This is a genomic window from Methylobacterium sp. P1-11 (assembly GCF_008329595.1).
Taxonomy (GTDB): domain Bacteria; phylum Pseudomonadota; class Alphaproteobacteria; order Rhizobiales; family Beijerinckiaceae; genus Methylobacterium.
The window spans coordinates 1-55731 of record NZ_NPKS01000017.1 but is presented as its reverse complement, the minus strand read 5'-3'; the positions used below and the strand labels follow the sequence as shown (position 1 = coordinate 55731).

55 protein-coding genes are annotated in these 55731 nt (G+C 71.2%); 22 read left to right on the top strand and 33 right to left on the bottom strand.

Features of this window, described 5'->3' with window-relative positions; translation table 11 throughout:
* Positions 1-128: 128 nt before the first annotated feature.
* On the top strand, positions 129-770 hold the full coding sequence (locus CIW48_RS18115; RefSeq protein WP_149312011.1) for a PilZ domain-containing protein: 642 nt from the start codon (positions 129-131) through the stop codon (positions 768-770).
* 27 nt (positions 771-797) lie between these two features.
* Here CIW48_RS18115 and CIW48_RS18110 read toward each other — a convergent pair whose 3' ends face one another.
* Both CIW48_RS18110 and CIW48_RS18105 read right to left on the bottom strand, forming a co-directional pair.
* Positions 798-1379, bottom strand: a complete 582-nt coding sequence (locus tag CIW48_RS18110) for an SCO family protein (protein WP_149312010.1) — start codon at positions 1377-1379, stop codon at positions 798-800.
* Between the two features lie 105 nt (positions 1380-1484).
* Positions 1485-1988 (bottom strand): PRC-barrel domain-containing protein, encoded by a 504-nt coding sequence (locus CIW48_RS18105; RefSeq protein ID WP_149312009.1) that lies wholly within the window; start codon positions 1986-1988, stop codon positions 1485-1487.
* 175 nt (positions 1989-2163) lie between these two features.
* On the opposite strand from CIW48_RS18105, the gene CIW48_RS18100 reads away from it, so the two are divergent.
* From CIW48_RS18100 to CIW48_RS18085, 4 genes are all read left to right on the top strand, one after another.
* Positions 2164-2613 carry a tRNA (cytidine(34)-2'-O)-methyltransferase gene (locus tag CIW48_RS18100; protein WP_149312008.1) on the top strand — a complete coding sequence of 150 codons (450 nt, stop codon included), beginning with the start codon at positions 2164-2166 and terminating at the stop codon, positions 2611-2613.
* 205 nt (positions 2614-2818) lie between these two features.
* Positions 2819-4246, top strand: a complete 1428-nt coding sequence (locus CIW48_RS18095) for a protein adenylyltransferase SelO (protein ID WP_149312007.1) — start codon at positions 2819-2821, stop codon at positions 4244-4246.
* A 418-nt stretch (positions 4247-4664) separates the two neighbouring features.
* Complete coding sequence (locus CIW48_RS18090; RefSeq protein WP_091784331.1) at positions 4665-4892, top strand: hypothetical protein; 228 nt, start codon at positions 4665-4667, stop codon at positions 4890-4892.
* A gap of 18 nt (positions 4893-4910) precedes the next feature.
* A complete protein-coding gene (locus CIW48_RS18085) occupies positions 4911-5267 on the top strand; it encodes a hypothetical protein (RefSeq protein ID WP_149312006.1) in 357 nt (118 codons plus the stop codon).
* Here CIW48_RS18085 and CIW48_RS18080 read toward each other — a convergent pair.
* From CIW48_RS18080 to CIW48_RS18065, 4 genes are all read right to left on the bottom strand, one after another.
* Positions 5203-6396 (bottom strand): GNAT family N-acetyltransferase, encoded by a 1194-nt coding sequence (locus CIW48_RS18080; RefSeq protein WP_149312005.1) that lies wholly within the window; start codon positions 6394-6396, stop codon positions 5203-5205. The genes CIW48_RS18085 and CIW48_RS18080 overlap by 65 nt on opposite strands.
* Before the next feature lie 10 nt (positions 6397-6406).
* Positions 6407-7822, bottom strand: coding sequence for an oligosaccharide flippase family protein (locus CIW48_RS18075; RefSeq protein WP_149312004.1), 1416 nt, complete (start codon positions 7820-7822; stop codon positions 6407-6409).
* 132 nt (positions 7823-7954) lie between these two features.
* Positions 7955-9466: a 2,3-bisphosphoglycerate-independent phosphoglycerate mutase gene (gene gpmI, locus CIW48_RS18070; RefSeq protein ID WP_149312072.1), complete on the bottom strand. Its 1512-nt coding sequence runs from the start codon at positions 9464-9466 to the stop codon at positions 7955-7957.
* A 243-nt stretch (positions 9467-9709) separates the two neighbouring features.
* On the bottom strand, positions 9710-10777 hold the full coding sequence (locus tag CIW48_RS18065; protein WP_149312003.1) for a glycosyltransferase family 2 protein: 1068 nt from the start codon (positions 10775-10777) through the stop codon (positions 9710-9712).
* 381 nt (positions 10778-11158) lie between these two features.
* On the opposite strand from CIW48_RS18065, the gene CIW48_RS18060 reads away from it, so the two are divergent.
* From CIW48_RS18060 to CIW48_RS18050, 3 genes are read left to right on the top strand one after another with little or no spacing between them, the layout of a single operon-like run.
* On the top strand, positions 11159-11977 hold the full coding sequence (locus tag CIW48_RS18060) for an ABC transporter permease (RefSeq protein ID WP_246695307.1): 819 nt from the start codon (positions 11159-11161) through the stop codon (positions 11975-11977).
* Positions 11977-13212 carry an ABC transporter ATP-binding protein gene (locus CIW48_RS18055; protein ID WP_149312001.1) on the top strand — a complete coding sequence of 412 codons (1236 nt, stop codon included), beginning with the start codon at positions 11977-11979 and terminating at the stop codon, positions 13210-13212. Before CIW48_RS18060 ends, CIW48_RS18055 begins: the two co-directional genes overlap by 1 nt.
* Positions 13213-13227: 15 nt before the next feature.
* Positions 13228-14916, top strand: a complete 1689-nt coding sequence (locus tag CIW48_RS18050; protein ID WP_149312000.1) for a glycosyltransferase — start codon at positions 13228-13230, stop codon at positions 14914-14916.
* Positions 14917-15224: 308 nt separating this feature from the next.
* Here the strand turns inward: CIW48_RS18050 and CIW48_RS18045 are convergent, their stop codons facing one another.
* From CIW48_RS18045 to CIW48_RS18015, 7 genes are read right to left on the bottom strand one after another with little or no spacing between them, the layout of a single operon-like run.
* Positions 15225-16193: a glycosyltransferase family A protein gene (locus tag CIW48_RS18045; protein ID WP_149311999.1), complete on the bottom strand. Its 969-nt coding sequence runs from the start codon at positions 16191-16193 to the stop codon at positions 15225-15227.
* Complete coding sequence (locus tag CIW48_RS18040) at positions 16190-16990, bottom strand: polysaccharide deacetylase family protein (RefSeq protein ID WP_149311998.1); 801 nt, start codon at positions 16988-16990, stop codon at positions 16190-16192. The genes CIW48_RS18045 and CIW48_RS18040 overlap by 4 nt, the downstream gene beginning before the upstream one ends.
* On the bottom strand, positions 16987-18135 hold the full coding sequence (locus tag CIW48_RS18035; RefSeq protein WP_149311997.1) for a DegT/DnrJ/EryC1/StrS family aminotransferase: 1149 nt from the start codon (positions 18133-18135) through the stop codon (positions 16987-16989). Before CIW48_RS18035 ends, CIW48_RS18040 begins: the two co-directional genes overlap by 4 nt.
* Entirely contained in the window at positions 18132-19163 is a 1032-nt protein-coding gene (locus CIW48_RS18030; RefSeq protein ID WP_149311996.1) for an SDR family NAD(P)-dependent oxidoreductase, read from the bottom strand. The genes CIW48_RS18035 and CIW48_RS18030 overlap by 4 nt, the downstream gene beginning before the upstream one ends.
* Positions 19147-20262 (bottom strand): DegT/DnrJ/EryC1/StrS family aminotransferase, encoded by a 1116-nt coding sequence (locus CIW48_RS18025; protein ID WP_149311995.1) that lies wholly within the window; start codon positions 20260-20262, stop codon positions 19147-19149. The genes CIW48_RS18030 and CIW48_RS18025 overlap by 17 nt, the downstream gene beginning before the upstream one ends.
* On the bottom strand, positions 20259-21287 hold the full coding sequence (locus CIW48_RS18020; RefSeq protein WP_091784285.1) for a Gfo/Idh/MocA family oxidoreductase: 1029 nt from the start codon (positions 21285-21287) through the stop codon (positions 20259-20261). The genes CIW48_RS18025 and CIW48_RS18020 overlap by 4 nt, the downstream gene beginning before the upstream one ends.
* Before the next feature lie 12 nt (positions 21288-21299).
* Complete coding sequence (locus tag CIW48_RS18015; protein WP_091784282.1) at positions 21300-21839, bottom strand: acyltransferase; 540 nt, start codon at positions 21837-21839, stop codon at positions 21300-21302.
* 348 nt (positions 21840-22187) lie between these two features.
* On the opposite strand from CIW48_RS18015, the gene CIW48_RS18010 reads away from it, so the two are divergent.
* From CIW48_RS18010 to CIW48_RS17995, 4 genes are all read left to right on the top strand, one after another.
* Positions 22188-23477 carry a polysaccharide biosynthesis/export family protein gene (locus tag CIW48_RS18010; RefSeq protein ID WP_149311994.1) on the top strand — a complete coding sequence of 430 codons (1290 nt, stop codon included), beginning with the start codon at positions 22188-22190 and terminating at the stop codon, positions 23475-23477.
* Between the two features lie 102 nt (positions 23478-23579).
* Positions 23580-25937: a polysaccharide biosynthesis tyrosine autokinase gene (locus tag CIW48_RS18005; RefSeq protein ID WP_149311993.1), complete on the top strand. Its 2358-nt coding sequence runs from the start codon at positions 23580-23582 to the stop codon at positions 25935-25937.
* Positions 25934-27181, top strand: coding sequence for a glycosyltransferase family 4 protein (locus CIW48_RS18000; RefSeq protein WP_149311992.1), 1248 nt, complete (start codon positions 25934-25936; stop codon positions 27179-27181). The genes CIW48_RS18005 and CIW48_RS18000 overlap by 4 nt, the downstream gene beginning before the upstream one ends.
* 745 nt (positions 27182-27926) lie before the next feature.
* Complete coding sequence (locus CIW48_RS17995) at positions 27927-28754, top strand: response regulator transcription factor (RefSeq protein ID WP_149311991.1); 828 nt, start codon at positions 27927-27929, stop codon at positions 28752-28754.
* A 703-nt stretch (positions 28755-29457) separates the two neighbouring features.
* Here CIW48_RS17995 and CIW48_RS17990 read toward each other — a convergent pair.
* A complete protein-coding gene (locus CIW48_RS17990; protein ID WP_149311990.1) occupies positions 29458-30828 on the bottom strand; it encodes a UDP-glucose/GDP-mannose dehydrogenase family protein in 1371 nt (456 codons plus the stop codon).
* Between the two features lie 394 nt (positions 30829-31222).
* Here CIW48_RS17990 and CIW48_RS17985 point away from each other — a divergent pair, with 394 nt between their 5' ends.
* The 4 genes from CIW48_RS17985 to CIW48_RS17970 all read left to right on the top strand — a co-directional run bounded on the left by CIW48_RS17985 (position 31223) and on the right by CIW48_RS17970 (position 32735).
* On the top strand, positions 31223-31444 hold the full coding sequence (locus tag CIW48_RS17985) for a hypothetical protein (RefSeq protein WP_149311989.1): 222 nt from the start codon (positions 31223-31225) through the stop codon (positions 31442-31444).
* 89 nt (positions 31445-31533) lie between these two features.
* Entirely contained in the window at positions 31534-31770 is a 237-nt protein-coding gene (locus CIW48_RS17980) for a hypothetical protein (RefSeq protein WP_246695306.1), read from the top strand.
* 179 nt (positions 31771-31949) lie between these two features.
* On the top strand, positions 31950-32255 hold the full coding sequence (locus CIW48_RS17975; RefSeq protein ID WP_149311988.1) for a hypothetical protein: 306 nt from the start codon (positions 31950-31952) through the stop codon (positions 32253-32255).
* A 171-nt stretch (positions 32256-32426) separates the two neighbouring features.
* The gene (locus CIW48_RS17970) at positions 32427-32735 is read left to right on the top strand and encodes a hypothetical protein (RefSeq protein WP_246695305.1); all 309 of its coding nucleotides are present in this window, start codon (positions 32427-32429) and stop codon (positions 32733-32735) included.
* 39 nt (positions 32736-32774) lie between these two features.
* Here the strand turns inward: CIW48_RS17970 and CIW48_RS17965 are convergent, their stop codons facing one another.
* Positions 32775-33800: a glycosyltransferase family 2 protein gene (locus CIW48_RS17965; protein WP_149311987.1), complete on the bottom strand. Its 1026-nt coding sequence runs from the start codon at positions 33798-33800 to the stop codon at positions 32775-32777.
* A gap of 126 nt (positions 33801-33926) precedes the next feature.
* Here CIW48_RS17965 and CIW48_RS17960 point away from each other — a divergent pair, with 126 nt between their 5' ends.
* Positions 33927-34241, top strand: coding sequence for a hypothetical protein (locus CIW48_RS17960; RefSeq protein WP_246695304.1), 315 nt, complete (start codon positions 33927-33929; stop codon positions 34239-34241).
* 191 nt (positions 34242-34432) lie between these two features.
* Here CIW48_RS17960 and CIW48_RS17955 read toward each other — a convergent pair whose 3' ends face one another.
* Positions 34433-34663: a hypothetical protein gene (locus tag CIW48_RS17955; RefSeq protein ID WP_091784249.1), complete on the bottom strand. Its 231-nt coding sequence runs from the start codon at positions 34661-34663 to the stop codon at positions 34433-34435.
* Between the two features lie 42 nt (positions 34664-34705).
* Positions 34706-35443: a sugar transferase gene (locus CIW48_RS17950; protein WP_149311986.1), complete on the bottom strand. Its 738-nt coding sequence runs from the start codon at positions 35441-35443 to the stop codon at positions 34706-34708.
* Positions 35444-35653: 210 nt separating this feature from the next.
* On the opposite strand from CIW48_RS17950, the gene CIW48_RS33310 reads away from it, so the two are divergent.
* Entirely contained in the window at positions 35654-35812 is a 159-nt protein-coding gene (locus CIW48_RS33310; protein WP_173009302.1) for a hypothetical protein, read from the top strand.
* 141 nt (positions 35813-35953) lie between these two features.
* Positions 35954-37093, top strand: a complete 1140-nt coding sequence (locus tag CIW48_RS17945) for an acyltransferase (protein WP_246695303.1) — start codon at positions 35954-35956, stop codon at positions 37091-37093.
* On the opposite strand, the gene CIW48_RS17940 is transcribed toward CIW48_RS17945, so the two are convergent.
* The gene (locus CIW48_RS17940; RefSeq protein WP_149311985.1) at positions 37090-37455 is read right to left on the bottom strand and encodes a helix-turn-helix domain-containing protein; all 366 of its coding nucleotides are present in this window, start codon (positions 37453-37455) and stop codon (positions 37090-37092) included. The two genes, CIW48_RS17945 and CIW48_RS17940, sit on opposite strands and share 4 nt — an antisense overlap.
* 107 nt (positions 37456-37562) lie before the next feature.
* Between CIW48_RS17940 and CIW48_RS17935 the strand changes: the two genes are divergently transcribed.
* Entirely contained in the window at positions 37563-38309 is a 747-nt protein-coding gene (locus CIW48_RS17935) for a glucose 1-dehydrogenase (RefSeq protein ID WP_149311984.1), read from the top strand.
* 161 nt (positions 38310-38470) lie between these two features.
* Here the strand turns inward: CIW48_RS17935 and CIW48_RS17930 are convergent, their stop codons facing one another.
* Both CIW48_RS17930 and CIW48_RS17925 read right to left on the bottom strand, forming a co-directional pair.
* Positions 38471-38692: a hypothetical protein gene (locus tag CIW48_RS17930; RefSeq protein ID WP_091784234.1), complete on the bottom strand. Its 222-nt coding sequence runs from the start codon at positions 38690-38692 to the stop codon at positions 38471-38473.
* A gap of 76 nt (positions 38693-38768) precedes the next feature.
* Positions 38769-39011, bottom strand: a complete 243-nt coding sequence (locus CIW48_RS17925; RefSeq protein WP_149311983.1) for a hypothetical protein — start codon at positions 39009-39011, stop codon at positions 38769-38771.
* Between the two features lie 222 nt (positions 39012-39233).
* On the opposite strand from CIW48_RS17925, the gene CIW48_RS17920 reads away from it, so the two are divergent.
* Positions 39234-40268, top strand: a complete 1035-nt coding sequence (locus CIW48_RS17920; RefSeq protein WP_149311982.1) for a glycosyltransferase family 2 protein — start codon at positions 39234-39236, stop codon at positions 40266-40268.
* A 4-nt stretch (positions 40269-40272) separates the two neighbouring features.
* Entirely contained in the window at positions 40273-41205 is a 933-nt protein-coding gene (locus CIW48_RS17915) for a glycosyltransferase family 2 protein (RefSeq protein WP_149311981.1), read from the top strand.
* A gap of 6 nt (positions 41206-41211) precedes the next feature.
* Here the strand turns inward: CIW48_RS17915 and CIW48_RS17910 are convergent, their stop codons facing one another.
* From CIW48_RS17910 to CIW48_RS17850, 13 genes are all read right to left on the bottom strand, one after another.
* A complete protein-coding gene (locus CIW48_RS17910; protein ID WP_173009301.1) occupies positions 41212-43347 on the bottom strand; it encodes a TonB-dependent hemoglobin/transferrin/lactoferrin family receptor in 2136 nt (711 codons plus the stop codon).
* A 181-nt stretch (positions 43348-43528) separates the two neighbouring features.
* Complete coding sequence (locus CIW48_RS17905) at positions 43529-44353, bottom strand: heme ABC transporter ATP-binding protein (RefSeq protein ID WP_149311979.1); 825 nt, start codon at positions 44351-44353, stop codon at positions 43529-43531.
* 2 nt (positions 44354-44355) lie between these two features.
* Positions 44356-45402 carry an iron chelate uptake ABC transporter family permease subunit gene (locus CIW48_RS17900; protein WP_149311978.1) on the bottom strand — a complete coding sequence of 349 codons (1047 nt, stop codon included), beginning with the start codon at positions 45400-45402 and terminating at the stop codon, positions 44356-44358.
* A gap of 24 nt (positions 45403-45426) precedes the next feature.
* A complete protein-coding gene (locus CIW48_RS17895; RefSeq protein WP_149311977.1) occupies positions 45427-46305 on the bottom strand; it encodes an ABC transporter substrate-binding protein in 879 nt (292 codons plus the stop codon).
* Complete coding sequence (locus tag CIW48_RS17890; RefSeq protein WP_149311976.1) at positions 46302-46514, bottom strand: hemin uptake protein HemP; 213 nt, start codon at positions 46512-46514, stop codon at positions 46302-46304. The genes CIW48_RS17895 and CIW48_RS17890 overlap by 4 nt, the downstream gene beginning before the upstream one ends.
* Positions 46515-47040: 526 nt before the next feature.
* Positions 47041-48855 (bottom strand): SpoIIE family protein phosphatase, encoded by a 1815-nt coding sequence (locus CIW48_RS17885; protein WP_149311975.1) that lies wholly within the window; start codon positions 48853-48855, stop codon positions 47041-47043.
* A 99-nt stretch (positions 48856-48954) separates the two neighbouring features.
* Complete coding sequence (locus tag CIW48_RS17880) at positions 48955-49827, bottom strand: GGDEF domain-containing protein (protein WP_149311974.1); 873 nt, start codon at positions 49825-49827, stop codon at positions 48955-48957.
* Entirely contained in the window at positions 49824-50213 is a 390-nt protein-coding gene (locus CIW48_RS17875) for a DUF1987 domain-containing protein (RefSeq protein WP_149311973.1), read from the bottom strand. Before CIW48_RS17875 ends, CIW48_RS17880 begins: the two co-directional genes overlap by 4 nt.
* Before the next feature lie 13 nt (positions 50214-50226).
* Positions 50227-50781, bottom strand: a complete 555-nt coding sequence (locus CIW48_RS17870) for a SiaB family protein kinase (RefSeq protein WP_091784209.1) — start codon at positions 50779-50781, stop codon at positions 50227-50229.
* A 186-nt stretch (positions 50782-50967) separates the two neighbouring features.
* On the bottom strand, positions 50968-52827 hold the full coding sequence (locus CIW48_RS17865; protein WP_149311972.1) for an ABC transporter ATP-binding protein: 1860 nt from the start codon (positions 52825-52827) through the stop codon (positions 50968-50970).
* A gap of 2 nt (positions 52828-52829) precedes the next feature.
* Entirely contained in the window at positions 52830-53762 is a 933-nt protein-coding gene (locus tag CIW48_RS17860) for an ABC transporter permease (RefSeq protein WP_149311971.1), read from the bottom strand.
* The gene (locus CIW48_RS17855; RefSeq protein WP_149311970.1) at positions 53728-54687 is read right to left on the bottom strand and encodes an ABC transporter permease; all 960 of its coding nucleotides are present in this window, start codon (positions 54685-54687) and stop codon (positions 53728-53730) included. Before CIW48_RS17855 ends, CIW48_RS17860 begins: the two co-directional genes overlap by 35 nt.
* Before the next feature lie 17 nt (positions 54688-54704).
* Positions 54705-55731, bottom strand: a 1027-nt coding sequence (locus CIW48_RS17850; protein WP_246695302.1) for an ABC transporter substrate-binding protein, incomplete at its 5' end; no start/stop codon positions are given.

Here is a 55731-nt window from a genome sequence, read left to right as displayed (position 1 = left end):
CGGGCGCAGCGCTCCGCGCGCGTGAATGTTTCAGCAGCGCCGCTCCACGCGGACGCCGGAAAAGGGTTTCGTAACAGTCCGCGCCTAGTCTGCACCGGCCCTCATGCCGGCGCAGGACTATTCTCGGAATGATCGCGGTCGAGGCCACCGCCGGAACAGATCGACGCGCGGTGCCCCCCGAGCCGGCGCGTGGCGCGGCCGACCAGCGCCGGCACCAGCGCGTCCGGGTCGCCGTGCTCGGCCGCTACATGCTGGCCGACCGGCGGGAATATCCCTGCCAGACGGTGGACATGTCGCCGGGCGGCGTGCGGCTGACCTGCGCGGTTCCGGGCGCAGTCGGCGAGCGGGTGGTGCTGTATCTGGAGCATATCGGCCGGATCGAGGGCGTGATCGCCCGCATCTGCACGGACGGTTTCGCGGTCCAGCTCAACGCCACGCCGCGCAAGCGCGACAAGCTCGCCTCCCAGCTCACATGGCTGGCGAACCGGGAGATGCTGGGCCTGCCGGAGGGTCGCTCGCACGAGCGCCTCGTGCCGACCAGCACGGCGGTGATCCTGCGCCTCGAGGGCGGCCGCGAGATCAAGGCCCGCATCATCGACATCTCGATGTCGGGCGTGGCGATTTCCTGCCCGGTGCCGCTGGCCCTCGGCGCCGCCGTCACGGTCGGCAGCACGCCCGGGCGGCTGGTGCGCTACTTCGAGGGCGGCTTCGGCGTGCAGTTCCTGCTGCCGCTCTCCCCCGACCGCTTCCATGCCGGGATGACGCTGTAGCGCGTCCCCGCCCCGATCCTGCCCCGGTCAGATCTTCCTGGCGAGCTGCGCGGCGACCTCGTCGGCCGGCCGGGTCAGGTCGAGGGCGCCGAGGAAGCGGTTCTGCGCGTCCATGACGTAGACCAGGGCGGTGTGCTCCATCGTGTAGTCGCCGTCCTTGGCCGGCACCTTGCGGGCATAGGCGCGATACGCCTTCTCGGTGGCGGTGACCTGCTCTTGGCTGCCGGTGAGGCCGGTGATGCGCGGGTCGAAGCTCGACAGGTAGGTCTTCAGGCTCGCCGGGTCGTCGCGCTCGGGATCCACCGTGATGAAGGCGACCCGCATCGCCTGGCCCTTCGGCCCCAGGGCGGCCAGCACGTCGGAGATCTGCTGCAGGGTGGTCGGGCACACGTCCGGGCAATGGGTGAAGCCGAAGAACACGAGATGCGTCGCGCCGGCGAAATCGCGCTCGGTGACGGTGCGTCCGTCCTGATTCACGAGGGTGAACGGGCCGCCGACTCCGGGCACGCCCACCGGCGCCCTGTCGGGCAGGAACGCGAACACCGCCGCCCCGGTGAGGCCGATCAGGCCGAGGCAGAAGGCGAGGAGTGGGACGAGGGCGCGGCGCATGGAACGGATTCCGACCTCCGGGGAGGCCGGCACAGCACACAACCGCGCGCGGTGGCAAGCCGGCGCGGTGCCGCCGGCCGCCCGGCGCCGCACCGCCCGACCCCGTCAGGGCTTCGGCGCCGGCTCCCCAGCCGGGCTCGCCGGGGCGGCGCCCTTCGGCGGCTCCTTGCCGAGATAGACGTATTCCGGTGCCGCGCGGAGCTGGTCCTTGGTCGTGTCGATCCGCGCCTGGAGGGTCTTGCCGTCGGTGCGGTCGAGCTTGAGCACGGACGGATCGACCGCGACGTATTTCGAGCCGATCCCCAGGAAGCCGCCGACCCCGATGATCCAGGCCTTCACGGCGCCCTTCTGGTCGAGGACGAAGTCGGCGATCTGGCCGATCGCCTCGTTGGCGCCGTTGACGACGCTGGAGCCGATCAGCTTGCTGGCGACCATGTCGTCGGGGGTCTGGGCCACGAAGGTCGGGCGCAGGTTGTCGGCCATCGTGGCGGGCGCGCCCGGGACCGGGGTCGCGGCGCTGCCGCCGTCCGGCTTGGCGCCGTCGGTCTGCGCCGAGGCGGTGGCGAGGCCGGCCAGCAGGAGGGCCGAGGCGAGGAGCGGGGTGCGCATCGGAGCAGGTCTTTCAGACGGGGCCGAACATCGGGGTGGCGCCGCCTCAAGGTTCTGGCGGGGCTTAAGTTCCGCGCGGTCTCGGCATCGGCCGGGGCCGCCCCGGCGGTTTGCCGGCTGTGTGTCGCCGCCTGCCTTTGACGGCGCGGCATCGGCCCCGCACAAGGTCGGCGCCATGCTCCGCCTCGCCCTCTACCAACCCGACATTCCCCAGAACACCGGCACGATGCTGCGCATGGCCGCCTGCCTCGGGCTGGCGGTGGAGATCGTGGAGCCCGCGGGCTTCGACGTCTCGGATCGGCACCTGCGCCGCTCGGGCCTCGACTATCTCGACCACGTGGCGATCACCCGGCACCGCTCCTTCGCGGCCTTCGCGGCGTGGCGGGCCGAGGCCGGGATCCGGCTCGTCCTCGCCACCACGGCGGGCGCCCTGCCCTACACGGATTTCGCCTTCCGCCCGGACGATTGCCTGATGGTCGGGCGCGAATCCGCCGGCGTGCCGGAGGCGGTGCACGCGGCCGCCGATGCCCGGATCGTGGTGCCGATCCGGTCGGGCCTGCGCTCGCTCAACGTCGCGGTCGCGGCCGCGATGATCGCCGGCGAGGCCCTGCGGCAGACGGGCTGACCGTCGCCGATGGACAGCGAGCCCGATGACGGCTTCCCGCCGTCTTTGCGCGCGGAGCGAAGCAATTCAGGGCCGCGCGCCCTCCGTGACCGGGGCGCGGACTGGCTTGCTTCGCTCCGCTCGCAAAGACGGACGTCGCAACGGATCCCGTTCCGCCGGCTTGGTAGACGAGGTCTACCTTCCGACCGGAGAGACGCGCCGCCGCATGGACGACACCGCCTTCAAGCCTTCCCGGCGCCACGCCGATCTCGGGCCTGCCTTCTTCGATCCGGTCACGCCGGCCCGGTTCCCGCAGACGATCCTGCGCTACCGCAATCAGACCTGGGCGGAACGGATCGGCCTGGGAGACCTCTCGGAGGCGGCGTGGATCGCCCATTTCGGCCGGTTCGAGCCGCTGCCCGGCAGCTTCGAGACGCCGCTCGCCCTGCGCTATCACGGCCACCAGTTCCGCTCCTACAATCCGGAACTCGGCGACGGCCGCGGCTTCCTGTTCGCGCAGGTCCACGACCGCCTGGACGGGCGCCTCCTCGACCTCGGCACCAAGGGCAGCGGCACCACGCCCTGGTCGCGCGGCGCCGACGGGCGGCTCACCCTCAAGGGCGGCGTGCGCGAGGTGCTGGCGACCGCGCTCCTGGAGGCGCAGGGCGTCACCACCTCGAAGAGCTTCAGCCTCATCGAGACCGGCGAGGATCTCGTGCGCGGCGACGAGCCATCGCCGGCCCGCTCCGCCGTGCTGGTGCGCCTGTCCCACGGTCATATCCGCATCGGCAGCTTCCAGCGCTTCCTGGCGCTCGGCGAGCCGGACAACATCGCACGGCTGCTCGACCACACGATCGAGACCCACAGGCCGGATCTCTGGCGCGACAGCCTGGAGGATCGGGGCGTCGCCTTCCTGGAGGACGTGGTCGCCCGGGTCGCCCGGATGGGCGCGCAATGGGCGGCGGCCGGCTTCGTCCACGGCGTGCTCAACAGCGACAACGTCAACGTCACCGGCGAGAGCTTCGATTACGGACCCTGGCGCTTCCTGCCGCACTTCGACCCGAACTTCACCGCGGCCTATTTCGACGAGACCGGGCTCTACAGTTTCGGACGCCAGCCGGAGGCGCTGTTCTGGAACCTCGCCCGGCTGGCCGATTGCCTGCTGACGCTGGCGCCCCAGGCGCGCCTGGAAGCCGCCCTCGCCGGCTTCGGGCCGGCCCTGCAGGAGGCGTTCGCCGAGGCCCTGTTCCGCCGGCTCGGCCTCGCCGCGGCGCCGCGGCCGGAGACCGACCGGCTGGTGTCGGCGGTCTGGCGGTTCCTCGCCGAGACGCGCGCGCCCTTCGAGCGATTCTTCTTCGACTGGTACGGGGGCCTCGCGAGCGCCGGGCGGGCGGAGGCCGGCCCGGCCGCCGCGTCGTACCGCTCCGAGGACTTCGCGCCGGTGCGGGCCGCGCTGGAGCCGCTCGCACCCGCCCCGGGCGCGCGGCTCGACCATCCCTATTTCGCGGGGGCGCCCTGCACGCTCCTGATCGACGAGGTGGAGGCGTTGTGGGCGCCGATCGCCGCAGCGGATGACTGGTCCCTGTTCGAGGCCAAGCTCGCCGGGGTCGCCCGGATGGCCGAGGCCTGCGGGACGACGCCCGCCTCGGCCTGAGCGGCCTCCTCGGCCAGCCGCTGCCGCTCCTCGGCATAGCCCCCCGCGATGGCGAGATCGACCAGCCGCCGCGTCAGCCGGAAGGCCAGCCAGAACAGGGCGAGGCAGAGAAGGGTCGCGGCGGCGGCCTTGAGCGGGTCCAACGGGTTCTCCGGTGATCTCTCCTCGGGTGGAGCGGCTCTCTTAGAGCCGAGGCCGGGCGTGGGGCAATCGGACTTGGTGCCGAGGACGGTGCCATCCGGCGGCGCCGCGATCGGGCGCGTGGAACATCCCCGAATCGCTTCGCTCCGTCTGCCATGGCGAGGTCGATGGGCTGAAGGCCGCAATCCGGACCGACACAGGACCGGAACATGCTATGGCGCCCGCCGGCCGGATCCCGATATCCGACCCTGTAAGCCCCTCGATCAGGCGGATTCCCTTGCGCGAGACCTTCCATATCGAAGTCCTCGGACCTGAGCCGAACGAGATCCAGACGCGGATCTCCGTGCGGGTCGGCAGCCTGGAGAGCGCGCAGGAGCGGGCTCTGCGCCTGTTCGCCCGCGCCCGGGTGCCGCAGCGCTCGGGCGAGCCGGCCGAGGCCGTCCGGGTGATCGACGGCGCCGGCCGCGAGGTGTTCTATCGCACGCGCTTCGACGCCGGGGATTGAGGCGTCCGGAATCCGCCGATGCGCGCAGCCCTGATCCTGCCGGTTCTGCTCCTCGCAGCCTGCGCGCTGTTCCTGCGCAGCTACACCCTGCCGCCGGCCCCCGACCGCCGGGGCGGCACCACGCTCCTGCTGACCTGGCCGAACCGCCCGGCCTTCGGCAGCCCCCGGGCCGATTGCCTCGGCGGCCCGCCGGACGGGCCGGTCCTGCCCTGCCTGATCGCCTCCGTCGGCCGGGCGCGCGACGACGGGTACACGCTGCTGCAGCTGCCGTTCTGCGCGGCCTGCTACGCCCTGTCCGGGCGGATCGCGGTCATGGGCCGCGACCCGGCGGCGACGCGAGCGCGGCTGGAGCAGATCGCCCGCTTCGGATGGTGAGACGCGCCCGGGCGACGCGCTCGCGGGCGCGCTCCAGGGCCCGGGCGACCGGGAACAGGGGATCGCGCCCCGCCTCCACCAGGAGATGGGCGATCGGGCGGCGCTCCGTCCAGAAGGTGGTTCCGAGGGCGAAGCCCGGGGGGGCGCAGGAATCGATCCGGTCGATCGGCGCGTCGCCGGCGGCCAGGGCCTCGGTCAGCCGGTGGACGAGCTGAACGCCCGGCGCCGTCTCGGGCCGGGTCTCGTCGTTGGCGATCTTCAGCACCCAGGCCTCCCGGCCGGTGACCGGAAGGATCAGGGAGGCCAGGAGGTATTCCCCCCGGCGCAGGCGCGCGATCCGCACGCCGTCCGCGGCGCCGAGATCGGCCAGGGCGGTGCGCAGGAACGCGATTTCCGCCGGCCGCTGCACCAGGCTCGTACCGGCCTGGCCCTTCCAGCCGGCGGCTTCGAGGGCGATGTGGGCGTCGAGGGCGGAGCCGAGGGACTCGGGTGCCGCGAGGATCTCGAAGGTCACGGGCCCTGCCGCCTCCAGGCGCGCGCGGGCGCGGCGCAGCTTGCGCCGGCGCTGGCCGGAGAGGTGCCCGAGATAGGTGGCCCGCGCCTCCGGCCCGAGCCCGGTCAGGTCGAGCAGGCCCCGGTCATGCGGCCAGTAGGCGGCGCGGCGTCCGCCACAGGCCGTCAGGAGGTCCGGCAGGGGGCCGTCGGCGGGGGCGTTCGGCAGGAGGAGGCGCGGCGGCAGGCCGAGCGCGCCCGGCGCGGCGAGGAGCCCCGCCAGCGCGGCCTCCGGCGCGGCGCCGTCGAGAAGCGGCGCGCCGAACGGGCTGTAGCCGTGGGTCCAGCCCATGAGCAGCGGCAGCGGCACGCCCCAGCGGCGCCGCGATGGCCGGAACGGCCAGGCGGCGCCGAGCCGGGCCCCCGGCGCCTCAGGCGGCCGGTCGGCGACGAGGAGGAGGCGGACGCCCGCCCCGAAGGCGTCGCGGGCAGCCAGGGCGTAGCCCGCCTCGTAGAACGGGTTCCGGATCAGGGCGGCCGCGCCCAAGGCCCTCCAGGCCGGGATCCAGGGGGCTCCGGGATCGAGGGGCCGGATCGCCGCCACGAAGCCCCCCGGTAGCGCGACGGTGTCTGCCATGGCGGGACCGTCAGGCCGCGAGCCGGTCGCGGATCGCGCCGGCGAAGCCGAGCACGTCGTAGCGCCATGCGGTCACGCCGGCGGCGACGGCGAGCAGGACCAGCCGCAGGGCCTGCCCCGGCGGCATCAGCCCGCCGGGTACCAGGGCGATCCCGGCATTCACCGCGCCGCAGGCCAGCGCGATCCCGGCGATGCCGGCCATGTCGGCGAGGGGCAGCGGCATCGCCGTGCCGGCCCGGCGGGCGCCCAGCACCAGCACGAGGCAGGCCGCGCTCTGGCCGCCCGCGAAGGCCAGGGCCGCCCCGGCGGCGCCGAAGCGCGGGATCAGCAGGAGCGACAGCGCGGCGACGGCGGCGAGGGTCGCGAAGGCGGCGGCCGCCTCCAGGCCGCTGGATCGGGTGAAGTAGATCACCTGCCCGAAATAATAGGCGCGGAACATCATCAGGATGGAGGCCAGGATCAGCACCGGGGCGAGTGCCCGCGCCTCCGCCCGGTAGGCGGGCCCGAGCAGCACCGCGACGACCAGATCGTCGAAGCACAGGAAGAACACCGCCCCGAAGGCCGCGATCAGCGTCATGGCCCGGGCGGCGTCGCCCAGAACCCCGGAGGCCGCCGCCATCCCGCCGACCCGCGCCTCGCGCTTGGCGATCGAGATCAGCGACAGGGCGATCGCCTCGCCGAACACGATGAAGCTCTGCTTCAGGAAGTCGGCCAGCGCCCCGTAGGCGCCGAGCCCCGCCGGCCCCACCGTCTTGGCGATGATCAGTCGGTCGAGGCTCTGGGCGAGCGCCGCCGTCCCGAAGGACAGGACCAGCGGCCAGCCATAGGCGAACAGCCGCAGGGCCTCGGCCCGGCTGCCGCGACCGGGCATCATCGGGGCGATCGTGGCGGCGGCCGGGAGCGAGGCCAGGGCATTCGCGGCCGCCACCGCGAAGGCGAGATGCAGCGGATCCTGCGAGAGATGCAGCGCCAGACTACCGAGGGCGAGGATCAGGACCGCCCGGCTCATCACCGAGGCCGCCACCGCCCCGGCCCGCAGGCGCGTCCGGGCGATCTCGGTGGAGCCCTCGAACAGGGTGGTCCCGAAGGCGAGCGCCAGGATCGCGGCGGCCATGCGGGCCGGCATCAGCCCGAGGGCGGCGGCCAGCGCGCTGCCGAGCCCGGCGAGGAGCAGCGTGCCGCCGAGGATTCGCACCACGGTGCCGACCTGCGCGGGCTCCCGCGCCTCGTCGTAGAGGGCGAAGAACGCGAATTTCGGCCACTGGCAGGTCGCGCCGTAGAGCACCAGCGCCCAGGACAGGACGTACAGGTAGGTGCCGTAGCTCTCCACTGGCGCGAGCCGCGTGAACACCGCTACGGAGGCCATGTTCAGGGCGGCCGCGAAGCCCCGCGAGCCGACATAGATCAGGCTGTGCCGGGCGATCATGTCCTAGAACCGGTCACACGCACCACGACCTCGCACCACGCTGGGACAGACCGGCCTCGTGGCGGGAGGTAACGCAGGGACGGCACGCATGACAGCCCGGGCGGTGCAGGCGGCGTGCCGCCGGGCCGCCGGTCAGCCCTCGCCCCGCTTCCGGATCAGCGACGTGCCGGTCATCTCGGCCGGCTGGTCCAGTCCCATCAGGGCGAGGAGCGTCGGCGCCACATCCGCCAGGCGGCCGTCGGCCAGGGACACACCGTCGACGCCGACGAGCATGACGGGCACCGGGTTAAGGGTGTGGGCGGTGTGGGGCTCGCCAGTCTCGGGATTGCGCATCATCTCGCAATTGCCGTGGTCGGCGGTCACCAGCAGCGCCCCGCCCTGCGCCGTCACCGCCTCGACAACCCGGCCGAGACAGGCATCGACGGTCTCCACCGCCGTCACGGCGGCCGCGAGGCTTCCGGTATGGCCGACCATGTCGGGGTTGGCGAAGTTCAGGATGATGAGGTCGTAGCGGCCGGAGCCGATCGCCTCAACGGCGCGGTCGGTAAGTTCCTGTGCCGACATCTCCGGCTGAAGGTCGTAGGTCGCGACCTTCGGCGAGGGCACGAGGACGGCGTCCTGCCCCGCGAAGGGCTCCTCGCGGCCGCCATTCATGAAGTAGGTGACGTGCGGGTACTTCTCGGTCTCGGCCATGCGCAGCTGGGCGCGGCCGGCCCGAGCCACGGTCTCGCCGAGGCCGTTGGGCAGGTCGAGAGGCCCGAACAGGGTCGCGGCGAAGGCATCGATCTCGACGCTGTACTGGACGATCCCGAGGGCGGCGGCAAAGCGGATCGTCCGCGGGCGGTCGAAGCCCGCAAAGGCCGGGTCGAGGAGCGCCTCCAGGATCTGCCGGGTCCGGTCGGCGCGGAAGTTGAAGCTCAGGATGCCGTCGCCGTCGTGCATGCCGGCATAGTCGCCGATGATGGCGGGCCGCATGAACTCGTCGGACACGTCCTGCGCGTAGGACGCGGCGACCGCCTGCCCGGCCCGCTCGAACCGGGTCCCCCGCGCCTCGGTGAGGGCGTCATAGGCCGTCTGCACCCGCTCCCAGCGCCGGTCGCGGTCCATCCCGAAATAGCGACCGCACAGGGTGGCGATGCGGGCGCCCTTCGGGAGGGTCGCCTCGACGTCGGCGATGCAGGTGGCGGCGGAGCGGGGCGGCATGTCGCGCCCGTCGGTGAAGCCGTGGAGCCGGACCGGGATGCCGGCCGTCGTCAGCACGCGCGCCAGCGCAACAGCGTGGTCTTGGTGCGCGTGGACGCCGCCGGGCGACAGAAGGCCGACGAGGTGGCAGGTGCCGCCCGACGCGCGCAGCGCCTCGATGAACCGGGTCAGGGCCGGGTTCCGGGCGAGGGAGCCGTCAGCGACCGCGGCATCGATCCGCGGCAGGTCCTGCAGGACCACCCGGCCCGCCCCGATATTGAGGTGGCCGACCTCGGAATTGCCCATCTGCCCCTTGGGCAGGCCGACATCGGCGCCGAAGGTCTTCAGCCGCGCCCGGGGGCGCTCCCGCATCAGCGCGTCGAAGACCGGGGTCTTGGCCTGATGGACGGCGTTGTCGGCCACCTCGTCCCGCAGACCCCAGCCGTCGAGGATCACGAGCATCACGGGACGCGGTGTACTGTCGGGCACGGTCACAACTCTCCTGGGCTGCCACGCGCGGCGCGCGGCCGGTCTCCGAGCCCTGTGCGGCCGGATCGTTGCGCGTTTCGATAATCGCCTTGGCCACACGAGACCACCGCCCTGAAGGACCAATGGGCGACGGATGCGAGAGAGCGTTGGGCTTCTGACATGCCTGGGCCGCGCCCCGCTCATTGCCGAGGGCGCGGCCGACCGGGCTTCTACCTGTCAATTGACGCGGGCCGCGTCGGATCCCGGCGGGACGCCGAGGAGGGGCCGCTTTCGGCGTAGGGCGGCCCGGAGCAGGGTTCTCCGGTAGCCCGGATAAGACAGGAACCCCGCCGCCCAAGACAAGTGCATGGTCACGGCCGCCGGGCCGCTCATGACAAGGATGGGTTCCCGCGCCTTGAGCGCGAGGGCGAGGCCGCTCAGGGTGCAGCCTCCGGCATAGACCAGCAGGGGGATCAGCAATGTGGGCACCAGGGCCGCGAGGGGCAGGGCCGCGCCGGCGTAGAGCAGGACCAGGGCCGGCAAGATCTGTCGCGGGCGCGGCAGGCTGGCGTGCTTCTCAAGAGTCCGCGCGCAGCCACGCCCGTATTGGAGGTACTGCCGCGCGAGGCTGACGAGGCACGCGCGCGGGAAGTAAGTGATCGCGAGTTCGGCGGCGAGATAAATCCGCCCGCCCGCCGCGCAGAGCCGCCGGTCAAGTTCGGCATCCTCGTTGTGGGTGAAAGTCTCGTCGTAGCCGCCCACCCGCAGGAACTCGCGCCGGTCGAAGGCCGCGTGGTGACCGTGGGCGACGTAGCCTGAGATGCCGCCCTGACGGTGGGCCGCGCCGCCGTTGCCGAGCCGGCTGTTCTGCGCGGCTGCGATGGCCCGCTGCAGCGGCGTCACCCCGACGGTCCGGAGCGGTACGACCACCGAGGCGGCGTCCCACAGGCGCATGGTGCGGATGAGATTCTGTACGAACCCCTGGGGATAGATGGCATGGCAATCGGCGCGGACGAGGTAGATGGAGGCCGGATGCGCCAGCCGTGCGGCGAGGTTGATGGCTGCGGCCTGGATGCGGCGCTCGTTGTGGATGAGCCGGATGCGTGGATCCCGGGCGCTCAGGGCGGCGACGATCGCGCAGGTCTGGTCGCGGCTGCCGCCGTCCAGCACCAGCAGCTCACAGGCGACCGCATCCCGATCAGGTAGCACTGACGCGATGGCGTCGGCGATGTGAGCGGCCTCGTTCAGGGCCGGCATGGCGATCGTCACGAGCGGAGCGCCGGCGGCGCTCACGGGGTCCTGCATGGCGGTTCTCCCGAAACCTGGACCCGGTCGCCTGCGGATTGGAGCCGGCGGTCCTGGGCGGAAGCGGAAGCCGAAAGCGGCCTGCGTCCGAGGTCTCATTTGCGGTGATTGGCAGCGATTACCGTTGCTGATCACAACCACCACTTCAGTCGGCAGCACTGATACGGCGAAAGTTGTAATTCTGAACGCCTCTGGGCGATGATAGCCCGTTTCGGCGGGACGGCCGGCCGGCTCACAGGCCGATTCGAACCAGATCCCGCGAGCTGGACCACCGGCTCAGAGCGTCATGCGGGACGACCTCGAATGATGAAATCTTTGAATGCGATTGGCCTCGGCTCGTCAGAATGCGGGTTGACGGAACGGCGGACCGATCCGTCAACGATGCGGGTCACTGAGATCGCGCCAGACGACCGAGTCGTCGCCTTCGATGCAGCGGGCTTGGCGCAGTACAAGGGTCTCTTGCGCGTCCTGATCCTGCGTGACCTGAAAGTCCTCTATCGGCAAACCGCCCTCGGCGCCTGCTGGGCGATTGCGCAGCCGCTCTTCACTGTCCTGATCTTTACGGTGATCTTCGGCCACTTCGCCAAAATCCCAACCGACGGTGCGCCCTACGCACTCTTTGCCGGCAGCGCGGTCGTCCTGTGGACGTACTTCTCCGAGGCGGTGCGGCGCAGCGCCAACGGGCTCGTGGCGGAGGCCGAACTCATCCGCAAGATCTACTTCCCGCGGCTGGTTATCCCGCTCGCGACGGTTGTGTCGCCGATGGTCGATTTCGCCATCGCGCTCGCCGTGATGCTGGCCCTGATGCTCTGGTACGGGGTGGTGCCGGACTGGCATCTGGTGCTGGCCGTCCCGACCCTGATCGTCACGGCCATGCTCGCCCTCGGCGTCAGCCTCTGGCTCGGGCCGATCAATGTCCGGTTCCGGGACGTCAAGCACACGCTGCCGTTCCTGATCCAGATCTGGATGTACGCCTCGCCGATCGTCTACGCGTCGAGCATCGTGCCTGCCTCGGTGCGCTGGGTCTACGCGCTGAATCCCATGGTCGGCCTGATCGAGGCGTTCCGGTTCGCCATCCTAGGTGGAACCCCGCCTGATGCCTTTGCGCTCGTGGTCTCGGTCACTGCCGCGCTGGGCCTCCTCGTCAGCGGATTGATCTTCTTCCAGCGCATGGAGCGCTCTTTCGCGGATATAATCTGATGTCGATGGCAATCAGCGTACAAGATATCGGCAAACAGTACTGGCGCGCACCGCGCGCCGCCCACCAGAACTCGCTGCGCGACGCGCTCAGCGAGGGCATCCGCGGCCTGCTGAGCCGCCGCTCCGAGGCGCGCCCGTCGCAGGAGAGCTTCTGGGCGCTGAGGGAGGTGAGCTTCGGCATCCGGCACGGCGAGAATGTCGGCATCATCGGCCTCAACGGCGCCGGCAAGAGCACGCTCCTCAAGCTCCTGTCGCGGATCGCCGCGCCGACCACCGGCCGGATCCGCCTTGAGGGCCGGGTCGGGGCCCTGCTGGAGGTCGGCACCGGCTTCCACCGGGAACTGACCGGCCGCGAGAACATCTTCCTCTACGGCTCGATCCTCGGGATGGACCGTCGGGAGATCGCCGCGAAGTTCGACGCGATCGTCGCCTTCTCGGAGATCGGCGAGTTCATCGACATGCCGGTGAAGCGCTATTCCAGCGGCATGTATGTCCGGCTGGCCTTCTCGGTCGCCGCGCATCTCGAGCCCGACATCCTGCTCCTCGACGAGGTGCTGGCGGTGGGCGACTACACCTTCCAGCGCAAGTGCATGGACTTCGCCCGGCGCCTCCAGGGCAAGGGTTCGACGATCCTGCTGGTCTCGCACAACATGTTCAGCATCAAGACCATGTGCGAGCGGGTGATCTACATCAAGGGCGGTCGCGTCGCCTATGACGGCCCCACCGACGAGGGCCTGACCCACTACGAGCGGGACAGCTATCTCGCCGACACTGCGTGGTTCCGCCCGGACACCGGCGACCTGCCGGTCAAGATCAGCGACGTGACGATCACCGACGAATCCGGCGCGCCGCGAACGCTGTTCCGCCACGGCGAGCGGATGCGGATCCGGGCCCGCTACAACGCCGCCGAGCCGGTCGCCGACCCGCACGTCCTGTTCTCGATCACGCGGTCCGACGAGCTGCTCTGCTGCAATTTCAGCACGCAGGCGGACGACGCCGGCCTGACCGCCCTCTCGGGCGAGGGCGAGGTGGAACTACTGACGCCGCCGCTGACCCTGACCGCCGACACCTACACGGTCTCGATGGTGGTCCGGCAGCGCGGCTTCGAGCGCCTCCTCGCGGCCAAGATCGGCGGCCGCTTCCACATCGAGCACCCCGTCTTCGCGCCGGACGTCTTCGGAGTCTTCCACGAGGCGGGGAGCTGGACAACGAACGGCGCCGCATCGCTGCGCTGAGGCCCGGAGGGCATGATGGTCAAAGGCGCGTCGGAACTCTGCCGGGACGGCGATGGGGAGAATGCGGCCGGGACGGCGTCCCGCGTCGGGCGGATCCGATCGAACTTCGCCGCCTTCGATGCCCGGGTGCGGCACGCGGAGCGTCTTGCGGCGGCCGGCGACCATGCCGGCGCGGCCGTCGAGACCGCCATCGCGGCGACCCTGGCGGCGCACCGGCATTGCGGCGTGTTCGCAAGCCCGCGCCTCGAACGGTTGATGACCGCGATCGGCCGGACCCTCGACGGCGGCGACCGGGACGGTGCGGGCGGCGATGGGGCTCCGTACCGGCGCGTCCTCCACGTCTGCACGCAGCTCGCCCCGGTGGGTGGCCTCACCAAGATGCTCGCGCTCTGGATCGGCGCCGACCGCAACCGGGTCAACGGCGTTGCCCTGACCCAGCATCGCGGCCCGGTCGACGGGCGGATCACCGCCGCGGTGCGCGGGAGCGGCGGCGGGATCCACCACCTGAACCACCACAAGGGCGACAAGCTCGCCTGGGCGCGGGAGCTGCGCCAGATCGCGCGCGGCTACGACGTCGTCGTCCTGCACATCCACTGCGAGGACGTGGTCCCGCTGATCGCCTTCGCGGACCCGGCGAAGAGCCCGCCGGTCCTGCTGCTCAACCACGCCGACCACCTGTTCTGGATCGGGACGCGAATCAGCCACGCGGTGATCAATCTGCGCGAGGCCGCGCGCCGGCTCGCCGTCGCGCGGCGCGGAGTCGATCCGGCCCGCAGCCTCCTGCTGCCGACCCTGATCACGCTGCCCGAGCGCCAGCGCGCCCGCAACGCGGCCAAGCAAGCCCTGGGCATGCCGGAGGACAGCGTCCTCCTGGTCTCGGTGGCCCGGGGGGCCAAGTACCGCAACGTCGGGCCGGTCACCTACGCGGACCGCCACGTCGACCTCCTCGCGGCGCATCCCCAAGCCCGGCTCATCGTGGTCGGCCCCGGCGAGCGGGCCGACTGGGAGCGGGCCCGGGCCGCCACCGGCGGGCGCATCACGGCCCATGCCGAGCTCGCCGACCCGCGGGTCTTCTTCGAGGCGGCCGACATCTACGTCGATTCCTACCCGTTTGTGTCGTCGACCTCGATGCTGGAGGCCGCCGCCTATGGGCTGCCGCTGGTCACGCGCTTCGAGGCCCCCGCGGCGGCGGAGATTGTGGCGATCAATCATCCGGGGCTCGACGTCACGGCCCGGGTGGCCCACGACCAAGCCGCCTACGAGGCCCACCTGACCGCGCTCATCACCGATGCCGCGGCGCGGGACGCCGCGGGCGCCGAGAGCGCCGCCGCGGTCGCGGGCCTGTACGCGCAGGCCGCCTGGCTGGCAGGACTCGACGCGGTCTACGCGCAGGCGCGGGCCCTGCCCCGGCTGCCCCCGGAGGCCGAGGCGCCCGGCCCGGCCGAGACGCCCCATCTCGGCGAGCCCGACCTGCGACACCAGGACATGTTCGGCTCGGACTTCCCCGTATCGGAGATGACCAAGAACTACATCGGCATGCTGCCGCTGCGCCAGCGCGTCGCCTCCTGGCTCGCCCTGCGCCGCGCGGGCGACTTCTCCGGCCTCTGGGAACCGGTGCGCCTGCTCCTCCCGGAATGGCTGGTCCGCAACGTGAAGGATCGGTTCGGCCCGATGCGGGTCCGGGCGCAGGTCCCCAGCGCCTGAGGCCGCCCCGGGCCCGGGTTGGGTGCGGATCGGTCATGCCGACTGGCGTGCGTCGCGCCCAGCGGAGCGGGCCCCGCCCCGCGCGGTCCGCGCGTCGCGGAAGGCCGGGCCGCCCGCCCGCGCTTCTGCGGCCCTCACCGGTCTCCGTCGGGACGGCCCGCTCTCCGCAGGCAAGGACGGTCGCGCCTCGTAGGACAGCTCGGAATCCCGGGCGCTGCGCACTCCGGGCACGGCCGGGACAACGCGAGCCCACTCCGGCGGCCGGGCCCTCAGGGAGGCCCGCGCCGCGGAGCGACAGCCCGTCGGGCTCAGCGCGTCTCCGGATCGGCGGTCAGCGGCCCGGCTGCCGACCCGGCGGCCAGCGCCAGCAGGGCCGTGCGCGCGCGCGTCGGCCGGAAGGCCTGCCGGATCGCCCGGTGTGGCATCAGGCGGAAAGCCGTGAGGAACGCCCCCGCGGCGGCGCGGCGATCGCCGCGGGCCACGTGGGCCTCGGTGGCATCCAGCAGGGCGTCGTAATAGCCCTGCACAGTCCCGAAATAGAGCCGCAGGGCCGCGAGCCGCGAGACGCCGAGAGCCGGCGCGTGGCGTCGGAAGACCAGACGGGTGAAGTGAATCCGGCGGGCGATCAGGCGGTCGAAAGTCCCCGCCGGCCGCTGCCGGAAATGCACGCAGGGCGCGGCGACGAAGCCCACGCCGTGGCCGCGGACGGCGCGCAGCTGCCAGTCCCAGTCCTGATCGCCGAGCAGAGCCTCGTCGAACAGGCCGACCGCGTCCGCGACCGTCCGGCGCACCATGGTCGCGCCGATCTGCGGGAAGTAGCCGCTCAACATGTGGCGCAGCAGCGCGCCCTTGTCCGACGGCAGATCCGCCGGCCAGGGACCGTAGGTCGGCACGAGGTCGTGGTCGGTGGTGACGATCTGCCCGAACACGATCCCGAGGGCCGGATCGGCCTCGAACAGGCGAAGATGGTCCCGGATGTGCGCCGGCTGCCAGACGTCGTCGTCGTCGAGGAACGCCACGTAGGGCGCGCTCGCCCGGGTCAGGCCGGCATTGCGGGCCGCGCCGGCGCCGGGCCGGTCGACGGGGACATGAATCGCGCCGAATTCGGCGGCGACCTCGGCGGCCGGCCCCGCCTCGCCGTTGTCGCCCACGATGATCTCAAAGGCGAGGTCGGGGCCCTCCAGGGCGCGGATGCTCGCCAGGGCCTCGCGCAGGAAGGCGGGCCGGTTGCAGGTGGGCACCACGACGGAGACGCGGCGCTGCGCGGGTCGATTCATACCCACTCCTCCCAGGCATCGTAGGCGCCCCGGAGCAGGGCACCGAAGACGAGATCGTTGTCGAACTGCGTGACGAAGCTGCGCGCCACCGTTCCGGCGGGGCGGGTCTCCACCGCCTGGGCGTAGACGATCCGGTAGCCCGCCTCCCGGGCGGCGTTTGCGGCCGCCTGCGTCCAGTTCGCCGATTGCCCGAGCGGGATCGCGAAACTGTCCGGCCGCACGCCGAGGCGAGCCCCGATGGCACGCCGGGATTCCTCCAGCTCGTCGGCCGCCTCCGCCGCGCTGAGGCGCCCGAAATCCGGGTGGGTCACGGAATGGCTTCCGATTTCGACCCCGTTCGCGGCGAGCGCCTCGATGGCGCGCCAGCCCAGGATGCCCGGCGGTCCGCTCTCGGGGCGGTCGAGCCAGCCCGACACGATGAACAGGGTCCACGGAATCCCGTAATCGCTCAGGATCGGTGCCGCCCCGCTGAGGACGCTGTGCCAGCCGTCATCGAAGGTGATGGCGAGATCCCGCGCGCCGCCGCGCCCGTCGGCGATGGTGGCCGCCGGCACGAAGCGGTAGCCGAGATTGAGCGCACGCTCGAGCTGGTGGCGGAAGCGCGCGGGAGTGACGTCGTTGACGCCGCATTCCGACTGGCCGACCGAATGGTAGCAGAGGATGCGACCGCCCGGCGCCGGCCGCCGGATCCGGGCGAGGGCGAGCGTCGTGCGCTCGCAGGCCATCCGGGCGGCGGCGACGCGCGGGCGCGTCAGGCCGACCGTCCGGGCGAGGCTCCTGACCGGTGCGGGGATCATTTCAGGGCGGCGCGCAGGCCGTCGACGACCTGATCCTGCTCCGCCTCCGTCATCGCCGCGTAGAGGGGCAACAGGATCGCGTGGTCGCGCGCCCGCTCGGATTCCGGCAGCGCGAAGCGCCGCGGCGCCTCGGCGTAGGGCGGCTCGAGATGCGCGCACATGATGCCCCGGCGGGTGGCGATGCCCCGGTCGAGCATCGCCTGCATCACTGCATGCTGGTCTGCATCATCCGGGAGTCGGACGCAGTAGCTCTGCCAATTGCTGCGCATCCCGATCGGTTCGGGCGGCGGCGTCACCGCGGGGAGGTCGGCCAACCGCGCGCGGTAGCCGTCGGCGAGGCGGCGGCGGCGGGCGATCAGGTCGGGCAGCCGCTTCAGCTGCTCCCGGCCGATGGCCGCCTGAACGTCCGTCATCCGATAGTTGAAACCCGCGATCGCGTACGATTCGACGACCACCGTGGCGCTGCCGTGGCGGGCGATGTCGGAGACGCTCATCCCGTGCTGGCGCAGCAGCCGGAAGGTCCGGTCCCATTCGGGCTTGGCGGTGGTGATCATGCCGCCGTCGCCGGTGGTCAGCACCTTGCGCGGATGGAACGAGAAGCAGGCGATGTCGCCGGCAATCCCACCCCCGCTGCTGCCGATCGGCCGCCAGACATCGCCCTGGAGCCGCTCGGAGCCGATGGCGCAGGCCGCGTCCTCGATCACCGGGATGCCGGACCGACGCCCGATCGCCACGATCGCCTCCAGGTCGCAGGGCATGCCCATCTGGTGGACGCAGACGATCGCCTTCGTCTTCTCGGTGATCGCCGCCGCCGCCGCGGTCGGGGCCATGTTGAAGGTCGCCGGGTCGATGTCGACGAAGATCGGCGTCGCCCCGCACTGGGCGATGGCGTTGGCGGTGGCGATGAAGCTGTGGCTCACCGTCACCACCTCGTCGCCGGGGCCGACCCCGACGGCGAGCAGGGCGAGATGCAGCGCGGTCGTGCAGTTCGAGACCGCGCAGGCATGGGGCGCGCCGACGATCGCGGCGAACGCCGCCTCGAAGGCCGCGACCTGCGGCCCCTGGGTCAGCCATCCGGAGCGGACGACGGCGGCGGCGGCCTCGGCCTCGGGGTCGCCGACTTCGGGCTTGGCGATCGGGATCATGCCAGCGCCCGCCGCAGGTGATCGGAGCGGGACTCGTCCTGCCACCAGGCGACGAGGTCGGCCAGGCCCTCGGCGGCGCCGATCTCCGCCTCGAAGCCGATCAGGTCCTTGGCGAGGCGCGTGTCGCACAGGCGCCGCGGCACCGGGTTCACCGCCCGCTCGGCCTCGTGGAGCAGCGGCGTGCCGTCCCGGCCCATGATCCGGGTGAGGTGGCCGGCGAGGTCGACCAGCGAGGTCTCGACGCCGGTGCCGACATTGAGCACCACGTCGGTGGCCGACGACGTCGCCGACAGGATGTTGGCCTGGGCGATGTCGCGGACATGGACGAGGTCCATGGTCTGCAGGCCGTCGCCGAAGACGATCGGCGACTGGCCCTCGGCCAGGCGCTGCATCCAGCGAACCATGACCTCGGTGTAGCGGCCGGTCAGGTCCATCCGCGGCCCGTAGGCGTTGAAGTACCGGAGGGCGACGTAGTCGAGCCCGTACATGTCGTTGAACGAGCGCAGGAGACCTTCCCCGAAGGACTTGGCGGCGCCGTACAGGGTCCGATTGTCGTAAGGGTGGTGCTTCTCGGTCGTCGGGAAGGCTTCCGCCATCCCGTAGACCGAGGCCGAGGAGGCCATCACCACCTTGGCGACGCCGGCCTCGACGCAGCTCTCCAGCAGGTTGAAGGTCGCGGTGGCCATCACCTCGAAGGCGTGGCGCGGCTCCGAGGCGCACTGCGTGATGCGCAGGGCCGCCTGGTGGAACACCACGTCGGTGCCCTTGACCAGCGTGTCCATCAGGGCGCGGTCGCGGATGTCGCCCTGGACGAGGCGGACGCGGCCGGAGCCGAGGGCGTCCCCGAGATTCTCGGGGCGGCCGCGGACCATGTTGTCGACGGCCACGATCTCGTCGCAGCCGGCCGCAACCAGCAGGTCGATGATGTGGGAGCCGATGAAGCCCGATCCGCCTGTGACCAGGATCCGGGTCCCGCGCAGGTCGCCGCTGAACCGGCTTCCCTTCGTGACCTCACGCAGCTTGGGCATCGGCGACCTCGCAGTAGCTGGTGACGGCCTGGCAGACGGTATCGATCTGCGCGGACGTCATCTCGGGGAACATCGGGAGGGACAGGGTCCGGGCGGCCAGCCGCTCGGTGACCGGCAGGCGGCCGGCGCCGTCGTCGAGGTGGCTGTAGGCGGGCTGCCGGTGGACCGGGACGGGATAGTGGATGCCGGTGGCGATGCCGGCCGCGTTGAGGTATTGGCGCAGCCCCTCGCGGTCCGCCGTCGACACGGCGTAGACGTGGAACACGTGGTCGAGCCCGGCGGGGGCCGGCAGTTCCAGGCCGAGGCCCGCGAGCCGGGTGCCGTATTCCGCCGCCACCGCCTGACGGGCGCGGGTCCAGGCCTCCAGATGCGGGAGCTTGACCCCCAGCACCGCGCCCTGGACGCCGTCCATGCGCAGGTTGAAGCCGTGGCGGACGTGGTTGTACTTGCCCTGCTGACCCCAGTCGCGCAGGCAGCGGGCCGCCTCGGCGAGGTCGTCCCGGTCCGTGACGATGGCGCCGCCCTCGCCGTAGGCCCCGAGATTCTTGCCGGGATAGAAGCTGAAGCAGCCGATATCCCCGATCGTGCCGGCCTTGCGGCCGCCGCGCTCGGCGAGATGCGCCTGGGCGGCGTCCTCGACGAGGGCGATCCCGTGGCGCCGGGCGATGGCGCCCAGCGCATCGAGATCCGCCATCCGTCCGTGGAGGTGCACCGGCAGGATCGCCTTGGTGCGGGGCGTGATCGCCGCCTCGACCAGGGCCGGGTCCATGGTCCAGCTGACCGGGTCGATATCGACCAGGACCGGCGTCGCGCCGGCATACAGCACCGCCGCCACCGTCGCCACGAAGGTCGACGAGACCGTGATCACCTCGTCGCCCGGGCCGATGTCGAGGGCCAGCAGGGCGAGGTGCAGGGCCGCGGTGCCGCTGCTCACGGCAACCGCGTGGCGGGCGCCGCAGGCTTCCGCGAAGGCGGCCTCGAAGGCGCTGACCGCCGGTCCGAGGACGAAGTCGCCGCTGCGCAGGACGTTGAGGACCGCCGTCTCGACGTCGCCGCCGATCGCCGCGTACTGCGCCTTGAGGTCGAGGAAGGGAATCACGAGGCCCTCGCAAGTGGCATGAGGTCGATGGGGGAGCCGTTCTGGCGCAGGGAGCGCATGGCGGCTTCGAGCATCTCGACGACGCGCAGGCCGCTATGGCCGTCGGTCATGGGCGCGGTGCCGGTCTCGATGGAATCGGCGAAGTGCTCGATCTCGACGATCAGCGCCTCGCGGAAGGACAGGTGCGGCGACCACATGTCGCCGGTCCGGTAGGAGACCATCAGCTCGGTGATGTCGTCCGAGCCGCCGCCGACGGTGACGCCGCGGTCGTAGACCTTGACCTTCTCGATCGGGTCGAGGTCGTTGTAGACGATCATCTTCTTGCTGCCGCCGATCAGCGTCTGCCGCACCTTCACGGGCGCGAGCCAGTTGACGTTGATCTGCGCGACGACACCGCGCGGGTAGAACACGGTCAGGTGGGCCATGTTCTCGGGGCGGCCGCTGAAATGGCCGGTGCCGCTCGCCGAGATCGCCACCGGGGTGAGATCCAGGATGTGGTCGAGGATGGCGAGGTCGTGGACCGCCAGATCCCAGATCACGTTCACGTCGCGCTGGAACAGGCCGAGATTCACCCGGGTGGAATCGTAGTAGAACACGTCGCCGATGGCGTCGGTCGTCACGAGCTCGTGGATCTTCTCGACCGCGCCCGTGTAGACGAAGGTGTGGTCGACCATCAGGGTCAGGTTGCGCTTGGCCGCTTCCTCGATCAGCAGCCGCGCCTCGAAGGCCGAGGGCGTGATCGGCTTCTCGATGAAGACGTGCTTGCCGGCCCGCAGCGCGTTGATGGCGATCTCGAAATGCGAACTCACCGGCGTCGCCACCATGACGGCGTCGATCGCGGGATCGGCCACGAGGTCGCGCCAATCCTGATGGAGCTGGACGGCCGGGTAGCGCTTGCCGGCCCGGCCGAGCGCGGCCGGCGACTGGTCGGCGATGGCCACGAGCTGGCAGCGCTCGGACTCCGAGGTGCACCGGGCGAGGTTCGGCCCCCAGTAGCCGTATCCGACGATTCCGATCGAGATCATGACTGCATTCCCTCAGGCAACTTGCAGAGGCTCGGCCGTCTCGGGCCGGGGCGACTGGGCGGATCGGGCGCTGTTGGCCCGCTTGGTGCGCGTGTCGCCGACGACCCGGGCAGGGCATCCGGCGACGATGGCGTAGGCCGGGACATCCCGGGTCACGACGGCGCCGGCGCCCACGAGCGCGCCCTCGCCGATGGTGATTCCCGCCACGATCGTGGCGTTGGAGCCGATGGAGGCGCGGGCCTCGACCACGGTCTCGACGAGGTCCCACTCGCCGTCCCGCTTCAGGCTCCCGTCCGCATTGGTGGCTTCCGGGTAGATCTCGTTGGTGAAGACCACGCCGTGGCCGACGAACACTTCCGCCCCGATGGAGACGCCCGCGCAGATGAAGCTGTGCGAGGAGATCTTGCAGCGCGGGCCGATCCGGCTGCCCCGCTGGATCTCGACGAAGGGTCCGATGCGCGAACCGCTTTCGATTCGACATCCGTAAATATTGACTAGATCTGGGTAGAATATACCCACATCAGGCCCAATATCTGCATCGGTAATCGGCATACCCGCCGCTCCTTTCGCCGAACTTCTGTGCATCAAAACTGCACAGAGCTGCGGACAGCCGGGAACCCAGGCTTTCGATGCCGTTCGTCCGTCGAAAGGCGAACGGCACCCGTCCGAGACGGCCCATCCCGGTTGCGGCGCTCCGTTCCGGCCAGAGGGCCTACGCCGAAAGGCGCAGCCCCCGCCCCGGCATGGACGCGCGATCCCGCCTTTTGGAGGAGTCCCGGCTGGCTCTGCCGTTACGCATCATGCGGTCTCAGCCCTCCATGAGCCCGTGAGGCCGGCGCGCGGTCCTGCCGCTCGATCGCCGCGCCTGGATTCGGAGGGGGAGCCTAGAGGGAGTGCTGCGTGTCGAAGACTTCGACGAGGACCGAGGCTGCCCACGGAGCCGCCCGCGCCGGGTTCGCGGCCTGTCTGCTCGCCCTGTCCACGCTGCCGGCGGCGGCGGAGTACCGCATCGGCCCCGGCGACACGATCGAGGTCTCGGCCCTGAGCATCCCGAGCTTCAAGCAGGAGGCGACCGTCTCCCCCGACGGCACCGTCATGGTGCCGCTGCTCGGCGACGTGCCGGCGGCCGGCCTCACCGTCGCGGAGCTGCGCCAGAACCTGCAGAAGTCGCTGCCCGCCAAGGCGGTGCGGCAGCGCAACTCGGAGGGCAAGGAATCGATTGCCGTGATCGAGCCGGACGAGATCGGGATCCGGATCTCGAAGTACCAGCCGGTCTACCTGAGCGGCGACGTGACCAAGCAGGGCGAGCACCCGTTCCATCCGGGCATGACCGTCCGGCAGGCGGTCGCGCTGGCGGGCGGCTACAACCTCCTGCGGTTCAGGATGGAGAATCCGGTCGTCGAGACCGCGAACCTGCGCGCCGAGTACGACAGCACCTGGGCGAGCATCCAGCGGGAATCCGCCACGATCTGGCGCCTGAAGGCGATCGTCGCGGCGGCGCGGGGCGAGAAATCCGCGCCCGCGACCGACCCCGCTCCGGGCAGCCGCGCGACGCCGGCGCAGAAGCTCGCGGAGCAGCAGCTCAGGGTCCAGATGACCGACATCGCCAAGGAGAAGGACCACCTGCAGCGGTCCCTCTCCCGGACGCAGACGCAATACGCCAGCCTCAGCGAGCAGCAGAGCAAGGAGAAGGAGGGCGTCACCGCCGATGCCGAGGAATACGACTCGGTGCGCGCCCTGTTCCAGCGCGGCGCGGTGGTCACGACCCGGCTGACCGATGCGCGGCGGGCCGTGCTGCTCTCCTCGACACGGGCCCTGCAGACGACGGTGCAGCTCACCCAGCTCGAACGTGACAAGAGCGAGGTCGCCCGCAAGCTCGAGCGGGTCGACGACCAGCAGGCCCTCGATGCCCTGGAGAAGCTCCAGGTCGCGGAGAACAATCTGGCGACCTATCGATCGCGGCTGAACAGCATCAACGACAAGCTGGTCTATACCGGCGCCCTCCGCGCCCAGCTCCTGTCCGGAAGCCGCGCGCGGGCGTCGATCGCGGTCTTCCGCCAGGGCAACGCTTCCCGGAGCCAGCTCGACGCCGCCGAGGACACGGAACTCCAGCCGGGCGACGTCGTCGAGGTCGCGCTCAAGCCTGATCCCGCGATGCGCGGCATCGGCGACGGCACCGGCCAGAACTGACGACGCCCAACGCCCGGCTCGACGCGGCCCGACGGGCCGGGCCGGAATCCCCTTCGACGGAGCGCGCTCCGAGGCGGTGACCGCCGCGGCGAGGAGAGATCCATGAACCGACACTCGACCAGTGCGTCCTTCCTGCCGATCGGCGCGGCCCGCGCCGGCGGGGCCGGGCCCTGGCGCAGCCAGCCCTTCCCGTCCGAGGCGGTGACCCAGGTCTCCATCCTGACGATCGCGCGGCAGAACTGGCGGTCGATCCTGGCCTTCGCCGCCGTCGGGCTCGTCTGCGCGGGAATCTACGTCGCGACCGCGCCCGCCATCTTCACCGCCCGGGCCCGCGTCTACATCGAGAGCCGCACCAGCCCGGTGACGGCCCGCGACACGCCCAATGCCGGGACCCCGCTGGAGATCGCCGAGGTCGAGAGCCAGGTCGAGTACATGCGCTCCGAGAAGATCGCCCTCGCGGCGGTGCGCAGGCTCGACGCGTCGGCCCTGCAGGACCTGGCGGTGCCGACGCATCCGCTCTTCGTGAAGGTCCGGGAGTTCGTGAAGGCCGCCAAGGCGCTTCCCCTCCGGCTGATCGGCGCAGAGCGGCCGGTCCGGGAGCCCGCCCCCGTCAGCCCGGAACTGCGTCAGGCGCGGACGCTGCGCGAGAACGTGGAGGCCAGCCGCATCGGCGCGGCCTACGTCATCGAGGTCGGCTACAACGCCGACAATCCCACCACGGCGGCCGCCGTCGCGAACGCCGTGGTGGAGGCCTATGTCAGCACCGAGCTGGAGAACCGGGCGAAGGTCTGGAAGGTCGCCGGCGAGTGGATGCTGCCGCGCCTGACGGAACTCCAGCAGCGCGCCAGCCAGGCCTCGCGCGAGGCGCAGACCTACAAGGCCGAGCACACGATCATCGATCTCGGCAAGCGCGGCCTCGTGGGCGAGCAGCAGGTGGAGGAACTCAACACCGCCGTGGCCGCCGCCCGGTCCAAGACCGTGGACGCCCGCGCGGTGCGCGACCAGATCCGCGGGCTGCTCGATTCCGACATCGCCGATCCGGGGATCACCGAGGCCTTCAAGGACAGCGTGATCATCCAGCTGCGCCGGCAATATGTCGACCTCGTGCAGCGGGCCGACGACCTGAAGCGCCGTCTCGGCCCCGACCACGAGGCGGTCCTGGCGATCCAGCGGGACATCCAGGCGGCCAAGCAGTCGCTGCGCACAGAACTCGAGCGCCTCGCCGTCTCCCTGGACCACGATTACGAGGTGGCCCGGGCGCGCGAGGACAGCATGACGGCGGCCTTCGACGCCCTGATCTCGAAGACGCTGATCATGAGCACCGCCCGGGTCAAGGCGAAGGAGCTCGACCGCACCGCCGAGACCTACGACCAGATCTACACGAACCTGCTCCAGCGCTACATCGACGCCGTCAACCAGCAATCCTATCCGCAGCCCTCGGCCCACGTGATCACGCCGGCGACCGTGCCGGAATCCCCGAGCGCGCCCCGCGGCAGCCTGATCATGCTGCTCGGTCTCCTGGTCGGCACCGGCTTCGGCGTAAGCGGCGCCTTCGCGCGGCACTGGTTCGACCGGACGGTCCGGGCGCCCCGGCAGCTGACCGGCCACGGCCTGACCTGCCTCGCCGCCCTCCCCGAGCTGCGGCGCGAGCCCGGCTTCCGGGCCGCCCTGGCGCTGGCGCAGGCCCATGCCAGCGAGGCCCAGCGCCCGGCCAGCGTCGAGGCGTTCAAGGCGAGCGCGGTGCGGTTCATGCCGCAATCCGTCTTCGCCGAGCGCCTGCACAGCCTGAAGGCCCACGTCCTGGGCAGCGACCGCCGCGGGCCGGTCTTCGCGATCGGCGTCACCTCGGTGGGGGCCGGCGCGGGCAAGACCCTGTTCGCGAGCAATCTCGGCCAGCTCCTCGCCCGCGCCCGGTCGAGTTCCGGGCGGGTCCTGATGATCGACGCGGATGTGCGGCAGGCGACGCTCTCGCGGCTCAGCCAGGCCACCGAGCAGCGCGGCCTGCTCGACGTGCTCGCCGGCCGCTGCTGCGCCACGGAGGCGGTGCGTCCGCAGCCCGGGGAAGTCCGCCTGCTCGCCTGCGGCAATCGCCATCCGAACGATCCCCATTTCAGCGACCTGATGACGCCGGAAGGCGTCGCGGCCGTGGTCGGAGACGGGCGCGCGACCCTCGACCGCGTCATCGTCGACCTGCCCCCGGTGGACGAACTCCCCACCCTGCGGCCGCTCCTCGACGGCCTCGACGGCCTCATCATCGTGGTGGAGGCGGGCCGGACGAGCATCGACGAGGTCGCCACCGCCGTGCAGGATCTCGAGTCGAGCGGCAGCACCGTCCTGGGCATCGTGCTCAACAAGGCGAGTGACGAGCCGGCGGTCCGGCGCGGCGGCCGCAGGAGCGCGCTGACGCGCTTGGCCGGCCGCCCGAAGCGGAGCCGCGGCGCGACCGAGGCGGCCTCGTGACCGGCCCCCGCGCCGGCGGCATCGGCAGGGCGGCCTTCGCGCCGGCCCCGGCCGCCCCGGCCCCGGTCGCCCCGGCCCCGGCGGTCGCGAGTCCGGCGACCGCCCCCGGCCGCCGGGTCGCCTTCTTCGGCCACGACCGGATCGAGCCGACGGTGCGCAAGCGGATCGACGCCATCCGGGAGGCCGGCTGGTCCGTGGTCGTGTACGCGTTCGAGCGGGACCGCTATGGCGGCTCGGCCGAGACTCCGGCGACGGACGACGTCGTGTCGCTCGGCCGGACGGTTGACCGGAACTACGCCCGCCGGCTGCCGCGCCTCGCCCTCGGCATCGCCCGCGCCCTGGGTCGCCGCCACGATCTGCGCGCGGCGGACGTGATCTACGTGCGCAACCTCGACATGGCCCTCGTGGCCTGGGCCTCGGCGCGCCTCGCCGGGAGCCGCGCGCGCCTCGTCTACGAGGTGCTCGACATCCAGCGGCTGATGGTCCGGCCGGACGCCCCGGGGCGGATCGCCCGCGCGGTCGAGCGCTGGCTCCTCGGCCGCAGCGCCCTCCTCGTCGTCAGCGCCCCGGACTTCATCGACCGGTATTTCCGGCCCGTCCAGGGCTTCACCGGGGCCTGGCATCTCCTCGAGAACAAGGTCATGGGCCATCGCCTCGGCGCGGTGGCGGACCGGCTGGACCGCACCCGCACGGCGGAGCCGCCCTGGGCGATCGGCTGGTTCGGGACGCTGCGCTGCCGCAGGAGCCTGGCGATCCTGGCCGCCATTGCCGACGCTCTCGGCGACTCGGTGCGGATCGTGCTGGCCGGGCGCCTCTCCGCGGAGGACATCTCCCCGCGGGAGCTGGCCGCAACGCTGGACGGCCGCGCGAACATGGCGTTCCGCGGCCCCTACGCCAATCCGGGCGATCTTCCCGAGATCTACAGGGGGATCCACTTCACTTGGGCGGTCGATTATCTCGACGACGGACTGAATTCGGACTGGCTTCTGCCGAACCGGCTCTACGAGGGCGGCCTGTGCGGCGCCCTGACGCTCGCGCGCGCCGCGACCGCCACGGGCCGCTACGCGGTCGCGGAAGGTCTGGGCTGGGCGTTTCCCGAGCCGCTCGCGGAATCGGTGACGGCCTTCCTGCGGACGCTCACCCCGGAAGCCTTCGCGCAGAGACATGCGGGCCTGCTCGCCCGCGACCTCGCCACGTTCGTCGATGTCGACGGCATGCGCGATCTCTTGGTCCGAGTGGATTGAACAGAGCCGTCCCGGAGCGTTCCAGGAGCCTTTCCCGGAGCCGTCCCAGGGCCCTCCCGGGGCCTGTCCGGACCGCGCGGGACCGCACCGAATGAACCGATGATTCGCCCTGCGCGCCAGGGGGCGTGCCAGACTGCGTAGGCCGACCCCGGGCCGTGTGCCTTTTGGTACCGCAGCGTACCTACGAAATCAGTAATCGGGCTCAAACGCGCGGCGCGAGCGGGAACCTATGTCGCCATTTAGACCCCGCTACAGACCGCACACCGGCACAGCTCGAATACTCATCGCTCGAATACCCGGACCGCATTCGAACCCTTGGATTGGGATTGGATGCCCGAAAAGACAGCGTGGCAATAAGCAACGCCAAACGAGACAACGTTTCGTTACGTCAAAATCGCTCAGACGATCGAATATATTCGCCAAGATCTTGAAGCCTATCGCAACCCGACGACGAACGACCTTGCGAATGCACATCTCCATCAGCCGCCGATCCCGCAGTTAAAGAAATAACTACGTACGTACGTAGTAGGCTTTGATTGTATTTAGCCCGGCAATTTTAGCGATTAGTTCCAGATGGGGTATTTACAGACGATTTTACGAAAGTTAGCATTGTATCCGTGGTCATTGGCGTTCGCCCCCATGGCGACCCACCCGATCGCACTTCTCGGTTTCACGCCGTCGGCGAACTTATTGAGTACTCCGTCACCGCCGACAATCGACTTCCTTCGAAAGGAGGTAATTTCTTATGGCCAGTCTTGGTACTCGAGACGCGCTCACCCTCGTCGAGCGGAACACGGCCGAGAGCCGCGGCGGCTTTTCGGGTGGACATGCCGGTGACGGCCCGGTCGTCATCGAGCAACGGGACCAGTCCCGGACACGCTCAAGCCGCATCGTGATCATCGATCGACGGCAGCTCGTCGGCCGATGCCTTGCCGCCTCCCTCAGCGAGGCCGACCGGGAGACGTCGTTCGAGGTCTTCGCAGACATCGACTCGTGGAAGCGGCAGAAGCCGTTCGTCCCGGCGAGCGTGGTCGTCCTCTGCCGGCCGGACGGCAACCTGTCCGAGACCGAATGGGCCGAGATCGTGCGGGAGCTTGCGTTCCTGCAGGGCGAGGCCGGCGCACCGCCGGTGGCGGTCATCTCGGACGGCGAGAACCTCGACCAGATCGTGCGGATCATCAAGCTCGGCGTCAAAGGCTACATCCCGACGACGACGTCCGTCGACATCGCCCTGCAGGCCCTGCAGCTCGTGCAGGCCGGCGGCGTCTACATCCCGGCCGAGTGCCTCCTGCCCCTGCTGGCCAATATCAAGATGGACGAGCCGGCCGAGCCCGGGGACGACGATATCTTCTCGCCGCGGCAGCTCTGCGTGGCGCGGGCGCTCCGGAAAGGCACGCCGAACAAGATCATCGCGTATGAACTCAATATGTGCGAGAGCACCGTGAAGGTTCATGTCCGCAACATCATGAAGAAGCTCAAGGCCAAGAACCGGACCGAGGTCGCCTACCTGACCAACAAGTACTTCCTCCGGGAAGATTCGAGCCTGGCGAGCGTGAAGGTCCCGGCGGCCTGATCGTCCCGGTGCCGGCCCCGCTGCGGCGGGGCAGCCTCGGCGGCACATCGATCCGCCGCCGCTGAGCGGGGTTACGGGCTCGCCGATTCGGGCGGCCCGCGAGGAAACCCGGTGTCTGTTCGGCCCGCGCGTGACGCGGACCAATCACCACCCCCGCGCCCATTCGGGCGCGATTACCGGCGTGATGCGCGCGGGAAAACGGGGCCGCTCCCGTGGCGGGCGGTCCGACGCGTTGCGGGCCGCGCGACTTCTGCACCTGAGCGGCTTCCGGATTGCCCGTCTCCGGCACCCGCTCCGGGGGTGGGCTCGCCTGCAGCGCTCCCGAATGACCGCGCGGATCAGCCGGCGCGGGACAGCGACGGGAGCCAACTTCCCTCAGGCGTGACGTTCCGGCGTTGCGCCCGCTCGTGCCGAGTCGGGCAACGACAGGACATGGGGACATGGCGGCGACCGGCCCGCCGGCGCGTGCCACGCCCGGAGCCTGTGCGACGCGGACAGCGTCGGCTCGGAGCTCGCACGCGAGGGAGGATTCGCGCCACATCCGGCGCTGGCGGCGCCGCCTCAACCGGATCGATGACGGCTCCCGCCCAGACGCGGACGGTCGCAGATCCACGCGAATCGATCCTGCACACGCTCACGCGGATGCCGCTCGGGCCGCAGCGTCCGACCATGACGGGGCATTCGCGTCCGCCGTGGAGGCGCCTCACGGATCCGCCGCGGCTACGGCGTCCTCGACGGCCTGCAGGGTCTCGGCGTCCTCCCCGGGCCCGGTGGGGCGGCCGATGCTGCTGTAGGCGAAGCCGTGAGACCGGACGTCGTCGGCCCGGTAGACGTTGCGCAGATCCACGAGGACCGGCCGCTGCATGGCCGCGTGCAGGCGGGCGAGGTCGAGGGCCCGGAAGGCGTCCCATTCGGTGACGAGGACCAGCGCATCCGCGCCCTCGGCACAGTGATAGGCATCCTCGGCGAAGGCGACTCCGGGCAGGAGCGGCCGCGCCTGCTCCATGCCTTCGGGATCGTAGGCGCGGACCATCGCGCCGGCATCCTGCAGGCCGGCCGCGATCGCCAGGGAGGGCGCGTCGCGCATGTCGTCGGTGTTGGGCTTGAAGGTCAGGCCGAGCAGCGCCACCGTCCGGCCCCGCACCGAGCCGCCGCAGGCCTTGATCACCTTGCGGGCCATGGCGCGCTTGCGCTGGTCGTTGACCGCCACCACCGTCTCGACGAGCCGCAGCGGCGTGCCGGCATCCTGGGCGGTCTTGACCAGCGCCAGGGTGTCCTTGGGAAAGCACGAGCCACCATAGCCCGGGCCGGCATGCAGGAACTTCGACCCGATCCGGTTGTCCAGACCGATGCCCCGCGCCACCGCCTGCACATCCGCGCCAACCGCCTCGCACAGGTCCGCGATCTCGTTGATGAAGGTGATCTTCGCCGCCAGAAACGCGTTCGCCGCGTATTTGGTCAGCTCGGCGGTCCGGCGGCTGGTCACCACGATCGGCGCGGCATTGAGATAGAGCGGCCGGTAGATCTGCTCCATGACCGCCACCGCCCGTGGCTCATCGGTGCCGACGACGATGCGGTCGGGCCGCTTGAAATCGGCGATGGCCGCGCCCTCGCGCAGGAATTCGGGATTCGAGACCACGGCGAACTCTGCGGTCGGATTGGCCTCGCGGATGATGCGCTCGACCTCGTCGCCGGTGCCCACCGGCACGGTCGACTTGGTCACCACCACCGTGAAGCCCGACAGCGCCCCGGCGATCTCCCGGGCGGCCGCGTAGACGAAGCTCAGGTCGGCGAAGCCGTCGCCGCGGCGGGACGGCGTACCCACCGCGATGAACACCGCGTCCGCCTGCGCGACCGCCGCGTCCAGATCGGTGACGAAGGACAGCCGATCCTGGCGGACGTTCTCGGCCACCAGCGCCTCGAGACCCGGCTCGTAGATCGGCATCCGACCGGCCTTCAGCGCCTCGATCCGGCCGCGATTGCTGTCGACGCAGACGACGCTGTGGCCGAAATCCGCAAAGCAGGCGCCGGAGACCAGACCGACATAGCCTGATCCGACCATCGTGATGTTCATGGATGCCTCGCCGCGATCGTCCCGACGCTCGGCTCTACGGCGGCCCGCCGGAGCCGCCAACATCATATCTTAGGCGTAGTCGCCGCTGCCGATCGGGCGTAGCGGCGGCGATTCGGACCACCCCGTCCCGTTCTCCGAGGCCCGATCCGCGCCCGGGACCGGGCCGCGCCGGCCATCCCCGTCCGGATATCGGGGCGCCCGGGAACTACGCCCTTCGGCTGATGGCGCGCCGCCGGCCGACGATCCGGTTAACATTTCCCCGGTGCATCACCCGAATTGTCAAAGACAGGCGGCTCATTTCTAGCCGCCTCATCGGGGAACGCGGACGGCTATGGTGCTAGACCCGAGCTATAGAACTGAACTCGCCAAAGAGTTCCGGCTGAGGAGAGCCCTGTTGGCGGCGCGTTTCTACTTCGAGATCGCAAATGCCGAGGAGACGATCCACGACCTGGTGGGGGTCGAGGCCGCGGGCCTTGAGGAAGCCCTGATCGAGGCGCGCAGCGTGATCGCCGAGATGGCCGAGGAAATCACGGGGAACGGCCGGGAGCCGCCCTGGACCCTGCTGGTGCGCAACGAGGACGGATGGCTGGTCGGCCGGCTGCCCATCAGGAAGTGACGGCACGCCCCGCACGGCCGCGCTTCCTTTAAGATATCGTTAACGGATCCTCCGGAGGATCGGGCCTGCCCCCCCAGACCGTGGCAGCCATGGCCGGAATGCTCCTCTCCCAGAATGTCCCGCACGCCGCCCTGCAGGCGGACGCGATGGCCGCCCAGTTGGCGCTGGCCGCCCACGCCCTGCGGATGCGGGGCGATGTCGGGACAGCCGAATCGCTCCTGGCGATGGCCCGGCACAACCGGATCCTCGGGCTCAAGCTGCGGGTCGCGCAGGGTCTCGCGCCGAGCCGGAACCGCGCGCAGCGTCCGACCACCGCCGGCCGATAGCGGTTCCGTCCCAGACGCGGCGGGGCGGGTCGCCCCCGCCCGGATGTCCCGGATGCGCCCCGGCTCACGGCGGCGCGCGTGCAATGCCGAATCGACATTGCAGAAACTCTATATGGTTGGCGCTCAACAAAGGCCGTGATACAGTAATAAAATAACTCCTGACAGGAAATTCAGTCCTCGTGTCGACGCCAGAAGCCGGACACTGCGAGGTCAGCACGACCCTGGCGCTGGACATGGTCGGGCGCGCCTATCTGGCCCTCGCCCTGCTTTACGAGACGGCCCATCCGGGTGAGTTCGGCGACGTTCAGCAGAAGATCCGCACGTTCGTCGAGGACAATTTCCGCATCATCCAGGAAACAGGCCGCGACGATAGCCTGACGACCGGGAGCGTCGACGACGCTGTTCAACTTGTTAACAGCGTCCTCGGCGAGGTCGAGAACAAGATTGCCACGATGATCCGGCCGACGCGACACGCGCGCAGCTAAACGGAATCTTGGTTTTACCCGTCCGAATCCGGGACTGTTGCAGTCAAGCCATGGCGCGTCGATAAATCGCCACGCACCATTCGGGAACGAAGATTGTAACGACCCCTAATATCGACAGTCAAATCTGGGCGTGTTACCCGGCAGCAAGGGCAGGAATAGATAATACGTACAATGATGGGCAGCGATAATTGTGATCGGGGCGGGCGCAGCGCGGATGTCGCGCTGGAGGTTCTGGTCCGCGCCTATCACGCGCTCGCGGTCATCTACGAACTCTCCAGCCCCGGCGCCTACGCGGCGCTCCACGGCAAGATGATGCCCTACCTGCTGGACAGCTTCCGGCAGGGCGAGCCGCGGGACGTGGTCGATCCGGATCTGGACGCGGCGTTCTCGACGGCCCTGGAGCGGGTCCGCTGCGCGCTGGACGACGTCCGCTCCGACGTGGCGGCGGTGCGCACGCGCAAGGAGGAGCGCGACCGCTGATCCGTCGCGGCGGCGCGGACCGGATCGGCCGGCCGTGCCTCAGCCCGCCGGCTCCAGGCGGCGCTCCGGTCCGAGGAGCAGGCGCGGACCGGACTCCCGGTCCGGCGCGGGGGCCGGCACGCGGCGCGCGCGCTTGGCCGCCAGGGTCACCGACAGGATGTGCCGCCACGCCAGGGGGGCGCCGAGCAGTTCCGTCAGGGCTGCCGCGTAGCCCTGGGTGCGCCGCCGGTCGAGGACGCGCCGGTGCTGCCAGCGCTTCGCCGTGGCGGCGCGGTGGGCCCGGAGCGCCGCGCATGCGTCCGGGGCGAGGCCCGGCCGGCCCAGCATGGCATCGTCGAAGGCCAGCAGCGCCGCGAGATCGTCGGTCCGGTGCTGGGCGCTCAGCGAGTTCGACCGCTCGACCGCCACGTAGCCGCAGGGTTCCGTTACGGAAAACACCGCCCCGGCCGCCAGCGCCTCGACGTAGAGGGCGTAATCCTCCCCGAGCCGCAGCCGCGCGTCGTAGCGGAGCCCCTGCCGCTCCAGGAAATCCCGCCGGATGATCGGTTTCAGGAAACCCAGTTCGCGCCGATACGCACCGGGGCGCGGGATGTTGCCGACCACGAAGGCCGCGAGTGTGAGCCGCTGCGGCCGCCCGGGCCCGGTCACGAGGCCGGCGGCGGAGGCCGCCTCGCGGCCGCGGACCATGACGATGTCGTCGGCGATCAGGTCCCAGGTCCGGGGTGCGGACAGGAGGCGGGCGAGCCGGCCGTCGAGGAAGTAATCGTCGGCGTCGAGGATGCAGAGCAGCGGGGCGGTCGCGGCCGCGACGGCCAGGTTGCGGGCGCCGGCGGGGCCGAGATTGCCGGCCAGCCGGATCAGCTTCAGGCGGCCCGAACCGTCATCGGCGGCCGCGGCGACCGCGCCGGTCCGGTCCGCGGACGCGTCGTCCACCACGATGACCTCCGCGACCTCCGGCTGCCGGAGCGCGGACGCGATGGCCACCGCGATGGTGTCCGCGGCGTCCCGGGCCGCGATGATGACGCAGACCTCCGGGACGGGGGACGGGGCCTGTAAGCTGCGCACCGGACGACTCCGCGACTCTCCGGCCGATCCGCGCCGCGGCCGGTCCGCCGACACGGTAGGGCGATCCCGGCCCGGGGTGCGAGATCGTCCGAAAGGAGAGGGCCGCCCCCGGGCCGGATCGTCCGAATGATCACCGGCCGGCGGCGACTGGTTGAGGACGTGCGCATGACGCTCGAGTCCGGCCCGGCCCGCCGCCTCTGCGTGGCGGCGACGCTTCTCCTGCAGGCCTGGCCCGCGCGTGCGGGCGAAACCGCCGCGCCGCCGGCCCATCAGGGCGGCAGCTCCTTCGTCGAATTGTTCAGCACCGTGAACGAGCGCCGCCGGCACGTCCCGGACGGCTGGGTCAACGGCGACCAGCGCACGAACGACGCGATCGACTTCGAGTGGCCCGGCAAGGACACCAGCAAGGTCCAGCTCAACGACTTCCGGGCTGAATCTTAACCTCTCCGCGTCAGGCTGCGCTCCCGAATGCGCCCGGAGCGACGCGATGCATTGGTCGAGCCTCGTCATCGCCGCGTATGCCGCCGGCTTCGTGGAATTCTGGCGCCTCTGCATCGAGGCACCCACCGCCGAGGACGATCCGGTCTGACATGCCCGCGTCACCGAGACGGTTCGGGCCGATCCCGGGCGGCTCACCGCTCGTTGGTCATGGGCCGCAGCAGCGCGCCGAGCAGGAAGGCCAGCTGCCCGCAGATCAGCAGCGCCGTGCCGCGCCGCAGGCAGGCGCTGGCGCTCAGGTTGTAGACGCAGACGCCGTAGCCGACCTCCGCGGCGACGATCGGGATGAAGATCAGCAGCCGCCAGACCGAGCCGAAGCGCCCGAGCATCACGCCCAGCAGGGCGTTGAGCATCATGCCCTTCATCGGCGCGCTCCGCGGGCGCGGCGCGGCGGCTGGGGCATGGCCCTAGCGGCTGCCGCGCTGGCTCAACACGGCCGGCACCGTCTTGAGGAGGATGCCGAGGTCGCGGGCGAGGCTCCACTGGCTGGCATAGGCGCAATCCAGGGCGACGCGCTCGGCGTAGCCCGTGTCGCTGCGGCCGGAGACCTGCCACAGGCCGGTCAGCCCCGGCGGGACGGAGAAGCAGGTGGCGAAATCGGCGCCGTAGCGGACGACCTCCGCCTGCACGATCGGCCGCGGCCCGACGAGGCTCATCTCCCCGCGCAGCACGTTCCAGAGCTGCGGCAGTTCGTCGAGGGAGGTCTTGCGCAGGACATGGCCCAGCGCCGTCACGCGGGGATCGTGGGTGAGCTTGTAGGAGGCCTCCCATTCGGCCCGGGCCGCGGGATTCGCGGCGAAGTGCCGTGCCAGCACCGCATCGCCGTCCGGAACCATGGACCGGAACTTCAGGCACCCGAAGGGGCGCCCGTAGCGGCCGAGGCGCTTGTGGCGGAAGATCGGCGACCGGCCGTCGCTGCCCCAGATCAGCAGGGCGATGAACAGCAGAAGGGGCAGCAGCAGGAACAGGGCCGTCAGGGCAATGGTGGCGTCGAGGACGCGCTTCGTCACCCAGCTCGCCCGGAGCCCCGCGCCGGCCTGAACCGTGGCCGGCAACGTCTTGACGAACGCTTCGTTGAGCGTCTCGACCATATCCTGTGGCGTCGACGACTCGATCGGCGTCGGGGGGCCAGCCGGGCGCAACATGTCGGCTCCTTGACTCGGGGCGAGACGGGGTCGGAACCTGCGGGACGGAGTGAGTGCCCCTCGGCCCGGCCGGCGTCGCCGCAGCCGGCTCCGGTGGCCTTCAGCCGATCCGAAGGGGCGTCGATCGCAAGCGTAACCCTCGCGACAATTCTGGGCCGGCGACAGGTTCGGCAACAAGACGGCCGCCAATCCGTCAATGGAGGTAAGTCCTTGCTGGTCGTGCTGGTCTTTGCCGCGCTGACGGGAGGAGCGATCGGCTTCGCGTTGGCCCTTCCGCAGGGCATCCTGGTCGCGCTGCTGGCGGCGCAGGCCGCGGCGGCCCTCTCCGTCGGCCTCGTCGCCGTGCTCGTGCTCGCCCGGCGCCGCTGAGCGGCAGACCGCTTTCGGGGAGCCCCACCCCCGATCGAGGTAAGGGGCCCCGATTCGACATCCGATCTATGGCGGGGTGTCCGGCCGCGCGGGCGAGCTCTGCCTCGGGGGCGCACGGCCGATCACCGGACGAGACGCGCCGTGGCCCCTTCAGAGCACCGTATCCTCGGGTTCGACGGCCTGCGCGCCCTGGCCTTCCTGATGGTCTTCGTCAGCCACAAGGCGCCGAGTCCGAGGACCGAGGCGCTCGGCACCGCCGGCGTCTGGCTGTTCTTCGTCCTGAGCGGCTTCCTGATCGTCCGCATCCTCGCTGCCGCCCGCTCGGCCGTGGAGGCGGGCGCGTCGACGCCGCTCGGCAGCCTCGGGCTGTTCTACCGGAACCGGATCGCCCGCATCGTGCCGGTCTACTACGCCTTCCTGTTCGTGCTCTACACGGTCCGGCCCGGCGATCCGTCCAGTCTCGGCACCGCCGCGTTCGAATGCGCGACGTGGTTCTACGTCACCAACGTCTACATCGCGCAGAACGGCTGGGGGACCGAGCTCGGTCACCTGTGGAGCCTCGCCGTCGAGCAGCAATTCTACCTGCTGTTCGCGCCGGCGGCGCTGCTCCTGCCGCGGCGGCACCTGGATGCGCTGTGCTGGATCCTGGTTGGGGCCAGCGTCGTGATGCACGGCGCGCTGTGGCTGGCGGGCGCCGGGCCGACGCGATTCGATGTCGATACGCTGGCCAATCTCGGGCTGATCGCGCTCGGCGGCCTTGCCGGCCTGCGCGCCAGGCCGCTGCCGGGCTGGCTCGCGCAGGATTGGGCCCTGGCCGGCGTGCTGATCCTGTTCCTGACCCTGCCGCTCGTGGTGGCGCCGACCGGCTGGTGGCTGATCCTCGGCCGCCTCAGCGGCATCCTGGCGGCGCTGCTGCTGCTGCAGGTGATCCAGGCGCGGGAGGGCCGCGCGGTCGCCCTGCTGGAGATCCCGTGGCTGCGCCGGATCGGCGTAATCAGCTACGCCGCCTACCTGTTCCACGTTCCGCTCCACGCGGAACGGGTGCTGGCGCTGGTCGGCCTCGATCGCGCCGCACCGCGATCACTCTCGATGGCGCTCGACCTGCTCCTGACGCTGCTGCTCGCGGAGATGTCGTGGCGGCTTCTGGAGCGGCCTGCCCGCCGGCTCCTGCGGGCCCCGCGGCGCCGGCGGCGCCTCCGCGCTGATCAGCCCGTAGTGCCGCCGGGCGGCACGCGGCGGACCATCGATGCGGGCCGCGAGCGGGCGGCGGCCTCGCCCTAGGCTGGACGGGCCATCTCCGCGGCTCGCGGGGCCGAGCCGGCATCCGACGCGTAGGCGTTGATGATCCCGCTCAGCAATCCGGGAAAGCGCGCCTCCACTTCGGCCCAGCGCGAATGGTTGCGCACCTCGACACCGTGCCGTTCGCTGCGGATCAATCCTGCCTCACGCAGCACCTTGAAGTGGTTGGACAGGGATGATTTCGGGATCACCCGATCGCCCAGCGCCGAGAGCGCCGAGCAGGCCTCGACGCAGCCCGCCTGCATGATCTTGGCGAAGATGGTCGCTCGGATCGGATCGGATAGCGCGTGAAGGATCGCCTCCGGTCGCAGGTCCTCGATCGGGGGATGAGAGAGGGGTCTCATGATTTTTCCATATGGGGGCTTGATCTGTGCTCCGATAGTTCCGAATTTCCGAACTATGGGACTAAGGCCGCCATCCCGGGGCCGGTCCCTTCTGAGAGTTAGCACACATGTCAAAGCTCGACGGCAAGGTTGCTGTGGTGACCGGCGCATCGAAGGGTATCGGCGCCGGAATTGCCAAGTCGCTGGCGGCGAATGGCGCGGCGGTCGTGGTCAATTACGTGTCCAGCAAGGCTGGCGCCGACGCGGTGGTCGAGGCCATCATCGCGGCCGGTGGCAAGGCCATCGCGGTCCAGGCCGACGTTTCCAAAGCCGAGCAGGCGCAGGACTTGATCGAGGCGGCGGTGAAGCAGTTCGGCCGGCTCGATGTGCTGGTCAACAATTCCGGCATCTATGAATTCGCGTCGATCGAAGAGATCACCGAGCAGCATTACCGCCGGCTTTTCGACGTCAATGTCCTGGGTGTCCTGCTGGCGACGCAGGCGGCTGCGAAGCATCTCGGCGAGGCCGGAAGCATCATCAATATCTCGTCGGCCATCACCCATGTGCACACGCCGACCGCAGCCGTCTATGCAGGGACCAAGGGAGCGCTGAATGCCATTTCGGGTGTCCTTGCGAACGAGCTGGCGCCGCGCAGGATCCGGGTCAATGTCGTCAGCCCGGGCTTCGTGGTGACCGAGGGGACGCACGCGGCCGGCGTCGTCGGCTCCGACATGGAGGCCGGCCTCGTCGCACAGACGCCCCTCGGGCGTGCCGGCCAGCCGGATGACATCGCCGGAGTCGTCGCTTTCCTCGCGTCCGACGAGGCCCGCTGGCTGACCGGCGAGGTGATTACCGCCAGCGGCGGCATTCGCTGACCCTCGGCTGCTGTCCCTGGGCGTGTTCACCCACTTGCAGCACGCGCAGGGAGGAAGGCTCGGACAGATTTCGATGGGGCGATTCCGGTCGTCTGCCGAAAATCTGTCCGTCCGGTTTCACGCCATGCAGCGGCCCGGCATCGAAGGCGTGGGAATGCGCTTCAACCCTTGATCGGCAATCGCCCGACCACCGCTCCGGTGGCGTCGCGCACGACGAGCGTCCACGCGCCGGACAGGCCAGCGGCACCCGGTTCACCTGCCATTTCGTCGATCACGCTGCGGGCTTCCGCCAGCGCCTCGGCCAGGTCTTCGGCTTCCACGCCCTGCGCGTCGCGGATCGTTTCCTTGCCGTTCTCGATATCGAAATAGAAGCGACTGGGCACTCATCTCCTCCCTGAATGCTGCCCTCGGGAGGGCCCTCGGATACTACCTACGTAGTCTACCACCATCCAACGACGCTCAGTAGGAGACATAAACCTTAATAAACACCAAAACTGCTTTCGCTCGTGGCGTTGCAATAATGCCGAGATTCCAGCCAAATAATCCATTATAGGTATCGACGATCACCCTTCCGGCCGCGTCGGCAACGGCGACGCGCGGTAACGGGCCTCGGGGGCGTTCGACATGACAGCCTGCGGCGATCCGAGCCTCGAGAACACCTCTCCCGCTGCGGAGGAGAGAAGACAGAAATTGCGTGCCCATGTCCGGTCGGTCCTGGCGAAGGGCCTCGCCGTCCGGAATGCCCGTCCCGGCAGCGACACGGCCTCCGACACGGAGTGACCGCTGCCGGCCGTCGGGGCCATCCCCCGCAATGGGAGGGGATGGCCGCCGCCCTACGCCCTTTGAGCGTCGTGCATGCCGACCGCTACCGGCCAATGTCGAGGGCGGCCGGGGAAGGCCGCGCCCGGCGGCTCAGGAAGCACGATGGCGGATCACCTCTTGTCCGATGCTCGGGGCACGTTCGTGGACGTCTCGTTCATCATGGCCGCGCACAATGCGGCGCCCTGGATCGAGACGGCCATCCGCTCCGCCCTCGCCCAGACCGGCGTCGCCGTGGAGGTCGTGGCGGTCGATGACGGCTCGCGGGACGGAACCGCGACCGTGCTGGCGCGCTTGGCGGAGGCCGATCCGCGCGTCCGCGTGATCCCCCTCGCCGGAGCCGGAACGGGCGCGCCCCGGGGGCCGTCGAGCGCCCGGAACGCAGCCCTGGACGCGGCCCGGGGCCGGTGGATCGCGATCCTCGACGCCGACGACCTGATCCTGCCCGACCGCACCCGGACCCTGCTCGACCTCGCCCTGGCGGCGGATGCCGACATCGTCGCCGACAACCCGATCCCGTTCACCGACCTGTTCGATCCGCAGAGCCCGGGCATGCTGGAGGGCGGCCGGGAGCCGTACCTGTTCGAGATCGACCTCGCCAAGTACATCGCCTGCAACCAGCTGCTCAGCCCCGTGACCAAGCTCGGCTACCTCAAGCCCGTGATGCGCGCCGAGACGCTGCGCCGGCACGGGATCCGGTACGACGAGGGCGTCCGGATCGGCGAGGATTTCCTGCTGTGCCTGGAGGCCCTCGCGGCGGGAGCGCGCTTCGTGGTCACCAGCTATGCGGGCTACGGCTATCGGCGCGGACCGACCTCCCTGTCGCACCGGCTGCGCCAGGCCGATATCGCGCGCCTGGATGCGGCCTTCGCGGCCCGGGCCGAGCACGGCCGCCTCGCGGCGGCCCGGGCGCAATCCGCCGAGATCCGCCACGGCAGCCGCGCCTACCGCGACGACCTCGCGATGACGCAGGTGATCGCCCGGGTCATCGAGGCGGCCCAGGCCGGCCGGTGGCGCGAAGGCGCGGCGCTGGCGCTCCGGCATCCCCGGATCTGGCGGCACCTGGCCGCGACGCTGCTGGCGGCGGCGGGCAAGCGCCTGCGGCCGAGGCTACACGCCCTCCCGATCGGACAGAGGTAAGACGATGCGCCTGTGCATCTGCATCTGCACCTGCGAGCGGCCCGTCGGGCTGGCGCGCCTGCTCAAGGCCCTGGACCAGCAGCGGCTCGGCAGCCTCGCCGAGACCGCCCTGCGCATCCTGATCATCGATAACGGGCGCAGCCGCGCCGCCGTGCCGGTGGTGGAGGCCTACCGGGCAACCGGGCGCTTCCCCGTCACCTACGCGCGGGAGGAGACCCGCGGCCTCGCCGCGGTCCGCAACCGAAGCCTCGCGGAGGCCGCCGCGGCCGGCGCCGACTGGGTCGCGCTGATCGACGACGACGAGTTCCCCGACCGGGACTGGCTCCACAACCTGCTCGAGACCGCCCTCGCCTCGGGGGCCCCGGCCTGCATCGGGCCGGTCGTGCCGTTCTTCGACCGGGTGCCGCCCGCCTGGGCGGCCGCCGGAGGCTTCTTCGCCAAGCGCCTGCCGGTCCGCGACGGCTTCGTGCAGGACGGCTACACCGCCAACGCGCTCCTCGACCTGCGGGTGATCCGGGCGCTGGGCCTGTCCTTCGACATGCGCTTCAACACCCTGGGCGGCGAGGACACGTTCTTCTTCCGGTCCCTGCTGCTCGCCGGGCACCGGATTGCCTGGGCCGAGACGGCCCTGGTCTACGACAGCATCCCGACGCACCGGATGCGGGTGCGCTGGCTGCTGGCCCGCTGGTACCGCAGCGGCAGCGTCGAGGCCTATCTCGGCCGGGTCCGCCCGGAGACGGTGAGCGGCCGCCTCGCCAATGCCGGCCGCGGCCTCGCGCGCCTCGGCGGCGGCCTGCTCCGGCTCGGAATCGCCGGCCTGTCCCTCAGGCCCGCGGCCCTGATCGGCGGCGGCTACACGCTGTGCCGGGGGGCCGGCCTGCTCGCATCCGTGATCGGCCTGAGCTATCGGGAATACCACCCGTCGCGCTACCGGTAGCCGCGCCTACCGGGTCGCGAACGCGATGCTGAGCGCCGCCTTGGCCACGAGGCCCGGGCTCGCCAGCGCGTCGCTATACGCGCGGTAGCGCCGGTCCAGGGCGTTCTGGACGACGACATCCGCGGTGATCCGGTCGGTGACCGCGCAGGTGGCGAAGAGGTCCACCAGCCCGTAGGCCTTGGTGGCCCGGCTCCGGGCGCCCGCCGGCAAGTCGGTGCGGGTCTCCACCAGGGTCAGGCGCGTGCCCAGGACGAGCCGGTCGGCGAGGAAGCGCAGGCCCAGCGTCGTGCCGATCCGGTCCGGCGGCACCGTGAGCAGGCTCGCGCGGCTGGCGCGGTCGCGGCCGTCGACATGGGTGGCGGCGAGCGACACGAAGCCCCGGCCCCAATCGTAGGTCCCCTCCAGCTCCACGCCCGACAGGTCGGCCCGTGCGACGTTGCGGTACTGGTAGGACCGGACCGGGATCACGCAGGGGAAGCGGCCGGGGCGGGCGGCGCAGACCGCGGCCGGGAGGCCGGGGATCGCCGGGACGTAGTAGGTCGGCCCGACGGCCTGCATGTCGATGAAGCCGTCGACCGCCGTGTCGAACAGCGCGAGCTTGGCCCGCAGCGCGTCCTCCGGCTCCAGCACCCCGTCGGCACGCAGGTTGACGCCGCCCTCCACGGTGCGGGCCACCTCCGGCCGCAGGGCCGGATCCGGCAGGATCGTGAAGGCCGGGAACGGGTGGACGCCCTGCACCAGCGTCTCGGTGATCGTCGGGGCGCGGTAGCCCTCGGCGTAGGTCCCGTAGATTTCGAGGCCGCCGAGCGGCGCGACGCCGACCGTGATCTTCGGCGAGACCCGTGCGCCACTCGACCGATAGGCCCCGCCGTCGAGCCGGTAGCTGTCGTGCCGGAGCGCGCCGACGATGCGCAGCCACGGCGCGGCGCGGATCTCGTCCTGGAGGAAAGCGCCGGCGAGTGCCCGCCGCCCCGACGGCGTGAAGGCCGCGCCGAAGCCGCCGGCCTGATCGGTGGTCCGGACGCGGTTCGCCACGCCGTCGCCGCCGAGCGTGAGCGCGTGCGCGACCGGCCCGGTCCCGAACCGGGCGGTGTTGTGGGCGTCGAAGCCCGCGGTCGCGAGATCGTAGGTCAGGCGATCGCCCGCCCGGGTGCCGAGCCGGCCGTAGAGGCCCCGGGGCGAATCCTGCAGGAAGGTCAGCGCGTCGCGCGTCGTGGTCGCGTAGCCGTCGAGGCTGAAGTCGATGAGCGGCACGTCCGGCCGGGCGAACCGGTAGCCGAAGGTCACGGTGTCGGCCTGCACGGCGTTGGCGAAGCGGGCTCCGGCGCCGGTCTCGCCGCCGTTGACGAAGTCGAATCGCTGCAGGAGCGCCGTGGCGTGGAGCGCGTGCCCGTCCGCCGGATGCAGGGTGAGCTTGGCGAGTCCGGCGTTCAGGTCGCTGCCGGTGTCGGGCACCGGGAGGCCGGCACCGTCGCGATAGGGCGCGGTGTCTCGGAAGACGAATTGCCCGAACAGGTCCGCGGCGGTGCCGATGCGGGCGCCGAGCGCCGAGCTGTTCACGAAGCGCTGGCCGTTCGTGCCGAAGCCCTGCTTCTGCACGAAGCCGGCTTTCTCGTCGGGGGCCAGGATGTCGTCGATCGACCGGGTGCGGAACGCTGCCACGCCCCCGATGGCGCCGGAACCGTAGACCGTCGCCGTCGACCCGCGGGTGATGTCGACGCCGCCGACGAGCTCTGGATCGAGGTAGAACACGCCGTTGGCGCCGTGGCCCGAGACCTGGAAATCCTGCCGGGCGCCGTCGACCAGGACGTTCACCCGGCCGAAATCCTGCAGGCCGCGGATGTTGATCGCCTGCGCCGGATCGTTCCGGTTCTCCTGGGTGGTCACGCCGGGCACGTCGCGCAGCACCTCGGACAGGCGCCCGGGCTGGAGACGGTCGAGCGCGGCCCGCGGGACCACGCTCGTGCCCGCCAGGGCGTCGACGGCCGGGACGGCGGTCTTCGTCGCGGTGACCGACAGGGTGTCGAGGCCGGTCTCGGGCTCGACGCGCGCGGCCGGGCCGGCCTCCTCCGCCCGGGCGACCGGCAGGGTCGCCAGCGCGACGCCGAGGGCGGCGAGCGCCCGATGGAAAGCATAAGCCATGATGTCATCCGCCCGCGCACAGTCGTTTCCGAGAGCTGGCTGGCGGAGGGCTGGCTTGCTGAAGCTTTTCTCACCGATCGCGACAGAGATACGCAACACGCGTTTCCAAGATTGCTGGCCCGCGTGCCGCGCAGGGCGTCGCCGCGCGGGCCGGACGCTCTCCGGAACCTGCGAAGTCCGATCAGTCCGGTGCGCGACCGGCCGCATCCCGGTGCGGCAGGAGGAAGGGCTGGCCGCCCGCGGGCACCCGCCCGACCGGCCAGCGGACGCCGAAGACCCGCGCGATCAGGTCGTCCGTCAGGACCTCGACCGGCCGGCCGCTTGCGGCCAGCCGGCCACCGTCGAGGACCAGCAGCCGGTCGGCATAGGCGGCCGCGAGGTTGAGGTCGTGGAGGATCGCCACCACGGCGACCCCGGTCGCCGCCAGCCCGGCGGCGGCGTCGAGCAGCGCGCCCTGGTGCCGGAGATCGAGGCTCGCGGTCGGCTCGTCGAGGAACAGCACCTGCCGGTCCGCGACCGTGCGACCGGCCTCCAGCTGGCAGAGCACGCGGGCGAACTGCACCCGCGCCTGCTCGCCGCCCGAGAGAGTCGGGTAGGCCCGGTCGGCGAGATGCGCCACGTCCGCCCGCGCGAGGGCCCGCGCCAGGATCGCCGCCCGGTCGCGGGCCCCGAGGCCCCGGCCGATGCCGTCGAGGCCGATCCGGGCGACCTCTTCCGCCGCGAACGGGAAGGCGAGGCGCGCCGCCTGCGGCAGCACCGCCCGCGTCGCGGCGAGCCGCCAGGGCGGGATTGTTTCCACCGGCTCCCCCGCATAGGCGACTGTGCCCCGGGTCGGGCGCAGGGCGCCGCTGAGCAGGCGGACGAGGGTCGACTTGCCGGCCCCGTTCGGGCCGACGATCACCTGCAGGGTGCCTCCCTCCACCGCCAGGGAAACGTCGCGCACGAGGTCGCGCCCCGCCACCGTGACGGTCAGGTCGCGGGCGGCGAGCAGGGCCGGATCGGACATCGTCAGACCTCGTCCGGCCGCACCCGGTCGAGGAGCAGCCACAGGAAGACCGGCGCGCCGACGAGCGCCGTGACGATGCCGATCGGCAGTTCGGCGGGCGCGGCGACGAGGCGCGCCACCACGTCGGCGAGGACGAGGAAGGCGCCGCCGAGAAGCGCCGAGGCCGGCAGCAGCAACCGGTGCCCCGGGCCGATCAGCAGCCGCAGGGCGTGCGGCACCACGAGGCCGACGAAGCCGATGACCCCGGCCGCCGCCACGCTGGCGCCGACCGCCACCGCCACCAGCACGATGCAGGCGCGCTTCAGCCGCTCCACCGGGACGCCGAGATGGAACGCCTCGGCCTCTCCCAGGACCAGGGCGTTCAGGCCGCGTCCGAGGAACGGGATCGCGGCCAGCACGGGCAGGATCAGCGGCGCCGAGGCCCCGACCTTGGCCCAGGTGGCGCCTCCGAGGCTGCCGAGGGACCAGAAGGCGAGGTCGCGCAATTGCCGGTCGTCGCTGACGAAGGTCAGGAGGCCGGTGAGCGCGCCGCTCAGCGCCCCGAGGGCGATCCCGGCGAGCAGCAGCGTCGCCACCGCGGTGCGCCCGGACCGGGTGGCGAGGGCGTAGAGGATGAGGGTCGCGCACAGGCCGCCGAGGAAGGCGCCGGCCGGCAGCACGGCGTAGGGCAGCGGCCCGGGAAGCCCCAGCCGGGCGAGGATCCGGTCGCCGAGCACGATGATGAGCGCGGCGGCGAGCCCCGCCCCCGACGACACCCCGACCAGCGCCGGATCAGCCAGGGGGTTGCGGAACAGTCCCTGCATCAGCGCCCCCGAGACCGCCAGCCCGGCCCCGACCAGCAGCCCCAGCAGGGTGCGGGGCAGGCGGATCGACAGGATCACGAGCGCGTCCCGGGCGCGGGCCGGATCGCTCCCCTCCCCGGCCAGGACCGCGACGACCCGCTCCAGCGGGATGCGGATCGCCCCGAGGCTCACGGAGAGCAGGGCGGCGGCAAGCACCAGGGCCGCCAGGATCCCCAGCACCCAGGGCGCCGCGGACCGGCGGCTCACGCGCCCCGCCCTCCGCCGCGCGGCTCAGTCACGCGGCAGGTCCGGATAGAGTGCCCGCATCAGGTCGGTGGCGGCCTCGGGCGTGCGCGGCCCGAAGCCCAGGAGGTAGAGGCCGTCCATGGCCACCAGCCGGCCCTGCGCCGCCGCCGGCGTCTGGGCGAGGGCCGTGCCGGGGGCGAAGATGCTCTCGCGCTTCGGCGGCTCGGGGCCGTTCTGCATCATCACCACCGCGTCGGGGGCCGCGGCGACGATCGCCTCGTCGGTCATCGGCTTGAAGCCCTCCAGGCCCGCGGCCGCGTTGGCGATGCCCGCCAGGGTCAGGATGCCGTCCGCCGAGGAGCCGGCACCGCCGACGACGGTCCGGCCGCCCTGGATCGAGAGGACGACGAGGGCCCGGGCCGCCCGGGCGATCCGCGCGCGCCGCGCCGCGAGGTCGGTGAAACGGGCGCGGACCTCGGCCTCCAGGGCCTCGGCCTCGCGCTCCAGGCCCGCCAAGCGCCCGACCGTGGCGATCTTGTCCAGCACGCCCTCGGGGCTCGGCGGCTCCGCCACGGTCTCGACGCGCAGCCCGGCCTCGCGCAGTTGCGCCAGGACCGCGGGCGGCCCCGCCCCTTCGGCGGCGATGATCAGGTCGGGCTGCTGCGCCAGAAGGCCCTCGGCCGAGAGCGCCCGCAGGTAGCCGACATTCGCCTTCTCGCGCAGCGCCTCGGGCGGGTAGAGGCTGGTCGTGTCGACCGCCACGATCCGGCCGCCGGCGCCGAGGCGGTAGAGGATCTCGGTGACGGCACCGCCCAGGGCGGCGATGCGGGTGGCCACCTGCGCGGCGGCAACGCGCGGGGCGAGCGCCCCGGCCGCGGCGGCGGCCAGGAGGGCGCGGCGAGACAGAAGGCCGGGAGCGCTCATTTGGTCAGGATCAGCTTGTCGCTCGCGGTCACCCGCAGGCGGTAGGCGCAGTCACCGTGGCGGATGACGATCTCGCGGCGCCCCTGCAGGAGGCGCGCGGAGCCGATCTCGGCCGCCGGCTCCGGACGCGGAACGGGCTGCGTCGCGCCGGGCCCCGCGCCTTTGCCATCCGGAAAGCCGCGCTGTCCCTCTCCTTCGGCACACAACATGGACCGGTCGCTCCAGATCTGTTCTTTGTAAATTGTCAAATGAGAGAATGGTATCGGTAGAATCGTAGCGTAACGGCAATTGATCGCGGAGGCCACCCCGCCGCAGGGGCGCAGTTTTACTTGAGAAATCAGCGGCCAACGGTGGGCGATGCCGCTGTTCGGGTCCGGACATCGTCGCACGCGCGTCTGTGACCGGTTCCAAGCGGCGGACATTGGTACAGGCGGTGTCCGCGGCGCAGGCGGGTCGTCCAATGAAAGGGGCTTCGGAGCGCCTGTTCGAGCCCGGCGCGGCACGACAGAGGTACGCCTCTCATCCTGAGAATCCGCACAGCAGCCTCGACGGAGGGCTCCGCGGACCGCGCGGCCGGACGGACGGCTCCTTCGCGGCGCCCGCTGCGCAACCGCGACGGCTGTCCCGGGCCCAGGAGTGGCGCAGGCCGGATTGCCTGCCCGACGTCGATGTTGGATCGCTCGATGCGCCGCCGGCATCGTCGGCCCCGGCGCGGCGCCGGGATGACCGGGCGCCTCAGGCGGCGGTCGCCGCTCCGTCCGGAGGAAGCCGGAATGCCACCAGGGTCATGTCGTCCCGCCGGGCCTCGGCACCGCGATAGGCGTCGAGATCGGCCTCGAGGGCGGCGGCCTGGGCGGCAAGGGGCAGGTCGGCGTGGCGCAGGAGGCTGTCGGCCACGCCGCGCTGGCCGAGGAGCCGCAGCGCCCGGTCCGGCGCCGCGCGGCCCATCTGGTCGGTGATGCCGTCCGTCATCAGGTAGAAGGTGGCACCCGCCACCGGCACGATGACGTCCGCGCCGACCTCCTCCGGCAGCGCCTCCCGGCCGGTGCGCGGGTAGCCGAGCCCCCGGCGGCCGCCGCGGATTCGCTCGGCCACCCCGTCCCGGATCACGGTCAGGGACAGGCCGGCGCCGGCGAAGCGCAGGGTGCGGGCCTTCCGGTCCCAGACGCAGAGACCGCAATCGAGCCCGTCATCCGATTCGGCGCCGCGGCCGTCCTGGCGGAGCTGCGTGCGGACCATCGCGTCGAGCCCGGCCAGGATGGCGGTCGGCGAGCGCAGGCCGCGTTCGTGCAGCAGGCGGTCGAGGGCAGTGGCGACGATCAGGGTCAGGAACGCACCGGGCACGCCGTGCCCGGTGCAATCGGCCACGGCGATGATGCACAGGCCGTCGATCTCCTCCAGCCAGAAATAGTCGCCGCCGACCACGTGGAGCGGCTCCCACAGCACCGCCACCTCGACCCCGGCCCCCGCCAGGGCGTTCCGGTCCGGCAGCACCGAATCCTGGATGCGCCGCGCGTAGCCGATGCTCTCGACGACCTGGCGGTTGGCGCGTTCCAGCTTGTCGTGGGCGCGTTCCAGATCGGCGAGGAGTTGCTTGGCGGCATCGCCGCTCCGCAGGCCCTCGACCATGCGGTTGAAGGCCTGGCTGATGACGTCGATCTCGTTGCTGGGCCGGTAGGCGCCACCGAGTTCCACGCTCGTCCAGCGCTTGTGCTCGATCTCCCGCATGGCGAGCAGCAGCCGCATCAACGGCGCCATGACGTGGCGGCGCACGGTGGCGTGCAGGGTGATCACGAAGGCGATCATCAACCCGATGCTGGCGCCCAGCGCGAGCATCACCTGCCACGCCGCGTTGTCGCGCAGGTCCTGGGTCGAGACGGTGACCGTCAGGCTGCCCGCGGGACCGGCGAGGCCGGGCACGGAGAGGTCGGCGCTGGCCGAGAGGGTGGACCATCCCCGTCCGGTGGGCGCCGCGCCGGCCGTCCCGACGACGTGGCCCGCCGCGTCGCGCAGGACGGCGTGACGGAAGGCCGGCTCGGCCGCGAGCGCCCTGAGCGGGCCGGCATAGGCTTCCGCGCTGTGCGCCCAGTCCGGTCGCGCGATCGCGGCGGCGGTGAGCCGGGCGAGGAGATGCGCCCGGTCGTCATACAGGCGGAGCTGGTCGGTGTAGTTCACCCAGGCGATCCCGAGCTGGGTCAGCAGCAGGAGGGCGCCGATCACCGGGTAGATGCGCAGGAACAGGGTGTGGGACAGGCTGTCGAGGTCGCGGCCCCGGGCCGCCCCGCGCAGGGCGCCGGGCTTCATCAGTTCGTCCGCCGGCGCGCCCGCGGCCAGCACGTCGGCGAAGCCGCGCTTCGACAGGGGATCGCCCCGGCGGATCGGGCCGGCCCCGCGCAGGCCGCCCGCGCGCCCGGAGCCGCCGGCGGCCGGGACGGGATCGATGTCGGCGAAGCCGAGCCGCGCCAGGGCATCCCCGGTGCGGAGGGGCCGGGCGCCCCTGAGGCCCCCGGCGGGGCGGGGCGCATCCATGGCCGTGTCAGGTCCGCTCACGAGACGTCACTCCGTGTCACAGCGCTGCCGGCCGCCGGCTTCGCGGCGACCGAGGCCTCCGAAAACCGGTCTGACCGCGCAGGCCGGGCGCGCGGCGCCTCAGGTCAGGGATGAGCCCGGCAGGGGCAGATCCGGCCAGCCGCCGGCCTCGGCCGCGCAGCGGACGCAGTCGCGGCCCGCATGCTTGGCGGCATAGAGCGCCGCATCGGCCCGCCGCAGTGTCGCGGACATCGATTCGCTCTGGCCGAACGCCGCGAGGCCGATGCTCACCGAGATCGGGAGCAGCCCGTGCTCCAGGCGCACCGGGCGCTGCGCCACGGCGCGGCGGAGCTGCTCGGCGATGGCCTGCGCCTCCGGAAGCACGGCCCCGGGGACGAGGATCGCGAATTCCTCCCCGCCCATGCGGCCGATCACGTCGACCGCGCGCAGGCTGTCGCGGCAGGTCTCGACGAAGGCCTTGAGGACCATGTCGCCCGCGCTGTGCCCGTAGCGGTCGTTGATCAGCTTGAAGCGGTCGAGGTCGAGCATCAGCACGCTGGACGGCGTGTCGCCGGACTGGGTCCGGGCCCACACCTCCTCGCAGATCTGCAGGAAGCGACGGCGCGAGAGGGCATCGGTGAGGTGGTCGGTGTCGGCGAGGCGGCGGAGTTCGGCCTCGAGGCGCGTCCGGTGCTCGATCTCCGCCGTGAGGGCGTCGTTGAGGTGGCGCAGGGCCCGCTGCTGCTCGGCCATCCGCTGGTTGGCGCGGTGCAGGTCGAGCTGCATCCGGTCGCTCAGCCGCACCAGCCGGCGCTGCTCGTGGTAGCTGCGCCGATAGGCGCCGGCGAGTTCGCGCACCCCGTCGCCGACCTCGGCGAGCCGGGCCAGCATCACCTCGGACCGGCCGAGGACGGCCTCCTCGGTGTCGAACAGGCTGAAGGCGTCCACCGGCTCGGACAGGAGGTCGTGGGCGGGGGCCCGATGCGCGCTCACGCGGTGACGCCCGCGATCATCTCGAACCGGGCATGCGTGAAATCGGCCGCGAAATCCTCGCCGGCCTCCTGGATCACGTCGTCGTCCGCGCTGAACATCCAGCGGATCGTCACCGGACGTCCCTCCGCGGCGGCGTCCTCCAGGGGCATGAACAGATTCATCAGCGCCTTGGCGCTCGAGGAATTGAAGTAGACGAGGTCGACATCGAAGGTGATCGGGCTCGCCTGGGTCTCCGCGAGATGACCGCGCAGGGCGTGCAGCAGCGGGCCGAAGAAGGCGGCGGCATCCTCCGGGTAGGATTCGCCGCGCAGGACGAGGCGCCCCGACGCGAAGTCGAAATCGACCTCGGGTGATCGCTCGGTCCGGGTCAGCGTGATGCGTTCCATGTCCGTGCCGTCCTCAGATGAAGGCTTTGAGGCAGAACAGGCTGCGCTCCGCGCCCAGATCCTGGAAGTCGTACTCGACAGGGGCGCTCGACCGGCGGGCGATCTCGATCAATCCGATGCTTCCACCCAGGCTGCCCTCGTCAGGCGGCTGGCGCAGCTTCTCGCGGTAGACCTTCTTGAGTTCGTCGCTCGACAGGCCGGAGATCTCGTCGAGCCGCTCGCGCAGCCGCGGGACCTCGGTCTTGCCGACCTCGTTGCCGCAGACCACGAAGAACCGCCCCTCCTCGGTTCCGACCGCGATCATGCCGGCGCTGACCCGGGCCGGGCCCGGCGGCTCCGCGGGCGCGACCTTGTCGGCGGAGTAGCGGATCACGTTCTGGGCCTGCTCGACGAAGATCGAGAACACGCGCTTGGCGATCGCGGCATCGGTCTCCTCGTGCCGCATGCGCAACTTCAGCACTTCGCCGAGCGAGAACAGGATGTTCTCGGACAGATCCCCGCCGAACGACAGGATCACGCCGCTGCGCTTCGACGCCTCGTGGAAGGATCGGAAATCGCTTGCGCGCAAGGAAGCCTCTCGACCGCTTCATCGCGGCAACACACCGCGTGTGTAAGCCCATATTTATGCGGGAATAATCAAAGCTTTCTTACTGGCTCTGGTCGCTTTCTGAGCAACATTGCTCGTATATCGGGCATTCTCGCAAGCTATACGCTGGCTCCACCGCGGGAGCGGGAGGCTTCCACCCCGTCGGGGTCAGGCGGCCGCGCCCTGAACCGTGCCCGCGTCCCAGTCGCTCCCCCAATCCTGGACGACGTGGCCGGGCGCGACCTCGCGGTAGAGCCGCTCCGGCGCCAGGTAGTCGGGGGTACGGATCGGGCTGCGGATTTCGTCGTCCGGCAGGGCGTGCCGCTCGCCGCGCCGGGCGGGATCCGGAACGGGCACCGCGGCGAGCAGCTTCTTCGTGTAGGGATGCTGCGGGTCGCCGAAGATGGCGGCCCGGGGCCCGATCTCCACGATTTCCCCGAGATACATCACGGCGACCCGGTGGCTCACCCGCTCCACGACCGCCATGTCGTGCGAGATGAACAGGTAGGCGAGGCCGAGCTCCGCCTGGAGGTCGAGCATCAGATTCACGACCTGCGCCTTCACCGAGACGTCGAGCGCCGAGACCGCCTCGTCGGCCACGATCAGCCGGGGGTTCAGGGCGAGCGCCCGGGCGATGCAGATGCGCTGGCGCTGGCCGCCCGAGAATTCGTGCGGGAAGCGCCCGGCCGTCTCTGGGCCGAGGCCGACCCGGGTCAGCAGGTCCTCGGCCCGCCGCCTTGCCTCGCGGGGCGTGGCGAGGCGGTTGATCAGCAGCGGCTCCGCCACAGCCGCGCCGACGCTCATGCGCGGGTCGAGGCTGGCGAACGGATCCTGGAAGATCATCTGCATCTTCTGCCGGCGGGCGCGCAGGGTACCGGCGTCGAGGCTGGTGATGTCCTCACCGTCGAGCAGGACCGAGCCTGAGAGCGGTGCGACGAGGCGCAGGATCGAGCGGCCGGTGGTGGACTTGCCGCAGCCGGATTCGCCCACCAGCGCCAGGGTCTCCCCGGCCGCGAGGCTGAAGGAGACCCGCTCCACCGCGTGGACCCGGCCGGTGACCCGGCCGAACAATCCGGAGCGGATGTCGAACCGGGTGGTCAGGTCGCGGACCTCCAGAACCGGGCGCTCGGCGGCTTTCACGGTGTCGGGCGTCTCGGGCGTCGGCGCCGCCAGGCCAGTGGTCCGGTCGACCACCGGGAAGCGCATCGGGCGGGCGCGGCCCGCCATGGTCCCGAGGCGCGGGACCGCGGCGAGGAGCGCCCGCGTATAGGGCTCGGCGGGGGCGTCGAAGATCCGCGCGGTCGGGCCGGCCTCCACGGCGCGGCCCCGGTACATCACCACGGTGCGGTCGGCGATCTCGGCGACGACGCCCATGTCGTGGGTGATGAACAGGACCGACATGCCCTCCTCGTCCTGGAGGCTCTTGATGAGGTCGAGAATCTGGGCCTGGATGGTGACGTCCAGCGCCGTGGTCGGCTCATCGGCGATCAGGAGCTTCGGCCGGCAGGCGAGCGCCATGGCGATCATCACCCGCTGGCGCATGCCGCCCGAGAAGCGGTGCGGGTATTCGTGCAGGCGCGACCGGGCGGCCGGGATCCGGACCTTGTCGAGGAGCCGGAGCGCCTCAGCCTCGGCGGCGGACCGCGACAGGCCCCGGTGCCGGATCAGCGCCTCGGCGATCTGGAAGCCGATGGTCAGGACCGGGTTCAGGGAGGTCATCGGCTCCTGGAAGATCATGGCGATGGCATCGCCGCGCACCCGCCGCATCTCGGCCTCGGGGGCGGCGAGCAATTCGCGGCCTTCGAAGCGCACGCGGCCGCCGATGCGGCTCGCGTCCCGCGGCAGGAGGCGCAGGATCGACAGGGCGCTGACGCTCTTGCCGGAGCCGGATTCGCCGACGAGGGCCACGGTCTCGCGCGGGCCCACGTCGAAGGAGACGCCGTGCACGACCTCGCGCCAGCGCCCGTCCGAGCGGAAGGAGACGGTGAGGTCTGAGACCGAGAGGATTGGGTCCACCGGATCTGCCATCGCTAGAGAACCCGCCGCGGGTCGAGGGCGTCGCGCAGGCCGTCGCCGATGAAGTTGATCGACAGCACCGTCAGGAAGATCGCTCCCCCCGGGAACAGCGCCCAGTGGGGCGCGACGTCGAGGTGGTCCTTGGCGTCGAACAGGAGCCGGCCCCAGGTCGGGATGTCGGGCGGGAAGCCGAGTCCCAGGAAGGACAAGGTCGATTCCGCGATGATCGCCGCCGAGACCTCGATGGAGGCCGCCACGATCACCGGCCCGAGCGCGTTCGGCAGGATGTGGCGGCGCACGAGGTGCCCGGTCGTGGCGCCCTGCGAGCGGGCCGCCTCGACGAATTCCTTCTCGCGGAGCGTCAGGAACTGCGCCCGGACCAGCCGGGCGACCGGCATCCAGCGCAGGCCCCCGATCACCGCGACGATCATCAGGAACACCCCGCCCTGCGTGCCGAACACGGCCTTCAGGCTGTCGCGGAACAGGTAGATCACGAGGAGCAGCAGCGGCAGCTGCGGCAGCGACAGGAACAGGTCGGTCAGCCACATCAGCACAGGGTCGAGGAGGCGGCGCGACATGCCGGCGAGCGCGCCCACCAGAACCCCGATCAGGCTCGCCACCGCCATGGCGGCGAAGCCCACGGCGAGCGAGATCCGCCCGCCGTAGATCATCCGGGCGAGCAGATCCTGGCCGAGATCGTCGGTGCCGAACGGATGGTCCCAGGACGGGCCCTGGAGCTGGGCCGCGAAGTCGATGTCGTCGATGGCGACCGGCCAGAGCAGGCCGCCGAAGACGACGCCGGCGACGAGCAGCGCCAGCACGCCGACGCTGGCAGCCGCCAGCCGGTGCCGCCGGAAGCGCCGCCAGGTCTCCCGCCCCGGCGAGGCCGGCGCGCGGGCGAGGGCAGGCGCCTCATCGGAGGGCGATGCGAGGGTCGAGCCAGCCATAGAGCAGGTCCGCGACGAGGTTGAACAGGATGACGAGGCCGGCGAACACGAAGGTCACGGCCATCACCACCGGCGTGTCGTTGGCCAGCATGGCGTCGATCAGCAGCGAGCCGATGCCGGGAATCCGGAAGATCTGCTCGGTGACGATGGCGCCGCCGAACACCGCCGGGATCTGCAGCGCCACCAGGGTCACCACCGGGATCAGGGCATTGCGGGCGATGTGCCGGCGGGTGACCGTGCCCTCGCTCAGCCCCTTGGCGCGGGCCGTGGTGACGTAGTCGAGCCGGGCCACGTCCAGTGCGGAGGCGCGGACGAAGCGGGTGTAGGAGGCGGCCTGGAAGAAGCCGAGCACCGCCACCGGCATGATCGCCTGCCGGATATTGGCCCACATCCAGGCGAGCCCGGTCCCGGGCAGGTCGGCCTGGTAGACGAAGGGCAGCCAGCCCAGCTTGATCGAGAACAGCAGGATGAACAGCAGGCCGGTGAAGAAGGTCGGGAGCGAGAATCCCACGAAGGCCAGGGTGTTGGCGACCTGATCGGCCAGCGAGTAGGGCCGGCGCGCGGCGTAGAGACCGACCGGAATCGCGATCAGCAGCGCCAGCACCTGGGAGGAGCCGACGACGAACAGCGTCGTCGGCAGCCGCTGCAGGATCAGGGCATCGACGTTCACCCGGCTGGCGAAGGAGAAGCCCCAATCGCCGTGCAGCATGGCGGTGAGCCAGCTGAGATAGCGGGTGAAGATCGGGTCATCGAGGCCGAACTTCGCCCGCAGGGCCGCCCGGACCTCGGGCGGCACGTTCGGATTGCTGGCGAGTTCGCCGAACGGGTCGCCCGGCGCCAGCGCCAGGACGGTGAACAGGATCAGGCTGATGCCGAGCAGGCTCGGGATCGCGATGAGCAGTCGTCGCAGGATGTAGGCGCCCATGGCGCTCCGCCTCCCGCTCAGGCCTCCTTGTACCAGTCGGGCAGGAACGACAGGTCGTTGTCCCAGCCGCTGCGCGGCGCCGTGAGCGCGGCGCCCACCGCCGAGACCTCGGCCCGGTGGATGAGCGGCACCACGTTCTCGGAGACCGCGAGGTCGTTGCATTTGATCAGGAGCGCCGCCCGCTTGACCGGGTCGAGCTCGCTCTGGGCGGCGTTGTAGGCCGCGTCATACGCGGCGTTGCGCCAGCGCACGACGTTGCGGCCCTGCCATTTGTTGGCCTTCTGGGCCACCTCCCAGGAGGCGTACATCAGCAGCCAGATCGCCGGATCGGCCTGCGTCATGCTGTAGGCGTACATCTCCATGTCGGCGTAGAAATGCGTGCAGGTGTCGGGATTCGCCGGGTCGGATGAGAAGAACACCGAGCCGGTCACCGATTTCAGCTCGATCTCGATCCCGGCCTTGGCGGCGGCCTGCTTGATGATCGCCTGGGTCTTCTGGCGCGGGGCGTTGATCGAGGTCTGGAACAGCAGCTTGAGCTTCTTGCCGTCCTTGGCGCGGATGCCATCCGGACCCTTCTTCCAGCCGGCCTCGTCGAGGAGCGCGTTGGCGCGTGCCGGATCGAAGGCGAAGCTCGTATTCCTGGAGACGAAGCGCTCCGGGCCGTTGACCGTGTTGGCGGTGGCCTTGCCGGTGCGGCCGTAGATGTAGGTCTGGATCGACTTGCGGTCGACGAGCAGGTTGATCGCTTGGGCGACCTTCGGGTCGGAGAAGGCGGGGTGCTTGGTGGTGATCGAGGCGCGCTCGCCGTCGACCTCGACGTTCGGGTCGGTGGCGTTGAGGAGCAGGAACTCGAGCTTGCCGCCGTAGACCACGTCGACCCGGCCCTTGCCGCCGGTCTCCAGGCGCTTCAGGACCTCGTCCTCGATCAGCATGTTCCAGGCATAGTCGTACTCGCCGGTCTGGAGCACGGCGCGGGCGGCCGAGACCGCGTCGCCGCCGCCCTTCATCTCGACGGTGTCGAAGTACGGGCGGTTCGGCAGGTGG

Bases quoted from the DNA above. Each gene is read 5' to 3' on its own strand.
- CIW48_RS18115 (WP_149312011.1), top strand. From the start codon at position 129: ATGATCGCGGTCGAGGCCACCGCCGGAACAGATCGACGCGCGGTGCCC.
- CIW48_RS18110 (WP_149312010.1), bottom strand. From the start codon at position 1,379: ATGCGCCGCGCCCTCGTCCCACTCCTCGCCTTCTGCCTCGGCCTGATC.
- CIW48_RS18105 (WP_149312009.1), bottom strand. From the start codon at position 1,988: ATGCGCACCCCGCTCCTCGCCTCGGCCCTCCTGCTGGCCGGCCTCGCC.
- CIW48_RS18100 (WP_149312008.1), top strand. From the start codon at position 2,164: ATGCTCCGCCTCGCCCTCTACCAACCCGACATTCCCCAGAACACCGGC.
- CIW48_RS18095 (WP_149312007.1), top strand. From the start codon at position 2,819: ATGGACGACACCGCCTTCAAGCCTTCCCGGCGCCACGCCGATCTCGGG.
- CIW48_RS18085 (WP_149312006.1), top strand. From the start codon at position 4,911: ATGCGCGCAGCCCTGATCCTGCCGGTTCTGCTCCTCGCAGCCTGCGCG.
- CIW48_RS18080 (WP_149312005.1), bottom strand. From the start codon at position 6,396: ATGGCAGACACCGTCGCGCTACCGGGGGGCTTCGTGGCGGCGATCCGG.
- CIW48_RS18075 (WP_149312004.1), bottom strand. From the start codon at position 7,822: ATGATCGCCCGGCACAGCCTGATCTATGTCGGCTCGCGGGGCTTCGCG.
- gpmI (WP_149312072.1), bottom strand. From the start codon at position 9,466: ATGCTCGTGATCCTCGACGGCTGGGGTCTGCGGGACGAGGTGGCCGAC.
- CIW48_RS18065 (WP_149312003.1), bottom strand. From the start codon at position 10,777: ATGCAGGACCCCGTGAGCGCCGCCGGCGCTCCGCTCGTGACGATCGCC.
- CIW48_RS18060 (WP_246695307.1), top strand. From the start codon at position 11,159: ATGCGGGTCACTGAGATCGCGCCAGACGACCGAGTCGTCGCCTTCGAT.
- CIW48_RS18055 (WP_149312001.1), top strand. From the start codon at position 11,977: ATGTCGATGGCAATCAGCGTACAAGATATCGGCAAACAGTACTGGCGC.
- CIW48_RS18050 (WP_149312000.1), top strand. From the start codon at position 13,228: ATGGTCAAAGGCGCGTCGGAACTCTGCCGGGACGGCGATGGGGAGAAT.
- CIW48_RS18045 (WP_149311999.1), bottom strand. From the start codon at position 16,193: ATGAATCGACCCGCGCAGCGCCGCGTCTCCGTCGTGGTGCCCACCTGC.
- CIW48_RS18040 (WP_149311998.1), bottom strand. From the start codon at position 16,990: ATGATCCCCGCACCGGTCAGGAGCCTCGCCCGGACGGTCGGCCTGACG.
- CIW48_RS18035 (WP_149311997.1), bottom strand. From the start codon at position 18,135: ATGATCCCGATCGCCAAGCCCGAAGTCGGCGACCCCGAGGCCGAGGCC.
- CIW48_RS18030 (WP_149311996.1), bottom strand. From the start codon at position 19,163: ATGCCCAAGCTGCGTGAGGTCACGAAGGGAAGCCGGTTCAGCGGCGAC.
- CIW48_RS18020 (WP_091784285.1), bottom strand. From the start codon at position 21,287: ATGATCTCGATCGGAATCGTCGGATACGGCTACTGGGGGCCGAACCTC.
- CIW48_RS18015 (WP_091784282.1), bottom strand. From the start codon at position 21,839: ATGCCGATTACCGATGCAGATATTGGGCCTGATGTGGGTATATTCTAC.
- CIW48_RS18005 (WP_149311993.1), top strand. From the start codon at position 23,580: ATGAACCGACACTCGACCAGTGCGTCCTTCCTGCCGATCGGCGCGGCC.
- CIW48_RS17995 (WP_149311991.1), top strand. From the start codon at position 27,927: ATGGCCAGTCTTGGTACTCGAGACGCGCTCACCCTCGTCGAGCGGAAC.
- CIW48_RS17990 (WP_149311990.1), bottom strand. From the start codon at position 30,828: ATGAACATCACGATGGTCGGATCAGGCTATGTCGGTCTGGTCTCCGGC.
- CIW48_RS17980 (WP_246695306.1), top strand. From the start codon at position 31,534: ATGGCCGGAATGCTCCTCTCCCAGAATGTCCCGCACGCCGCCCTGCAG.
- CIW48_RS17970 (WP_246695305.1), top strand. From the start codon at position 32,427: ATGATGGGCAGCGATAATTGTGATCGGGGCGGGCGCAGCGCGGATGTC.
- CIW48_RS17960 (WP_246695304.1), top strand. From the start codon at position 33,927: ATGATCACCGGCCGGCGGCGACTGGTTGAGGACGTGCGCATGACGCTC.
- CIW48_RS17955 (WP_091784249.1), bottom strand. From the start codon at position 34,663: ATGAAGGGCATGATGCTCAACGCCCTGCTGGGCGTGATGCTCGGGCGC.
- CIW48_RS17950 (WP_149311986.1), bottom strand. From the start codon at position 35,443: ATGTTGCGCCCGGCTGGCCCCCCGACGCCGATCGAGTCGTCGACGCCA.
- CIW48_RS17940 (WP_149311985.1), bottom strand. From the start codon at position 37,455: ATGAGACCCCTCTCTCATCCCCCGATCGAGGACCTGCGACCGGAGGCG.
- CIW48_RS17935 (WP_149311984.1), top strand. From the start codon at position 37,563: ATGTCAAAGCTCGACGGCAAGGTTGCTGTGGTGACCGGCGCATCGAAG.
- CIW48_RS17925 (WP_149311983.1), bottom strand. From the start codon at position 39,011: ATGGGCACGCAATTTCTGTCTTCTCTCCTCCGCAGCGGGAGAGGTGTT.
- CIW48_RS17920 (WP_149311982.1), top strand. From the start codon at position 39,234: ATGGCGGATCACCTCTTGTCCGATGCTCGGGGCACGTTCGTGGACGTC.
- CIW48_RS17915 (WP_149311981.1), top strand. From the start codon at position 40,273: ATGCGCCTGTGCATCTGCATCTGCACCTGCGAGCGGCCCGTCGGGCTG.
- CIW48_RS17910 (WP_173009301.1), bottom strand. From the start codon at position 43,347: ATGGCTTATGCTTTCCATCGGGCGCTCGCCGCCCTCGGCGTCGCGCTG.
- CIW48_RS17905 (WP_149311979.1), bottom strand. From the start codon at position 44,353: ATGTCCGATCCGGCCCTGCTCGCCGCCCGCGACCTGACCGTCACGGTG.
- CIW48_RS17895 (WP_149311977.1), bottom strand. From the start codon at position 46,305: ATGAGCGCTCCCGGCCTTCTGTCTCGCCGCGCCCTCCTGGCCGCCGCC.
- CIW48_RS17890 (WP_149311976.1), bottom strand. From the start codon at position 46,514: ATGTTGTGTGCCGAAGGAGAGGGACAGCGCGGCTTTCCGGATGGCAAA.
- CIW48_RS17875 (WP_149311973.1), bottom strand. From the start codon at position 50,213: ATGGAACGCATCACGCTGACCCGGACCGAGCGATCACCCGAGGTCGAT.
- CIW48_RS17865 (WP_149311972.1), bottom strand. From the start codon at position 52,827: ATGGCAGATCCGGTGGACCCAATCCTCTCGGTCTCAGACCTCACCGTC.
- CIW48_RS17860 (WP_149311971.1), bottom strand. From the start codon at position 53,762: ATGGCTGGCTCGACCCTCGCATCGCCCTCCGATGAGGCGCCTGCCCTC.
- CIW48_RS17855 (WP_149311970.1), bottom strand. From the start codon at position 54,687: ATGGGCGCCTACATCCTGCGACGACTGCTCATCGCGATCCCGAGCCTG.